This is a genomic window from Amycolatopsis stemonae (assembly GCF_054781455.1).
Genome location: NZ_BAAGUJ010000027.1, coordinates 1 through 56,375, shown reverse-complemented (window position 1 = coordinate 56,375; position 56,375 = coordinate 1). Strand labels below are relative to the sequence as shown.

Here is a 56,375-nt window from a genome sequence, read left to right as displayed (position 1 = left end):
GAGATCAACAAGTTCATCGAGGAATGGCTCGCCGACCACCCGGTCGAAGACCTGCCGATGCAGGAAGAGTTGCCCCTCAACAACCTTCAGAAAGCGAGCTGAACAAGGCACAGGACGTGCCAAAACTGAATACGTAGAAGGGGTGCCCGGAAAACCCGGATAGCCCGAGGGCCCGCCACAAGAGCGGGCGGGCCCTCGGAAGCCTGGGGAGACCCGAGCCTGGCAGCGAAAAGTCTCCCGCGCGCCCCACCGACTACCCGTCACAGGAGGACCAGCGGTGGAACGCTGCCCCCAGGGTAGCGCACACCCTCGTTCAGACCGAACGTCTGACGAAAAACACGCCCGCGTGTCGCAAGGCACGGGAGCACCACCCGGCGCGAGTGCGCCCACCGCCGGGTACTTGCAGGCGCTCGACCAGGCAATTTTCGACGCGCCCTACATCGTCATCGACCGCGACAACAACAAGGTCGTGACGGCCACCACGGCCGACGCCGCGCGTGTCGCACTGCAGCAGCACACCGCCGCCGTCTCCATCGTCGGCACCGCCCGAGCCGGCATCGAGGTCGTCGACGTCGACCCGGCCGACACCGGCGCGCCCGCCGAGGCAGGGACCGCCGCGTCCGAGGACCTACGCGACTGGCTCACCGGCTACGGCCTGCCCTACCTGCGCCGAGCCTCTGGCCGCCCCGGCGGCCACCACCTCATCGCACGCGTACCCGCCGAGCTGCTCGACGCCTTCGCCGCCTACGTCGCCGACGTCGCCGAACACCACGGCGTCGCCGCCACGCTGCGCGTCCCCCGAACCCTCCGCCTGCTCACCGCCGAGCACCGCCACGGGCACCCGGCCCCGGTGCTCGACGGCACCATGACCCCCGCCGACGCCCCCACGGCGTCCACAAGCCCTGCCAGAGCCCCCAAACGCCCCGCTCGCCGCCCGGCGTCCGGTCCGAACAGGCCAGGCCAGCAGACAGCATCCGAGCGCGAGTACGGACGGACCTGCGCGGCGATCCGGCGCGGCCTCAACTTCACCCAGACGTGGGCCATCCTCGGCGACTGCCAGGTTGTCGAACGCGGCCAGGCCGACTTCCGCAAGTTCATGTGGTTCCCCGCCGTCACCGAGATCGCCGCCGAACGCGGACTCAGCGAGGATGCCGCGTGGGACCTCGCCCGTGAGGCCAGCGCCGCCCGCGCGCGCGCCCTCGGTCGCCGGGCCTGGCGCGATCGGTACTGGCTACCCGCCGTCGACCGCGCCGCCGACCCGGCGCAGCGTCGCGTCCGCCGACTCACCGACCGCGCGGACGAGCCGACGCAGACCGCCACCGTCGACCCCGCCGAGCAGGCCGCCGCCCTCGAACGCACCCGCACCGCGATGCACGATGCAGCAGCCGACCTCATCGCCGACTTCCGCCCCCAGCGGCAGAAGAGCATCCGAGCCGTCATCGACGCCCTCGCCGTCGCCCTGGTCAGCCGGGACGGCAGCATCGACGTCCGCACGCTGGCCGAGCAGGCCTGTGTGTCCAAAGGGGTCACGGTCCAGGTGAAGGCCGACCTCACCGCCCACGGCATCATCGCCGTCGCCGAGAAGTACAGCGGCGGGGCCGACGACTGCCACCGCTACGTCCTCGGCCCCCGCGCTGAACAGGCACTTCCGCAAAACGAGACCACTAGGTGGTACACCCCCACCCCGCGCTCCTACGGCCACGCCAACCCGCAAAGGATGCGCCTGCACCACGTCCGCGAACGCACCCGCTGGCAACTCCGCTGCACCCTCGAAGAAGCCACCCGCCAGACAGGAGAACGCTGGGCCACCAGCCAGCACCCGGCCGCGAAAACAGCCCGCAGCCTCTGGGCCCAACGCGCACGCTGGGAGGCCCTACCCGACGACGTCCAGGAGCAGAAACGTAAGCAGCGCAGGGCATTCCTCGGCCGACTAGCACCCGACGAGAGGAAGCGGTGGTTCGACTGGCTGAACCGCCGTGACGAGCTCGCGCGGGCCGCCGCTCGCGCACGAACCGGTCAAAAGCAGCCCGCCGACGTCGTCGCGCTGACGGCTGCTCCGCTCACCGTCCACTTGGGAATGCGCGAACGAACATGGCTGGACGGACCCGTTGCTGTGCCACATGATCCGGGTCAACCACCGCTGTTCGACCGGGCCGCCTGATGCGGCCCGGATCACGCGGCGGAGCCGGTAGCATTCGCTGCACGCTGCGCTGCAAGGACCTCGCCGACGCCGAGCGGTACCTGCTCCCCCGAGGCGTGCAGGTACCGCTGCGTCGTCCGGATCGACGCGTGGCCCAACAGCAGCCGGATCTCCTCGATGTTGGCTCCAGACTGCAGCGCGAGCTGGGCCGTCGTGTGCCGCGTGACGTGCGGCGTCATCCGCTCGACCACTTCGGACGGCAGCCCCGCCAGCGCAGCTACGCGCCGGAGCAGCCGGAACACCTCGTGCGGAATGATCGCCTTGCCGTTGCGCGTCATCAGCAGCGGAATCCGAGTGCGGCCGCCGGCCTGACCGCGCCGGACGACGACCTTGAGGTCCGGGCGGCTGTCCAGATATGCCGAGAGGCGGTCCCCCGCGATGTCGTCCAGCTCCAGCGACCGGTACTTGCCGCCCTTCCCCTTCACCCGAAGCTTCCGGACGCCCTGGCGATTGCCGAGATCCTGGACCGCCAGCCCACACAGTTCCCCGATCCGCACACCGGTGATCAGCAGCAACGCCACTGTCGCCGCGTGACGCAGCCGCATCGGGCCCTGCAGCTGATCGGCCGCCTCGATCATGGCCACGGCCTGCGCGGCGGTCAACGAGATCGTCGGCGAGTCCTCCGGCGGGCGAATCCCTTGTGCGCCAGCGGAAACCCTGGCCGCCGGGGACACCTCGATCAACTTCTTGTCCGCGAGAAACTGGTACCAGGAACGCACCGAGCACAGCGCACGCGCTCGGGTCGCCGTGGCGTAGCCCGCGTCATCGAGCGCGGCCAGCCACATGATCACCTCAATTTCGGGCACTGCCAAAGGATCCAGCGCGCGAGCACGGACCCACGCCCACCAGTTCAGCCCGCCGAGCAGCGCCGAGCGAGCCGGACCCTTCTCCGGGTGGTCGACCGGAAGCCGGTACCCGAGATCTCGCAAGTAGCCGCGGGCGGTCGTCAGGGACTTCGCCTTCAGGCGCTTGATCCACTCTTCGGTCGCCTCCTTGAGCCGACCGCCAGGGGCGTCCCCGTCGGCCAGCCCGTCGAAGAGCACCAACGAGCCCGTCGCCTCCACCATCCGAACCGACCGCCCTCGGTCCCGGGCGACGCTCGCGACGACGCCCACTGATCAGTGAGCAACATCTACCACCCGCCACCGACATTCCGGCGCATCCCCTGCCCCCTCGGTGCGGCTGGTTCCGGGCCTTCTTCGATGTACCGTCAATGGACGTTATCGGTACATCAGGCGATGGTGGGCGGCGAATCGCAACGACCGATCACCCCGGCTTGTTTTGTCACGGTGACGAATTGGTGAGGCTGCCTGCACAGCGCGCCGCCGACCGGACCGAGGCCCCGGCCGGCGGCGCTCGCGTTCACGGCAGCAAGCCGGCCTCGTGCAAGCGCACCGCGAGCGTTACGGCGCCGCCAGAGCCAAGGCCTGCGCCCAGCACGAGCCGCAGCACTCGGTACGCCATTTCGCGGCGAATCGGATCCTCGACGAAGAGAGTCACGAGTGCGGCCAGGGTGCCGACGAACAGCACGAATCCGGCAAGGCTAAATAAGATGAGCGTGGTGGGAGCCATCTCGGCTCGGTCCCTTCCGGTCTTGCCGGTCGGGGTTTCAGCGCGCGGCCTCGGCCCGACCAGCTACTAGCTGGTTGGTCCAAGAACCGCGCCGCAGCAGGGACGAGGTCTTGCAGATGCTGCGCGTCACTGCGGCAGCAAAGCCTTTCCTCTCCTCTCAGTTACGAGGAGCTCGACCCCTCCACCTTGGGAGGGGTGTCCCGTACCGGCTTCCACTGCTGCCCGGAATTCCGGAGGGCGCAGGATTGCGCTGCGCACAGGGTAGCGCAACTACTGACGGGAGGATGAAATTCGACTCGCGTGCCCCGGAGATCCTTCCGAGTCTTCGAGCAGCTGGCGGCGATGTCCGCGAGGCCAGGTGATGCGGCCTGCATCGGGTGCAACCCCCCGCGCAGGTGGCTGATCGGCCAGCTCCACCGCCGCGATACGTCGCCCATGTCGACGACCATGAAGGGCGTGACGACCTCGGCGATCATGAGGGGGGAAGCGGAACATTCTCAGCACGCACGAATACGCGCGTCTCGGAGACCTCTGGAGTCTCGTGGCCCCAGCTGCGGATGACCCCCTCCGCCACGTCGCCGGGTGCAGGCAGATCACCGAGGAACACCACGCTTTCCTCGGCGGACGGCTCCGCGCTGCGGAATCCGCCGCCGGTGACGATCGCGCTCGTACCCCCGGGCCGGCCGGGCAGGGGCATGAGTGGTGTGATTTCGCCGCGGCGCGGGCCGGGCTCGTCAAGCTCGGCGACGTGGCGAGCTACCCAGTACCGCGTGACCGTGTACGGCGGCGGGTTCTTTGGTCGCCCCGGCGGCAGCTCGCGCGTCCCACCCAGCCGGTGGTACAGCTCGCGCATTCCCTGCCGGGATAGCCCATGCCACTCGCCCAACAGGCTGAGGTTCGCGCCGCGGTCCAGTGCCGCCTCGATCAACCGCAGGTGCGTTCGCTCGAGCCGGCGCTCTTCCCGAGGAAGCAGCTGCAGGCCAGCTTGCACCGCATCCAGCGGAACGTCGCCGGGCTCGGGCAGGTCGAACAGCGCTCGAAGCTCCGGGTTCGCGCCGGCGGCCGCGGCCGCGAGGTTGTGCAACGCCTCTGCCACGGCGTGAGGAGTTCCCAGCGGTGGCTGGTACTGGCGCAGGTGGGTTTCGAGGTCGCTTGAGGTGTTCACGCGGACAGCATCCACCATCGCGGTAGAAATGACAAGCATCTCGTGACGTTTCTCGTTGTCTGCCGCCCCGCCCGCCGAAGGGGTCTTGCGTGATGCAGGCTGGATCACCCTGACTCGGCAGGCCACTGTGAGCGCCGCTCGGGGGCCCAGGTCGGCGTCGATCCTGGGCACCAGCCAGTGCACATCCCCGCGGCTAAAGCAGCAGGCCGGCCTCGTGCAGGCGCACTGCAAGCGTCACCACCCCGCCGGACCCGAGGCCCGCGCCGAGCACGAGCCGCAGCACCCGGTACGCCGTCTCGCGGCGACCCGGGTCCTGCACGAACAAGGCGACCAGCGCGGCCAGGGTGCCGACGAACAGCACGAACCCGGCGAGGCTGAGGATGATGAGTGTGGTGGGAGCCATCGCGGCGCGTCCCTTCCGGTCTTGCCGGTCGGGCTCTTGGGCGCGCGCGCTCTCGGCCCGACCAGCTGGATCAGCTGGTGGCCAAGAACCACGCGCAGCGGCTGCGTAGATCTTGCAATGCAAGCGGTGTGGCGTCCGGAGGCTCCGCATGGTCCGGCGCACTCAAAGGCGGGCGAGGCGTCCATCCGTCGAGTGGTGATGACGGAAAGCGTGCGTGAGGCGCCGAGTCGGTCGGACTGGCAGCTCTCGCAGCTGAATCTGGAATGTCACGAGCCACTGCAGCGTGCATTCCAAGGAGGCGGCCGCTCTCAGTGAGGGCGGACGTCCCGTGCGCGCCATTCGGCGAGCGTCCGGGGCCTCCGAGAGCGAGCTTACAGGCCTCTCGGCGATGACATCCTCAAGTGGCGCAATGACACGCGGATCCACTGGAGCGGCTGACCGCGACCTCGACGAGTCCGGGGGAGCCGCGCGGAAGAACGAGTGCGAGCGCGTCACCTGTCGAACGCGGGGAGCGATCTTGGCTGTTCGGGCGCCCTGAGAAGACCCGCGCGGCGGCACGGTGGGGGTTAGCGGATCTGCCGGACGTAGGCGGGTGCCTCGCCGCGGCGAACCTCCTCCGGGCTGCGCCGCACGATCTCGTGGGTCGCCCAGTACGACCCCGGCTCAGGCTGGACGGCCGCGAGCTCCTCAGCCGGGCTCGGCTCGGGTGGCGGCGTCGGCCGCTGCTCCGATTTATCGAGGTCGTCCATGTCGAGCACCTTACGCGGCGGCCACCGAGCCCGGTGTCACGCCCCGGTTTGGCTTGACGCTGACACTTTCGCATCTTAAGTATCTTTAGTTTCGTATCTAAGCTACGAAAGAGACGAAAGATGTAAGCGACTAAAGATTATGATCGCTGGACACCAAAGTGACTTAACCGTAGGATCGGCAGCATGACGAGCAGCGACGAGCACGCCGACGGCGCGGCCGACGAGCCGGACGACCGATGCCAGTTCCCCGGCGGATGTAGTCGCCCGAGCCGCGAAGACCCGAAGACCGGGCGCCCCTCGATCTACTGCTACGAGGCCGACGAGCTGCCTGGCGGGAAGCGAGGGCCGATCCACTCGAAGGGCAACGCGTGGAAGGCGAAGAACAGGAAGAAGTCCCCGGCCGCCGGCGGCCGCGCACTCCCGGCGCTCGACGTCGCCGAGCCGGACGACGCCATCGACGTGCACACGCGGGCTAAGGCCACGCTCGAAATGCAGCTCGAAGCTCTCCCCGACCGCCTTGCTGAGTTTCGGGAGTTCATGAACGGCATCGCGACGACGATCACCACGGCTGGTGACGTCGAGGCCGCAGCCGCCGAGGTTGACGAGGTGCGAGCTGAAGCCGCCGCGGAGGTGGCGAAGGTCCAGGCCGAATACCGCAACGAGCTGCGTCGGCGCCAGCAGGCAGAGAAGCGAGCCCAGGAGGAAGCCGAGGCGCGCGGCGAAGCTGACGCGGCAGCAGCGGATGCGGTCGCCGAGGTCGACCGCATCACCCAGGAGGCCGCCGCCGAACTGGAGCGCGTGCACCGCGAGGCCGACGAGAAGATCAGCGCCGAACAGCTGCGGGCCAATGAAGCCATCGCCGCGGCGCAGACGGCCGCGGCCGCCGAGGTCGACCGCATTCGATCTGAGACCGCGGCGGAGATCGAGCAAGTGCGGGCCGGGGCTGCCGCGGAAGTGGCGAACGCGAACAGGGCCACGGAAGCAGCGGCCGCGAGCGAGACCGCCGCCCGGGCGGAGCTCGACCAGGTGCGCGCCGAAACGGTTGCCGAGGTCGACCGCATCCGGGCGGAGGCCGACGCTGGCGTCGAGGCCGCGCAGCGGGCTGCCGAGCAGGAGATCGCCGCGGCGAAGGCCGAGGCCGCAGCCGAGATGAAACGGGTTTCCGACGCGGCCGCCGCCAACGTCAACGCTGCCCGCGGCGAGGCCGCCGACGCGCGGACCGCGCTCACGCGCGCCGAGACCGAAAAGGCAAGCGCGGAACGCGTGGCCCAGCAAGACCGCGCCACGGTGGAGCAACTCCGGCGCCAGATCGAGGAGCTGCGCAAGCAACACCGCGAAGAGCTCACGGAGATCCGGCACGAGTCCCGGGCCGACCGCGAGCAGCTGCGCGCCGACCACGCGGAGCAGCTTGCTGAGGTGCGGCAGGCGGCCACGGATCGAGTGGAGGCGCTGCAGGCCGCGCTCCGCACCGCCGAGGAGACCATCACCCAGCTCCGGCAGCAACAAGCCATCTCGGTCGAGGACTCGGGGGATGAAGCGGCTTCGTCCGCAGCCGGCCCGGCGGCCCCGCGTCGACGAGGCGGCGGCCGGAAAGAGACCTGAGAACCTGTATTCACAGTGCATGCGTCGCGTGGCTCGGCGACGTCGCAGACACGAGGGCGCCATGATGCAGGCTGCATCGGCCGTCGGGGTTGGTCGGTTGCCAGCTGAACAGGCCGGTCGCGAATCGAATCCCAGGGGCCGGTGGGACGCGCGGCGGCCAGCTTCGACGACTCACTTCGGCGACCGATCACACCGTCTCGTTTTGTCACGGTGACGGATCACCTGTGCGCCTCGTTGCCCCGAACCTGTCGGTGCGTCCGCTAGCCTTGGCTCGGGCCCCCGCACGGTCCCGATTCCGAGCCGCACGATCCCCACGTGATCACGCGGCGCCGAGGACAAGCTGGCTTCTCGTCACGGGTGCGGTGCGGCAACAAGGACACCATTGCGACGTCGTTCACCGGCCATCCGGACAACCTCGCGGGGTGACGTGGGAACCTCGCCGGAGGATCCGATGAGCACCAGTCACAACCAGCGCGCCGCGATGGCCGCCTACCGCGCTCAGTTCCCCAACGCCAGCCACACCCGCGCCCTCAACGCCGTCCGCGCCGGCTGGCACCCCACCTCGCCGTCGTCGCGGGCCTACCCCGGCGAACTCGGCGCGGCGACCCCGCCAGAGGACTGGAAGGGCTACCCCGAACGGAGCACGGCGATCGCGGCGCTCTGGCGTGACCGAGACGGCGACGGGCGCGTGGATGAGCTCGCGGTGTTCGATACTGCCACCGGCGCGCGGATCAGCTCCCTGACCGTGCCGCACTCCCCCAGCCCGGATCCTGCGGCCATCGAGCAGGCGATCCGCAGCACCGGCGCCACACCCACCTCGCCGGCCGGGCGCGAGAAGGCCCAGCAGGCCGAGCTCGGCCACCCGCACCGGCTGTTGCACCGTCTCAATCACCAAGCCTTCTTCACCGGCCTGTGGCAGCGCTGGTCCGACGGCTCGTGGCGCATCGCGGCCGAACCGACCGACTTCACCCACAGCGTCACCGTCACCACCGTCGATGCCGCGACCCACCGCGTCCGCCTGGAGGTCACCGAACACCCGGACACGATCGTCGTCGACGAGGTCGTCGGCGTCCGGTTCTCCCCGCAGAAGCCCGGCGAGCCGTACTTCGTGGCGCTCAAACGGCTGCTCGACCGCTACGGCTACGTCGCCGAGTACGGATACTTCAGCGAGATCTCCCCCGGCGTCGGATACGAACGGGTCCGGCCCGGGCGCCTGGCCCAGCGGCACTGGCGGACCCGCGCCGAACTGCGCGTACTGCACGACTTCACCTCCCGCCCCGGCGAAGGCCGACCCCGGACCTTCCGCGCCGGCGAGACCGTCGTCATGCAGCAGGAAGGTTCGGCCGGACAGGAGGTTCGCCGCGGCTCCTGGCACTCGAACTCCGACCTGGAGGTGTCGCTGTGGCTGAACTCCCGCAACGTCGAAGTAGTGCGGACCCTCGAGGACCTGCAGCCGATGCACGCCGACGCCGCCATCGACCCCGCGGTGCTGATCGAGCTGCTCGCCCCGCACCACCCGGGCGCGACTGAGGCGGTGACCGCGTGGGTCGCGGCCGGGCTGCACCTGTCGCTGGGGACCCGCGGTGTGGAGATCCGCACGCCGGCGCCCCGGTACCGGCTCATCGGCCAGATCGGCCGCGACCCTTGGAACAGCAACGCGCCCTCCAAGCCGTACACGGCGGTTCTGCGCGAGAATCGCGACCGCCCATGGAACAGCCGGGAGATCAAGCAGCCGGGTCTGCCGCTGGATCCCCTCGCCGTCATCACCGACGCCCAACGCGTCGACACGGTCAACTGGACCTTGCCCTCCCACGCGTCCGTCGCGCAGCTCGAAGCGACAGTGGAGGCACTGCTGCGCCACTACTTCCCTGAGCAACTCGCCGACGAGATCGTCGACGACGACTCCGGCTTGCCCACCGGGCTCGAGGCCCTGGTTGACGTTGCCCGCCAACTCGCCAAGGACGGCCCGAACGCGGTAAGCGAGGCCTTCGCCGCGGTCGCCGGCGCTCACGCCGATCCCACGCAGCTCGACGAGCTGCTCTACGCCCCCCGCGGAGCCGGGCGGGTGCTGGCCGACCGGATCAAGACGCTTCGCCTGAACGCCGGTGGCTGAACGACCCGGCGGACGCTAAGGACGACACGACGCTCCCGCGGCCGCGTGCGTCAGGCCCGAACTCGGCGCCTGCGATCACCGGCGAACCGCGACCGCGCCGACGCGCCGTACCCGGCATCCGGTACACCGTCTGGGAGACTCTCCCGGTGCCGAACCTCCAGACCTTGGCGCAGCTCGCCCGATCCGAACCCACGGCACACCGTCGCCAGACGAGCACCCGAACCCACAGCCGACCACGCAGGGGTGCGCACCTTCCGTTCCCAGGTCGAGCAGCTCGCCTGCCTGATGCAGCCCGCATCGCCGCGCTGACCCCCGCGCACACTCAAGACGCGCGGCGAGGAGACCTCGCACGTGTCCGTTGACCAGCTGATCAAAGCCGTCCGCCTCGCCGCGGAGAAGGTCCGCAAGGCCAAAACCAAGCTGGAGCAGGCAAGTCGGCTCGGCACGGATGCACGTGACACGCTCAAGTCGGCCACGGTCGGACACGGGGCCCCGGAGCCGACCGAGGCCCTGGGCCACCTCGGTCAGGTACTCGACAGCCCCGAAGGCATCCCAGGAAAGCTCGACCTCCTGGACCGGGCTGCCACCGGTCTCGACGGCTACGCCACCCGCCTCGAAGGCCCGCCCGACGACGATGGCCAGCAACAGCCGTCCGGAGCCTCAGCGGCCCAGCCGCGCCGCCCTCCGCCGGCCGACACACCGTTCACCAACGAGCATGGCGACAGCTACCCGCCGGAGGCTGCCGACCTCGCCGCACGCCTGCCGCCGCGCGTCACCCCAGGAGCCAACGAGCGAACCCACGCCGTAGCCCGGTCCGGCGGCACCATCCTCCCCACCGTCACCTCCGGCGCGGACTCGCTGACCGATGCGACCGAACGACTGCTCCGCGACCACGGCTGCACCCAGAAACAAGCCGAGTACCTCAAGTACCACGCTGAAATCAAGGTCGCCGAGCTGACGCTCCGCCGCGACGACATGACCGACGTCGAGGTGGCGATCAACTACACCCCGTGTGGCGTCGAGCGACAGCAGGAGTTCGCCGCCACCTGCGACAAGCTCCTCAACCGGATCTTCCCCCGCCACGGACCCCGCAGTTTGACGGTCTACGGCACCTACCAGGACAATCGTCCCTACAAGACGCGCTACGGAAGGCCTCAGCCGTGACCCTCGCCCTCGACCTGGACCAGGTCCGCCGCGACAACACAGCGACCGTTTCCGTCCTGCGCGCGGTGCCCGACTACCTCGAACTGCTGCGTTCCGGCACACACCACGACCGGGACACTCACGCCCCAGTCGCGACCCGCTGGTCGCTGTGGGCCCGCGCCGTCGACGACGGCCCATGCCTCGACGTCGGCTTCCACGGCGACAAGGGCACGCTGACCTGGTGGGCCGACGGAGCCAACGAGAAGCTCGTCCCCGCCGGCACCCAGCTCCGCGGCGACGTCATCGAGTACTGGTTCGGCAGCGAACCGGTCGGCTGCACCGAAGGCGAAGAGCTGCCGGTGGAGTACGTCTACGTGGCACTCGGCGAGTTCGTCGCCACCGGCAAGCGCCCCACCATGATCCAGTGGATCCCCGCCACCGACATCCCCGACCAGCGCAGCCCGTCACCGGCGGCCGACGACCCGACCTACCTCGGGTGGGCCGCCAGCCCGGGCGCCGACACGTAACCGAGCCTCCCCCACCTCGCCGAGCGGCGACGCCTCCAGACCCAAACCCGGACCACAAGCGAGGCACCGGCCCCCCACCTGCGGTTCGATACCGCCGCGTCCGGCGATGCAGCCTGCATCACCTGCCCACCAGCACGCGCGACCAGGCCGCACAGCGGGAGCGTCAGTCGGGGCACAACTCGCCGGAACGACCCCCGTTGAGGAACCAGATGACTCAGCACGGCCCGCAGGACCAGATCGCCCTCGGCCGATTCGGCCAGCTGCAGACGAGCTTGGCGACGACGATGTCTCCCACGATCGCCGCGCACGTCCGCGCGTACGCCGAACCCGAAGTCCTCGAATCCCTGGGAGAGCGGCCGATGATCGCGAAGTTCCGGGCCCGGCTGACCGCAGAGCTGGACCGGTGGGGAATCGTCCTGGACGGCGAAGACCTGCGCTCCGCAGACCGGGTCGGCCTCAAGCACTGGCACGGGTCGATCGACAATGCCCGCCGGGACGCCGGCTACGCCGTGGACCACGCCACCACGCACTTCTTCGGCGACCTGCGCGACGAGTTTCACCGTCGCGGGCTGCAGGGGGTCCACGAACGGTTCGAGACGTGGCCCGAGTTCCGGGCGGCCGCGGACGGCCGGCTCTCGCGCGACACGGCGACCACCAGCTGACGCAGGCCGGTCTGGACTCCGCGAACCCCGAGAGGCGCCAGCCGGGGGACCGGGCCCCCCTTGCTGGGAGCGCCACCGTCATGCCGAAAGCCTACGTTGACGTGTCCTCGGGGGACTTGGCAAACCCGGACCACAACGATGCAGCCTGCATCACGCGGGCAAAGGCGGCGAGAAAGGCCCATACGGGCCCCTCACGCCGCCTCTGCCGCGCTCAGCTGCTCAGTGACGCCTATCCAGGTCCAGCGGCTCTGCGGGCGCCTCAGCGTCCGCGTTCAGGTACTTCAGCACGTACCACTCCGTCGCCGCCGACAGCAGCTCCGACAGCGAGGTCGCCCGCGTCTCCTTGATCAGGTCATCGATCACGCCCAGCTCACCCGCCGTGAAATGGCACTGCCACAGCACTCGCGTCGACGACGTTCGTGTCTCACGCCCACCCGCCCGCGGCCTGGCCCTGCGCGTGGCACGGCGGTTCGGGAAACGCGAGTCCGCTTCGCGGGGAACCGTCTGGCGCTCCTTGATCAGGTGACCGAGAAGGTCCGCACGAATCGCCTCGTCGATCGCATCCATCGCGATCGACGCGTGCACCTGCCCGGTCTTGCTGCTCAGCCTCTTCGCCTCAGCCCTTGCCTCCGGCAACACGTAGACCGACGTCGGATACGTTGGTTCGTCGACGAATGTGTCCTCTGGCAGCGAATCCTTCTTCGCCTTCTTCGAGCCCTTCTTGGGCGTTCCGCTGGCCGGCGGAACGGCCTTCTTCACCTCCGTTTCGCGGAACTCGACCGAAGACGAGTCCATCGGCGGCTCGCTGTGCTCGTTGGCCACACCAGCGTCGGAGTCCGTGGCGGGCGCCTCAGCTGACTTGTCCTCGGTCTCGTCGACTTCCGCGTCGTCGGCCTCCGGCTCGCGCAGGCCCTCCTCCTCGGCCTCTACGGGCACCGAAGGAGGAGTGAAAGGGACGAACGGAGGCGGCGTGTTCCCCGCGTCAGGCACTTCAACCAGAGATGCAAGTGCGGTTGCCGCTGCCTCACGGCGGTCCTTGCCGCCCAGCTTTCGGCTACGCGGTGGCGGTGTGCGCGGCGTAGACGGGACCGGGCTGGTGTGGCTTGCGGCTGAGGCCGGGACTTCGGAGCCGGTTTCCTGGGTCATCAGCTGATCTCCGTCGCTCGCGCTTTTTCAGCTTCTCGGTTTCGGATGCTGGAAACCAGCTCCGCGGTGAATTGCTCGTAATCGGCAGCTAGGCCAGCAGCGGCATCTACGGTGAACACCGAGAGCTGCTCACGCTGCCGCACTTTCCGCCAGTCAGGATGGCTTGCAGCGTCTGCTGCCTCGATAACCAGCCGTCCAAATTCACGACAGTCTTCCGCGACGGCGCGATTCAACGAAATGACTGACTCGAACACCTTGACGCTCGGATCAGCCTCAAGCCGCTCCAGTTCCAAACTGAGCTTCTTCCGGATCCTCGCCCGCTGGCCTGTTTCCCGCTGCTTCGTCTCACCGTCGCTGTCGACGTAGCTGCGTACGTCTCGGCGGTCGAAGGCGAACATCACCGCGCCAAGCCATTCGATGTCGCTGTTGAACTCTTCCGCCTCTTCGAGGGCGTCCGCCACACCTTCGAGACCGTAGAGACTTGCCTTGTCGAACTGGACCGGGATCACGAACCACCGGGCAACGAGCAGCGCCAGGATCTGTAGCTCCTGGTCGCCGGGCGGGCAGTCGATGAAGATCCAGTCATACTCATGCGCCAGTGCTGCGATCGCTTCTACGAACCGCAGGCGCGCCTCAAGGCGCGTCTTGGTATCGAGCGCTTTCAGGTAGCTGTCAACCTCAGTGAGAATCCGGCCACTAGGGATAACGTCAAAGTTTGGCCTGACGTCACGGATCACTTGGAGAGGCCCGTTCCCCATGATGCACGCGCGGATGCTGGCACCGTCGTCATCCTCGTTGGAGTAGCGAGTGTTGACATCAAGCCCAAGGTCACCCTGATGGTCAAGCTGGATAGCTAGCACCCGGCGCGGAGAATGCGCATCCGCCAGAGCCCGTGCCAGGGTCCCGCTTGCATTGGCCGTAATACTGGTCTTGCCAGCGCCGCCCTTACCGTTGATGAAAGCCACTACCCGCTTCAGGTATGGCCTCACCGCTTGCAGTCGGACCCGCGTCTGCGCTCGACTGGTTGCCATGTTGCCTAACGAACGTGTCACCTGTCGCCTCCCGACGCCGTGTCTGCCAGCACTGTACTACCGACGCCTGCGCGTCCTGAATCGACTCGCCCATTGTGCGACTTAGTAGCTCAGCCACTGGTTGACAACGCGGCACTCCAACCGCCCAGTTGATCAGACATCAGGTAGCCCATCCATCACCCACTGATTGGCGAGCACATCGGTCAACACATCGGTGTCTACCTGCGTGTTTGTGCTACCCCGGCCGCTCCAGTCGCGAGTCGGGAGCTGCCCTAGCGATGCCTCCTGCATCACCCCACAGCCCCCCGCCGCGGCTCGGCGGGCACGCCAAAGTTCAACACTCGGCGTGCCCGCCAAGGGGTCCTTCGGCTCCGTCGGCAGCTCATCCAGCGAGCTTGGCATGCTCAGCCGTCGGGGTGGTTCCTGGAGCCTCAGTCCCAAGTTTCGCCGCGGTCGTGCCGCGAAAGGACATCCCGCAAGTTGATCGGCTCGCCGGCACCCAGCCGCGCGGACTCCTCCAGCGACTGCGGCGACGGGCCAAACAGCAGCCGCGGGCACCGGTCACACGACTCCTCTGTGGACTCGGATTGCCACGGACGTCCGCAGCTTTCGCACACTCCCAAGCCCAGCAGATGCGCTTCAGTCTGCGGGTGGAGCGTCGGAATGCCGTGCTCCCAACGGGTTCGCGCAGCGAACACCGAGAGCATGCCCGCGGCCAGCCGCGCCGCATGTTTCCACGTGGGGTCGTCGGTGTGGGTCGCCAGCTCGTCGTACAGCCTCGACGCCGAGGAATACCCCGCCTGCCTAAGAAAAGGATCCTCATCCTGGCGATACGCTCGCTCGGCCTCGTCCAGCAACCGGTTCAACTCAGCCCGCGTCAGCCCCGAGTTACCGCCCGCCGGGGCGCCGTTTTTCCGCCACGGAGTGGTGCGGCTCGCTTGCGCCCGGGTGTAGGGCTCATCCCCCTCGCGGGCCTTCGCTCGCGTCCGGCGCTTGCTGCGTGCGTTCTTGGTCATGATCGCCTCTCACGGCCGGAGCCCACGCCATCCGACCGGCCGCGATCGACCACAGTCCAATGGTTACGCAATGTGCACGTGAGTCCCCAGACCACCCGGCGGGCGGGCATCGACCCTTGTCCTCGTCGCCATCCTCGCCCTGCGTGGGAGGGGGACAGCTCGGAAGCAGGCAGCGACGTGCAGCAGCCAGAGCCCAGGTTATCGCAGGTAGCAAGGCCATGACGGTCGTGGGGCGGCCTTCTGGCGAGCCGCCGCGCGGTTGTGGTCCGGGTTTCTCGCATCGCCGCCGGCAGAGCCCCACCAGCCTCGGAGCCCCGCCGCCCAAACCCGAGCTGGCATCTCCTTCGGCGCCAGCCGCTACAATGTCCATTGAGGACTTTGTCAACCTCAACCGGTGCCGGGCCGCTGTCCTTTTGGGGCAGGGCAGCGCCCGCGCCCGGCCTTCTCTCTCCGCCGCTCGGCGAAGCCGCTGCAGTGCCCGCTCACGACTCCGGAACGCGCACGCTCTCCGGTGGCTTATCCAGGCGTAAGCCCTTGAACGCCGGCTTGCGGAGCCGACCGTCCGCCGAGAATTCGGCGTACTGCACGTCAGCCACGAGAACCGGCTCCACCCAGCGCGCCACCCGCGAGAACTCCCGCGGAATCCCCGCGGTGAACGGCGACGTCGTACGTTCCAGGCTGCCGAAGCGCGACAGCAGGAGTTGCAGCATGTCGTCGGTGAAGCCGGTCCCCACGTTCCCCAGCCACACCAGCCGGCCGCCGTCGTCGTGCGCGCCCACGAGCAGGGCACCGAACGAGCGGGCCCGGCGGCCAGTCCCCGGTAGCCACCCGCCGATGATGACCTCGGTGGTCGGCCGGATGGGAACCTTGATCCACGCCGAGCTTCGCTCGCCGGGCCGGTACGGCGCGTCCGCCCGCTTCGCGACGATGCCTTCCAAACCGTGCTCCTTGGAGACCTCGAGCATGGCTGCCGGGTCGATGCCCGGAAACGCCGGCGGCGTCGTCACGTGGTCCTCGGCAAGGTTCAGCTCATCCAGCAGGTCACGACGCCGGTGGTACGGCAGAGCCATCGTGGAATCGCCGTCGAGGGCCAGGACGTCGAAGACGTACAGGAACACCGGCACCGCCGCCAGCAGCGCACGAGACGGGCGCTGAACGTGCATCCGGCGCTGCAGCAGCCCAAACCGAGGACGACCGTCCTCAAGCGCCACGATCTCACCGTCCAGCACCACGTCACGGCCATGCAGCAGCTTCGGCAGATCCCCCAACTCCGGGTACGTCGTCGTGATCGGCGTCTGTCGCCGCGAGAACACCTCCAGCTTCCCGTCGACGACTGCCGCGCACGCGCGGACACCGTCCCACTTGAACTCCGTCCACCAACCCGGCCCGCTCGGCGGCGTCCCGCGGGTGGCCAGCATCGGCGCCGTCGGCGTCGGCCGTCTCGACTCAGTCGCCGCCATAACCGGCATCGTCACCCGAACGGCGCAACTCCGCACCTTGTGCACCCGAAGCAGCCGGATCACCACACGATCGTGATCGGCGATCGGACGCTGCCGCGTGGACACACGACGTGAACGTCAGCCAGAAGCCGACCGACATGGACTACGATGCGTCCTCAACACGGCCCGACGGTCTATGCGTCGGGCACCGGCTCTTGACCTGGACCACAGGTTTCGAGCCGAGCAGCCGCAACGTGCGAGAGGGATGTGGAGGGCCGATGCCGACACCGGACCGCCGCATCGGGCTTGCGCGATAGCCGGCCACCATTGACAGAACCGGACTCGCTAAGGACCTGTGCGATGTAAGCGAAACCCGCCCGTTCGGCCCCTTCGGGGGAATCGCTATACCCGAGTTCGTCGCCGCAGTCGGAGGCGCGGACCTCGGTCAACCGTTCACGTACCGGTTGAGCCGAGGCTGCGCCCATTTCAAGATCCACCGTAGGCCACCAGTTCTCAGCTCACCGGCAAGCAGCCGGAAGGGCACCCTGTCCCGTGGAACTGGTCAAGGTCATCATCACGCTCACCCTGGCCGCCCTCGTGGCGCTCGTCGTCATCGTGGGCCTCATCCGGAAGACGCCTCCGATGCGTCTCCTGCTTCTGCTCAGCCTCGAACTGCTCGCCGTGCTTGCCCTGTGCACCGGCAACCCGCAGCTCGTGGAAGACATCGTCAAGGCGTTCGTCGACGTCTTCGGCGGATAGGGGCTGACCCTGGCTGAGGTGATGCAGGACGAATCACCTCAGCCGGGTCCCGGCCATCCGACGCCGCCCCTGGACACTTTGGTCACTCCGGGTCTTGCAGTCGGCGGTGGTTAACGTGGTGCAGCTTCTCGAACGCGCCAGTGAAGGCTCGCGCGAGTTCTTCGGCCAGAGTGACGGCGCGGGTGAGGTCGGCGGCGGCCGCGGTGGTGTGGTGGCCGGCTTCCTCGGGGCTGTCGGCGTAGAGCGTGGGATCCTCGGCGGTAAGGGTGGCCAGCCGTTCGGCGAGCTGCCGCGCGAGCGGGGAGAGATGCCCGGCCAGGGTGGCCAGGTGGTACGCGTCTTCCTGGACATCGGTGGCCCGGGGCACCGTGGCCGCGATGCGCGGTCGCGCGGCCACTGGGCCGATGTTCATCGCTCGCATGGCGTAGCGGGTCAGCTCGACGGCGGTGCTCAGCGCGTCGGCCAGGCCGTCGCGATCGTAGGGATGCCGGTCCGGCCAGTACTTCGCCACCAAATCGTCGGCGGACGGCCGCCCCTCGGGCATGGTCATGATCGTGGGCCTCTTCAATCGCGGCGGACGGCGAGTCAAGCAGCTCGGTCGCGGTCGTCGGCACCGCGCTCCCCCACACCTCAGCCGGCGCGCTGGTCCCGCAGTTCCTCGGTCAGCAGGCGCATGCCTGCCGCGCCGACGTCCCACCAGCCTTGCGGGCCGCGCGGGACAGCGAACGCGTCGATGAGGTCGTCAGCCAGGTCCCCCTCGCCGGCCAGGTGCCGGACGACCGCGCGGAACGCGGCCAACTCGGCGGCGGGCACATCGGTCAACGCGTCGCGCAGGTGGCGGTCGCTGTAGGACTTCGCCTGCCCGGCGCGCAGCAGGGCGTCGGCAATCAGCCGGGGCACCCGGCGTGCCATCTCCTGCATCCGCGTTTCCCCGGCCAGGCTGGGTGTCCGGCCGATCCAGTCGGCCAAACGCGCGTCCGCCAACCGCGGGTTATCGACCGCTTGGGTCGCGATGCCGAGCAGCATCGTCTCGACGGCATCCGGAGCGCCGGTCATGCGGCTTGTCCTTCCGTGAGCTGGGCGTAGGGGGGAGTGCACCCGCACCTCGGCCGGACTTCCGCGTCCGAAAATCCGCATTCGAGTGATCGTTCCTGATCACCACGTGGCCTACGAGGACGGGCGGCCGTGCCCCTCCCGGCCGGGATAACGAAGCCCGAACTCGATCGTGTCGATGTCCGCGCCGCCGTCGACCAGCTCGACGGCGGCCGCCAGCACCGGCTGAACCCGCTCGCGAATCAACCTGGCAACCTGATCCGGGCTCAGGCCCTTGCCAGCCAGCATCGCGCCCAGCCTCGCGGTCTCGACGTTCAGATCCGCCCAGCCGGACCGATCACTCATGATCATCACTCCTCGGCGTGTCTAGCGCGGCTACAGCGGCACCTGATTGTGCACGCGGCCGCGGCCGCGTGGCTACGGCTGAAGAAGGCGATCGGCGGCCGCGCGTACAACGTCACCCGTGGTCACCACCTTGGCCCGCAACCGCGCCCGCTCCCGAAGCTCCTGTTTCGTCAGCAGACGGTCAACTACTGCCAGCTGCTGCAACCGCCGCACCGCGGACGCCGAGGTCCACCACGTCGCCCGGCGCAGCAGCTCGGTGACGTCGTCGGGAACCTGAACGCCCAGCCGCCCCCCCCAACACACCCCGCGAATCGCGCTCGACCCCCCAGGGATGACCCGACAGCACAGCTTGACCGTCCGGCACCGGCTTCCACCGGCGGCCCGTCCAACCGCGTTCGGCAAGCTCGGCCAGGACGTGGTGCACGATCACCGAGGACTTCGTGTCGAAATGCAGCCCGTCGCGTCGGCGGCGAGCACGCTCCGCCTCCAGCACAGCACGCGCCTGCCGGCGCTCCCCCGGATCGGGAATCCGCCGGACCCGGTCCTGCTGCGTCCGCCACCACACGGACGAGGCCTCGACGTGCAGCGCCAACGCTGCCTCAACCCGCTCGGCAACATCCTCCGCAACAGCCACGACAAACCTGGTCGACACAGCACCAATGTAGCGCCACAATCAACATTTTATCTACGTAGATTCAAAGCACCGGCCGGCCGCCGACCTCCACTGACGAACAACCCGGCCGTCACGGAATCATCGTTCGACGGATCAGGCCCCGCACGACCGGATCGTCGACGATCCCAACGAGCTGGTCGACGAGCGGGCGCAGGAAATCGGGGCCCCACTTCGTGTTCTCCGGCTGCAGCAGCCACCAGTGCATCGACCACGCCAGGATGACCGCGGTGTACGGGCCGACCTCAAGGGTCACCAGCTCGCCGCGCCGCATCAGCGCCGCGCCGTCCGGGTCCTCCGCGAGGTACGCGCCGACCTGGTCGTTGAGACGCTCGAACAGCAGCGGCGCCCATTCAGTGAGGACGGGTCGCACGGAAGCCCAGGGCAGCACCCACGACAAGATCACGACGTTGTGCGGGACGGTCCGGATCGTGACCTGTTCGCCCTCCAGCTCGCGCCGGGCGGCCCGCCGCAGGTGCAGCAGTTCCTCGTCGTTCGGCATCACCGGCTCTTCCGCCACACCCGTGACCCTACGAACCACCCAATCGGCGCGCATGAACCAGGCAGGGCAACCACGACGACCTCGCCACGACGACCTCGCCACGGGACCGCCCGGCCGACCACGTCAGCCCCGCTGAACCGAGGTGACCGCAACCCAGCTACGCCTCGGCCATGGCGGGTCAGGTCGGCTGCGGGCCCGCCGCCTTCGCCACCAGCAACACCGTGAGCCGCTGCGCCCACTCCGCCGCCGTCGAGTAGTCGCCGATCGCTCGTGCCCGGTTCACCTGCTCCACGCACGCGTCGACGCTCACCACGTCGTCGCCGGCGTCCGTGGCCAACTCGCCGCCACGCACCACAACCGCGCCCTGCGAAGCCGGATCCCCGGCCAGCCCCGCCGCCGCGAACCGCCAGCGCGGGCCACCCGGCAACGGCTCGAGAACGACCGGCAGATCACCGAACTGCGCGACGTCGACACCAAGCTGCTCAACCAGCGCCCCGAACGTACCCGGCCGGCGCCCCCGCCCGCCTTCAGCCGCCGACGTCACCAGCCTGTGCCTGTCGACAGGCTCGCCGATCCAGCCTGCATCACGAGTTGCCACCTACTCCCCCGTCGCATCATCCGGCCGCGGCCGCCGCCTCCTCCACCACCACGTCGTCCGGCAGAACCGCCAGCGGCGCCGCGGCCAACGTGTCCACCTTGTCGTAGAACTGCGCCACCGTGACCTGGCCGGCCTTGGCGTCCTGCCAGACGTTGCTCAACGTCTGGCGGAAGTCATGGCCGCCCTTCCGCTGAACGTTCTCCGGATCCATGCCCCGCGCCGTCGCAAACTCCCGCCAGCGCTCCATAGACAGCGCGCACGCGACCCGAATGCGATTGCGCCCCACAGTGACGATTACCACCTTGTTGTCGTCTTCGATCAAATTCCGAAATTCGGTCCAATTCAGGCGGACCCATGTCGTTGTCTTCTCGATAAACACAACCACGAATGTTACCACTCTTACCACTTTGTGCCAAGCCGGCAGGTCGACCGGCTTCGCGTCGTGGCCTACGGGGGCTCGCCGCCCCCGGACCCCCGCAGGCCTGCGGAGAGAGGGGAAAAGCCCTGGCAGCCTCACCTTTTCGAGGTGGTTGGGGTTTGGTGCTCTCTCCGCTGGACCTGGCGAAGTTCTACCCGACGGGGGCGGCGGGCCGCAACCAAAAGCGCGTTGCACCCCACCACCCCCGCCGGGTAGCCCCCACACCAGGCCCAGCGGAGAGAGCACCAAACCCCCGAGCGCGAGCCGCGTCACGCCCTGCGGGCTGTGACCCGGCTCACGCAAAAAAAGTAAGTGGTAAGAGTGGTAAGAGTGGTAAGATTTAAGGGTAAGGAAAAAGACGGGGGAAACCCCGGAAAGGAAATCAAAAGTGACCGACGCGCAGCAGCTGATCGAAGCCGACACCGAAGTCTTGAGCAGCCTGCTCCACCACGCCGGGTTCACCTTCGCCCGCTACACGAACCAGGCCCCGTACCTCGAACACCGGCAGACCGGCGTCACCATCCACGCCGAGGAAGACGGCTACCTGATCCACTACCCGGCCGCGCACGCGCCGCGCAACCTCGCGACGGTCGAACTCACCCGGCAGACCACCCACCGCGCCGCCGCCGAAGTCGCCTGCGCGCTCCGCCTGGTCCTCGGCCAGACGCACGCCGGGTGATGCAGCCGGGATCACCCCGCCCCATCCGTTGACCAACACGCCCCGGCCGGGGCGGCTCACCTTCCACAGATCACCGCCCCGGCCGGGATTCCCTCGCAACGAAGGAGAACCCAGTATGCCCCGCAAACCCCTGCCCGCAACGGCACAGGTAGTCCAGCCCGGCGACACGGTCAGCATGCGGCCGGACGGCTCCCCCGAGCACGCGGTCATCGCGAAGGTCACCGCGCACGGCCTGTGCGCGTTCGCCTTGCTCGACCTCCCCGTGAACGTGCGCTTCCGGCAAGACCACATCCTCTACCTGACTTCCGCGCCGCGCGTTCTGACGTTCGTCTGCCCCAACTGCCGCACCGAATGCAGCGCCGTTTACGACCTCGTGGACGGAATGCCCAACCACGCGTGCCCGGCAGGCTGCCGATGAGCAGGCACCGCCTCACCCACGCCGAGCCCAGCGTCTACACCGGACCCGACGTCCGCGAACTCCTGCTGTTTTTCAACGCGCTCACCCTGCACCAGGACCGGGCCGCCGCCCGCATCCAGAACGACGTGTCCCGCTCCGGCGCGAACTTCCTGAACGCCGCACAGCGAGAAGCCTTCCACGAACTCGCCGCGAACTACGGCGGACAGGCACTCGCCTACGCGCAGGAGTACCCCGGCGACCACGACATGAGCATGACCGAACCGGCCACGCTCTTGATCGAGACCGCCGCCCACGCGGGCCGCCAGCTCGCCGAAGACCTCGGCATCCCGCACCGCGTCCCCGATCACGGCGTGTGGGCGATCTCGCGCGCCACCCTGACCGCGTTCGCCTTTATCAAGATCAAGTACGGGCACGACGAGTCGGAGAAGCGCTACCGCCGCGCCGTCCGCGCCGTCCGCAGCCTCGCCACCGGCGACGTCCCCCGACTGACCGCCGCCCTGTAACCCCTCAGCTCTCAAGTCCCGGGGTGGCTCCGGCCACCCCGGGGGAAGGAGGCACCCCAAAATGGGCCGCCGCACCTACACCGACGAAGAAAAGGCGGCATTCGCCGCCGCCGACAACGCCCTCGTGGACGGGGCGAGCAAGGTGCTCGCCGACCCCGCCGAACTCGAGCGCCTGGTTACGCAGTTGCTCACCGTCCGCAGCCCGCGCGTCCTGCGGTTCTCCCTGCGGAATCAGGCGCTGGTGATCAAGCAGGCCAGCGAACGCGGGACAACCCTCACCGACCTGGACACCGCCAAGGGATGGGGCGAGCGCGGCCGCTGGGTCACCGAAGAGGAGTACGCGCGCCCGTACCGGCTCGCCGTCCCCAAGGGAACCGAGACCGTCGACGGCGACGCCGCCGAGCACGACGGCCAGGACCACGGCGAGGACACCGACAACGGCGACGGCAAGCAGACCCGAAGCCGGTTCCGCATGCGCCCGTACTACGACTACGCCCAGACCGAAGGCCTGGACGACACCATGCCCGGATTCCGGCCGTCCACAGTCGACAGCCCCGAAACGGTGCTCCGTGAGGCTCTGGCCGACCAGCTCGACCGGTTCGGCTACACCGTCGTGTTCGACGGCGTCGACACCGTCGAGATCAACGACGACGCCGAGCCGCCCACCGTCGCCGTGCCCGCCGCCGACCCCGTGACCGGCATGGCCCGCGCCCTGGGGTCGGTGCTCAGCCGCCCGCCGAAGGAGCGCCCGCGCATGCGGCCCAGCACGCGGACCCCCGCCGCCGATGCAGACTGGATCACCGACAAGCCGATCGGCGCCCGCCGCGTCCGGCTCGACCTCGGGAAGTACCGGCCCGCCGTCGCCTGGGCGATCCCCCACCCCGACAGCGGCACCGTCGTCTACAAAGTCACCGGCACCCGCCTGTCCGGCTCGTTCACCGTCCACAGCACCGACGCCGTCGAGCACGCCACCCCAACGGCCGCCACGATCCGGTACGGCGACTGGTCCGAACGCGACTATTACATGGGCATGCAGGCCCCCTACCTCCCGACCGTCAACGGCATCGAGGTACACGGAGCGTTAGGCGGGATCACCCCCGACTGGCTCGACAACCTCGACGGCCGGACCGCGCGCCCCCGGCGCACCGACGACGGCGGCCGCACCAGCTACGAAGCGCCGGACAAGACGGCCGACCGGACCGCCGCCGTGCTCCGCGCGATCCTCGCCGACTACTTCGACCGTGACGACCTCGCCGAACTGCACCGCGCCCGCGCCCGCCGGGAAGCCCCACGCAGCCAGGCCGCCGCCGCCCGCGTCGTCGCAGGGCTCGACGAGCAGATCAAGACCGCGACCGCCGAGCGCGCCGCCGCCGCCGACGAGGCCGAGCGATACGCCGCGATCGCCGACGAGCCCACGGAGGACCGGTGAGCACCCCGAAGCCGCCCGCCGGGCTCGACCACTGCCACCGCGTGAGCGTCGTACTCGACCTCGAATGCGGACACCGCAGGGTCTACCTGATGCCGCTCGACAGCGTCGCCGCCCACCCGCTCTACGCCCGCCCCGGTACACGGTGGCGGTGCCAGGGATGCGCGGCCACCCTGCCCGGCATCCGGCACGTGGTCGCGACCCGCTACGACTACGCGTGCGCCCCGTGCGAGGCCGCCCCGCTCGCGCTTCCGGCCGCCGCCACGCCGAACCCGCCGCGCCCCCAGCTCTACCAGCCCGAGCACGAGCACGGCCCGCACGACACCGCCGGACACGCCATCGTCCGAGCCATCCCCACCCGATACCGCCTCCCCTCGAGCGTCCAAGACATCACCTGGATTCAACAGGCCACCTGGATTTCCGGACCGCACCACTTCGGTCGCGCCGTCGCCGCCGTCCGGCAGCTCAACAACGCCGAACCGGACGCCGGACCGCACGTCATCGTGCCCGTCCACACCGACGGATGCCGCCGCGATCACTGGTGATGCCGCCTGCATAACCACGACCCGGCCGCCGGCCGCCGCCTCAGCGGCTGGCCGGCGGCCGGGTCGCCGAGTGACCTGAATCACAAATCAAGCAAAGTGGTAAGAGTGGTAAGAGTGGTAAGATTTAAATATCAGTGAGAGGCCAGCTAGACCCGAATGAATTTCGCTGATCGTCAGTCACAACAATCACAAAGGAACGCGCAATGAGCCCAACTCAAACCCTGGACATCTTCAGTACGGAAAACGCCCAGGAATCCGACCAAATCGCCGGTGAATCCACCACCGAAACCGGCAGCTCCGCCGCACCGATCGAACTCACCGAAGACAGCGACACGCCGCAGCAGCCCGGCGCCATCCTCGCGACGCCGATCGAAGAGCTGAACTTCACCGCCCGGACGTACAACTTCCTCAAGCGCGGCACCATCAACACCGTCGGTGACCTGACTTCACGCACCGAAGCGGACCTGCGCGACATCGACGGGATCGGCCCCAAGTCGGTCGACGAGATCAACCAGAAGCTCACCCCCCTGGGCCTGACCTTGACGGACGCCGCCGCCGAGGAGCAGACCGCCGACGAGCAGGCCACCGGCGACGACACCAAGCCGGATCAGCCCACGCCCGTCGAGGAGTCGGAGCCGGACGGGGTGAACGTCGAACTGCTGGATCCCGCCGTCGTGGCTCCGCACCCGTTCAACGACCCCGAACGATCGGAACCCGAACCGGGTGACCCGGAATGGGACGAGCTCCGTAGTTCCGTGATCGAACACGGCGGCAACTTCGCAGCGGGCCTAGTCGTCACCGTCGCCGCATTCCTGCGCGCGCGCCCCCAGCTCACCGGCGAGCTGCCCCGCAACGCGGAATACGTCGCTATCTACGGCCACCGCCGCCGCGCCGCCGCCCTGGACACCGGCAACCCGTTCAAGGCCGAAATTGACGACAGCGTCATGGAGAATGACGGCGACCTCCGGCGCCTGAACGACGAGAACAAGGGCCGCAAGGGGTTCACCGAGCTGCAGGAAGCCCGCATGCTCGCAAAGTCGATCAACGCGGGAGTCTCGCAACGCAGGCTCGCAGCCGTCCTGAACGGGTACACCCAGCCGACCATTTCACGGCGGCTTGCCCTGCTGCACCTGGCACCGGAAGCCATGGACGCGGTCAACGGCACCAGCGAACTGTACGTCGACGAGACCGGGAAGCCGAAGAAGCTCCCCATGGCCGAAGCAGCCGTGATCGCCGGAAAGTTCCCGTACGCCGACCCCGCCCAGAAGTTCAGCAAGCAGGAATCGAGCCTCGCCCCCGAGCAGCGGAGCGCCCAGACTCACGTGCTCAAGACGCTCAACACACGCGGCGAGCAACCGGGATGGAACGCCACTCGTGCGTGCGAGTACGTAGCGCGAGTGATCGACTCGGTTACCACGGCAAAGAAGCTGAACGTCGAAATCATCAGCCCGCGCAAGATGTTCGGCCCCGAGATGCACAACCACCGCCTCACCGACGAGGCGGGCATCACGAAGGCAACCAGGGCCGGAACGCTGGTCGCCGAAGTCGACAGCACCAGCGGAGATCTCGTCTTCTACACCACGGCCAAGCCGAAGCCGAAGAAGACCGAGCCGACCGGGACCCAGCCGACCGGGACCCAGCCGACCGGGACCCAGCCGACCAAGACCCAGCCGACCAAGACCCAGCCGACCAAGACCGAGCCATCAGCGTACGAGCTGGCGATGAAGGCCGAGGAGAAAGCCAAGCGCGAAGCGCGAGCGCTCCGCATGCCCGCCCTGACCGCCATGGTGAAGAAGCACCCGGCGCAGAAAGACATGGTGTGGCTCATGGCCCGCGACTACCACAACGGGTTGGCGCAGCTCGCCGGAAACGGCGACGCCGGGCGACTCGCGGAAAAGCTCTGGCACGACGCCAACCTGGAGCCGACACTAGGCGACCAGTTCCGCGAGCAGATGGAGGCCAACGACGACCCCAAGCTCGACTTGCACGCCGCATGGGTGCGGATGTGCGCCGCACGAGAACTCCACCTCCGAGCCCGCACCGGCCACTGGGGCGCCATCGAACTGCAGTACTTCGAAATGCTGGATCGCCTGGGCGGCGGGTACAACCCGACCGAGTGGGAAGCTGGGCAGTTGGAACTCGCCCGGCAGAAACTCGCCGCCGCCGAGGACGAGTCCAGCGAGGACCCCGACGACGCGGACGAGGCCGAGGACGCGGACGACGCCGACGAGGACGCCGAGGACGCGGACGACGCCGACGCCGACGACGCGGACGCCGAGGACGCGGACGACGCGGACGATGCCGAGGACGCCGACGACGCCGACGACGAGGACGCGGACGCCGAGGACGCCGACGACGCGGATGCCGAGGACGCCGACGACGCCGACGACGCCGACGACGAGGACGCGGACGCCGAGGACGCGGACGCCGAGGACGCCGACGACGAGGACGCCGAGGACGCCGACGACGCGGACGCCGAGGACGCCGACGACGAGGACGCGGACGCCGAGGACGCCGACGACGCCGACGACGACGACGCGGACGCCGAGGACGCCGAGGACGCGGACGACGACGAGGACGCGGACGCGGACGACGCCGACGCCTAGTAGATAGCCGAGTTACCCCCCATTTCCCGGGGGCCGGGAAGATCCCGGCCCCCGGGTTTTGGCGCGTGGCCGGATGTCCGCAGCCCGGCGCATCGAGCGCCGGCCCGCGGCCGCCGCCGGGGCGCGTCGCCTCACACACGGCGCTGCCGAGCCGAGCCGCAAGGCGGCGAGCGCACGCCGCCGATGACGAGGGCTACCGCCACGAACATGCGCGCGCCGCACCCGAACCGCCTACATCACCGATCCAGGCTGCATCGCCCCGGCCAGTAGGCAGGCGCGACGTGCGGCAGGAGCGGCCGAAGACCAAGTTCGCCTGACCCGCGTATAACGCCTTACGCAGCCGGGCTGTGCGGGTCACGGCCGCCCCGCGGCCGGAGCGTGCACCCGCTTTCGTGGCCGAGGTGGGCGCCGTGATCACCCCCCGTCCCGAGCAGCTGTTGCGAAGGTCAGGCTCAGCTGGGCGATCGTCACCACCGCCAGCGCGATGCGTCGCCCCAGCGCCCGCGTGAGGGCGCAGAGCCACCGCCCGGCCGCACGCGGTCATGGACTAAGCAGGATGGCCCGCGCTGGCCTGATCGCTCACCTCAACGCTCGCGGTCCCATCCGCGGGAGACGGCACGCGAACCGGTGCGAGCCCGACCTGGCGCAGCTCCTTTGCGGACCAGCCGCCGCTCTTCGCTGCGTTCCAGTCTGCCGACGTCGCGTGCGTGGATGCCGCAAGTGCTTTCTTGGTCGCCTCGATGACGGCGTCGAGGTCCTCACCAAGCGACTCAGGTGCGACCGAGCGGGTCGCCGTCGCCGAAGCCAACAATTCGCGGAGTCGCCGCGTCGTTTCCCAGGACTTTGCCAGCGGCTCGATCAGCCGGACCTTTTCGGCAGCCCGCAGCGCCTGCAGCTCCTCGGCTGCTGTGATGACGTTGCTCCCCATGCGGACCACGGTACGCGTGCGGCGGTCGTACGCGCCCACGTCACGGCCGGGGCGCTTCCGGCGGGCGGCGCATCGAGCGCCGCCCGCCGGATCCTCGCAGGGCGCGTCGCCCGCTGCTCGTGCAGGCCCGCGTCCCAGCCGGGTGCGGTCGGCGGCCGGGTGCCTTCCGGCGGCCGGCGCATCGAGCGCCGCCCGCCGGAGCGCGCACGTCGCGGCCGGGTGCCGCCACAGCCGCGCGCCCTCGCCGTCAGCGCTCCGCTCAGGAGCAAGATACGGTTTTCCTATGGAAAACCGGTGAAAATCCTCCGCGTCGGCGGCGGTTGTGGCACAATGGGCAGCGGGGGAAAGGGAGCCAGGGGAGATGCCGACCCAGCGCCGCAGGGGACGCCTGGACGGTGAAAAGCGAGACAGAACGACCGCGCCGATCAACTGGTCGGCGTCCGAACTCGCAGTCATCGCGGCGGCCGCAAGTGCGCGGCAGCAGTCGAACACCACGTTCATCGCCAACGCGGCACTCGACGTCGCGACCGGCCGGTTCGGCCCGGTCAACGCGAACGGAGAGGCCCGCGGATTCACCGCCGACGAGGTCGTGGCGATCCGCCAGATCGTAGAGGAGCTCACGACGCTCCGGCGGCTGCTGGCCAACGCCGCCGGGTCGTTGAACCAGCTTGCGGCGGCAGCCAACAGCGGCAACCCGCCGACCGAGGCAGCGGTTGACGGCGCGCGGGCTTACCTGCTGCAGCGAATCGTGCAGTACGACGAACTCAGCGCCCGGGTACTCGACCTCATCGAGCCGGAGTAGGGCGGCCGCGGTGATCGTGAAGGAGGCCCCGCGGGGCTCACACACCCCCGGCCTGCTGGCCTACCTGTATGGGCCCGGCAAGGGACCTGAGCGCGGCGGCACCGTCCACATCGATCCGCGAACGATCGCGAGTTGGGACGGCCTGCCGGAGATCCACGTTCCCGCACCGCGCGCCGGCGGCGGGCAGTCGATCCGCGCCATGGCGCGCACGATCGACCTCCCCGCCCGCTTCGCCGGGCGCTCGCCGACGAACCGGACCGGGCACATCGTGGTGGCCAACCATCCGGACGACCCCGTACTCAGCGACGCGCAATGGCGCGAGATCGCCGAGACGACGATGCGCCGCGCCGGGCTGTGGAACGGCCCCGACGACCCGGCCGCGGTGCGCTGGATCGCCACCAGGCATGACGACAACAGCATCCACATCACGTACTCGCGCGTCCGCGAGAACGGAAGCGATGCAGGCTACATCAACTACACCCGCGCCTGGGAAGCCATGCGCCACGAATACGAAGCCCGGTTCGACCTGGTGCCGACCGGGCGCGCGGACGGCACCAGCCGACGGCCGTACCACCAGGCCGAAGCGAGCCGGGCGAAGGCCGAGCAGAACAAGCTCGGAGGTGACCCGCAGGCGCTCCCGGATACCGCGCAGCTGCGCCACTGGTGCACCATCATCGCTCTGGAGGCAAGCTCCGAAGAGGTCTTCGTCAGCAGGCTGCGCGCGGCCGGGATCACCGTCGCCGAGCAGCACGACGCGGATGGCGCCGTCATCGACTACCGCGTCGGCGTCCGGTCCGACAGCGCCGGGCAGTCGGTGCTCTACAACCTCGGCAAGCTCGCGCCGGAACTGCGCCTGAGCGAACTGCGAACAGCCTGGACGACCCCCGCCGAGCGGGCCACCGCGCCGGCCGCCGCTGCGGCCGACGCGCTCGAACACGCCGCAGCCACCGCGCCCGACGAGCCCACCGATCCCGAACTCGCCGAGATCGGCCGCGCCGTCCGTGACGTCCTGCACGCCGCCGCGGCCTACACCGACCTCAGCGAACTTCGCGCCGCCGCCGAAGCCGCTGAACGAGCCAGCCGCCTTGCGGCCCAGATGCCCGCGATGCCGGCGTTGACCCGCGGGCCAGCCGCTGAAATGGCCCGCGACCTCCGGACCAGTACCGCCATCCTGCTGCACGCCCGCCACAACGACGAACGCGACGACGACACCGCAGCCCGGATCGTCCTCGCCGTCGCCGCCGTCCTCATCCAGCTCGAAGCCTGGCACGAACTTGCCGAGCGGCGAGCAGCCGCGCACGCAGCGGTCACCGCCCGCGAACGCGTCCTCGAGGCCCGCCGAGCACTCACCAGCCACCGGCCGGTTGCCCAACAACCAGCCACTTCCCGGCCCGTCGCCGGAATCGACTACAGCGCCGCCAGGACGACCGCGCCGAGCACGCCGCCGGACGTCCCCCGCCGCCGCTGATCCGCGAAAGGGGGCACCACCATGACAACCCGAGAAGAAGTTCCTGACACCATCCCCGGCGGCCACGTGCGAGAGGGCGCCGCCGTTGTGCAGACGCTCGCGCAGATCGCCGCCGTCCGACGCGACATGATCGAACGCCGCCACCTCGAAGAGATGCGCGACATCAGGCACCAGCAGGAACGCGCCGAGATGCTGCAGCGGCAGGCCGAGCGGGATGCCGCGCGCAAGGCGGAAATGGCCGAGCGGGATGCCGAGCGCAGGGCGGAAATGGCCGAGCGGGACCGGCTACGTGACGAGAAGGCCACGGCGCGGGACGCCGAACGCAAGGCGGAAATGGCAGCACGTGACGCCGAGCGCAGGGCAGAAATGGCCGAGCGGGACCGGCTACGTGACGAGAAAGCCGAGGCGCGAGACGCCGAACGCAAGGCGGAAATGGCAGCACGTGACGCGAAGGCGGACGCGCGGGATGCCGAGCGCAGGGCGGAAATGGCCGAGCGGGACCGGCAACGCAACGCCGAGATGGCCGCCCGAGAGCAAGAACGTCGGCTCAACCGGATCGACCAGCTCAAGGGACGCACGGAACGAGCTGCCCGCGACATCAACGCGGCGATCGCCGACCTGGCCGAAGCCGAGCGCCGACTGAATTACCTGCGGGAAGATGCGCAGCTCAAGCACGCCGACTTCGACGAAGCACTCGACCGGAACCGTCCAGACTATGAAATACGCAGGCTCCGGGACATCGCCAACCGCGCCGACGAAGAAGTCCGTCGAGGGATCGCCGCCGTCGGCAAGGCCGAACTCCGAGTGGAAGACGCAACCGCCCGGTACGACGCCGAGCTGCGTTCCCTCCGGGCCGCCGTCCGCGACTTCAACGAGCACCAGGCCGCTGCCGCGCCGGCGACCGAGGCACCCGGCACCGAACGGGAAGCCGCTTCGGAGCGAAGGCCCGGCCCGGACTCGAACAGGGCTGGTGATGCAGCCGGTATCAGTGATGACGCGACGGCGTCGGGCGCGGGACAAGCACCGGAGACTGATCAGGCCGGACGCGACGCGGGCGCACAGGCAGAACCTGACCAGGACATAGGCCCCCGGGACGGGCGCATCCCAGCCTTCGCCGAGCGACTGGATACGCCCGGCGTCCCCGACGACCGCCTACGGCGCCTGGCAAGCGCTCCAGCTCAGCTGGAAGCAGGGCCCAGCGCGCACGCACAGGCCAGCAAAGCGCTCGTTATCGCCGACGCTGAAGGCGCCGAAGCCCTGGCCGCCGCCGAACGCGTCGCCAACCCCGCAGGAAGCGCCGCCGCGGCCGCAACGAACACGCCATCGACTGCCTCGGCTCCCTCGACTCCGGTGTCCGAGCAGAGTCGCACCCGGAGGACACGATGACGCACAACGACGAATCCGACCGGATCACTTCCGACGACGCCTCAGCGGCGGCGGCACTGGTGATCAACCCCCCAGAATCCTCATCCGATGCGCCTGCAGCCCTCAGCCCCGCTGAATTGCCACTCGACCGGCTCGTGCAGGCCGAACGAGCGATCGACCTGCTCACCCAGCGGGTGCGTAAGCTCGAACGATCACTTGCCGGCTCCGGAAGACGGACAGACTGATGCAGGCGGCATCGCCCTACATGCGCCGGACGCGGAGATCTGCGAATTGCTGTGATGCAGCCTGGATCAGGCAGGCCGCCCATGCGCGATCCAGGCTGCATCACCACTTCGGCCAGCGGGGCTCGATGCGCAGCCCGGAATCCTCCTGATGGGAGCACGGGTTTGCGGGTGCTGGTGGTGCTCCGACGCGGGCCCAGAACGCCGCGACGTCCGGCTCTTCCGCCGGGTTCGCACTCCAACTGAACCCGGCTCCACGAGCAGCGGCGGCCCTGGCGAGTACGCGGCCGACGCCGCGGCGCCGGTGCCGAGGCTCGACGTGTAGGCCCAGCAGCAGACCGCGCCGATCGACTGGGCACAGCGACAACTCCACCTGGCCGTAGATCGTTGCGCCCCACCGCAGCTGGATCAGCCCTATCCCGGCGCGGACGGCGGGCGGGACGACGACCAGCTGCAGGCTGCGGGGCTGGACCTGGTCTTCGGTGACCTGCGCGTCGGTCGAGGGGTCGATCAGCGCCCACCGGCCGCTGTCGGGCCGGTTCGCGCAGTGCAGGCATACGAGCTCGCGGAGGTTGTAGTCCTGGTTCGGGGTCTCCTGCAGCTGCCCCGGTCCCAGCCGGTGCCCTGCGGGACAGCGACGAGGCAGATGCTGCGGTCCGGTCACCGGTCGCGCCCAAGGCCACAGCGGGACGTCGAGGTAGCGCCCGGCCCGCGCGGCACCCGCCCCCGCGCCATCGCGGCGGCCGGCCGAGTCAGCGGAAGTCACGGCTCTTGCTGGCGAGGGCACGGAGGTCCAGCGGGGTGACCTGGTCAGCGACGACCGACGCGGTGCCCTGAGTGACCTGGGCCTGCCCCCGGATGACCAGCGCCGAGCTGGTGGCCAGGATCTGACGGAATTTTGTCCAGGTCGCCGGATGCACGATCACGTTGATCATGCCCGTCTCGTCTTCGAGGTTCAGGAACGTGATTCCCCCGGCCGTGGCCGGGCGCTGCTTGTGGGTGACCGCGCCGCCGACGCGGATCCGGCTGCGGTCGACGACATCCAGGACCCGGGCGGCCGGGACGACGCCGAGCCCGTCGAGGTGCTCGCGCACGAACTCCACGGGGTGGCCCCCGGGCGTGATGCCGGTGGCCCACACGTCCGCGGCCGCGACCTCGAGGGCGGTCATGCCCGGCAGCGCGGGCGCGTCCACGCCGGTCGCGATCCCGGGCAGATGCCCGGCCCGCGTCCGGGCGGCCGCCCCGGCGGCCCACAGGGCCTGCCGACGGTCCGGGCCGAGACCGGCGAACGCGCCGGAGGTGGCCAGGGCCTCGGCCACGGGCTGCTTGAGCTGGACGCGTTCACCGAACTCGCCGATGCTGCCGTACGGGCCGCCGCGGTCCCGCTCGGCGACGATCGCCTCGGCGACGTCGGTGCCGACCTGCCGGATCCCAGCCAGCCCGAGCCGGACCGCCACCCCGCCGGTCGAGTCCGGCTCGGGCTCGAGGCCAGCGTGCACAAGGCTGGCGTTGATGTCCGGTTCGCGGACGCGGACGCCGTGGCGGCGGGCGTCGGCCACCAGGGACTGCGGGGAGTAGAAGCCCATCGGCTGCGCGCGCAGCAGCCCGGCGCAGAACGCCGCCGGGTAGTACCGCTTGAACCACGCCGACGCGTACACCAGCAACGCGAAGGACATCGAGTGCGCTTCGGGGAAGCCGTAGCCGGAGAAGGCGTGGATCTGCTCGAAGATCCGGGTGGCCAGCTCGCGGTCGATGCCGTTGGCCTGGCAGCCGGCGAAGAACCGGTCCATCAACGCCATCATCTTCGCGTTCGAGCGTTTGGCGCCCATCGCGCGGCGCAGCTGGTCGGCCTCGGCCGCGCTGAACGAGGCGACGTCGCGGGCCATCTGCATCACTTGCTCCTGGAACAGCGGCACCCCGAGCGTCCGGTCCAGGGAGTCGGCCAGCAACGGGTGGGCGTGGCTCCAGGTCTCCTCACCGCGCCGACGCCGGATGTAGGGGTGCACTGATCCACCCTGTATCGGACCGGGGCGGATCAGCGCGACCTCGACGACCAGGTCGTAGAACTTCCTCGGCCGCAGCCGCGGCAGCGTGCCGAGCTGAGCGCGGGACTCGACCTGGAACACCCCGATCGCGTCCGCGGCACACAGCATGTCGTAGACCGCCGGGTCCGCGAGGTCCAGCTCCCCGAGGTCGACCCGACGGCCGTGGTGTTCGGCGACGAGGTCGATCGTGTAGTGCAGCGCCGAGAGCATCCCGAGGCCGAGCAGGTCGAACTTGACCAAGCCGATGGTCGCGCAGTCGTCCTTGTCCCACTGCAGGACGCTGCGGTCCTTCATGGTCGCCCACTCGACCGGCACGATCTCCGAGACCGGGGTGTGGGCGATGACCATCCCGCCGGAGTGCACGCCGAGGTGGCGCGGGGTGTCCTCCAGCCGCGCGGCCAGTTCTCGGACGTCGTCGGGGACGCCGTGCCCGCGCTCGCCCGGCGTGTCGGCGTCGGCGACGCGGTGCCATCGGTCGACAGCCCTGGCGAAGGCGTCCTGCTGGCCGGGGCTGTGGCCGAGCGCCTTGGCCGCGTCCCGGACCGCCGAGCGGGCGCGGTAGGTGATGACGTTGGCGACCTGGGCGGCGTGCAGCCGCCCGTGCCGTTCGTAGACGTACTGGATCGCTTCCTCCCGCCGGTCGGATTCGATGTCGACGTCGATGTCGGGTGGCCCGTCCCGCTCCGGCGCCAGAAACCGCTCGAACAGCAAGCCCCACCTCACCGGATCGGCGTTGCAGATCCGCAGCGCGAAGCAGACCGCTGAGTTCGCCGCCGAACCGCGACCCTGCGCGAGGATGCCGCGCTCGCGGCAGAAGCGGACGATGTCCCACACCACCAGGAAGTAGCCCGGGAACCCCAGTTCCTGGATGACGGTCAGCTCGTGTTCGAGCTGGGCGTAGGCTTCCGGCGCCTCCGCCGGTGTCCCGTACCGGGCGGCCGCGCCCTCCATCACGAGGTGCCGCAGGTACGCGTCCTCGCCGGCGTGCCCGGCCGGGACGGGGAACGGCGGCAGGCGCGGCGCGACGAGCGCGAGGTCGAACGAGCACTCGACCCCGAGCACCGCGGCGCGGGCGACCGCGCCCGGGTACCGGCGCTCGAACACCCGCAGCTGCTCGGCGCCCGACCGTAGGTACGCCGTCCCGGCCGCCGGCAGCCAGCCTTCGAGGTCCTCGACCGACCGGCGCGCGCGGATCGCGGCGACGGCGTCGGCATGCCAGGAATCCTCGGGGCGCGCGTAGTGGACGTTGTTCGACGCCACGGTCGGCAGCTTCAGGTGCTTCGCCATGGCGGCCAGGTGGTCGTTGTGGGTGCTGTCGAGCGGCTGACGGTGATCGATCAGCTCCACCGCGACGTGGCGGTGCCCGAACCGGTCGACGAGCACCTGCAGCTCGTCGGCGGCCGCGGCCGGGCCGCGCTGGACAAGGGCCTGGCGGACGGCGCCCTTGCGGCAGCCGGTCAGCACCTGCACGTGCCCGGCCAGCTCGTCGACGACCTCGGCGACGTCGTAGACCGGGCGGCCCTTCTCCTCACCGGCGAGCTGGGCGTGGGAGATGACCCGGCACAACCGCCGGTAGCCCTCGCTGCTTCGGGCCAGCACCAGCAGGTGAGTGCCCTCCGGGTCCGGCACGCCGGCCTGCGACGCGGACAGCCCGAGGCTCAGCTCGGCGCCATACCCCGCCCGGATCCCGAGCTCACGCGCCGCGGTCGCGAAGCGAACGGCGCCGTACATGCCGTCGTGGTCAGTCAGCGTGATCGCGTCGAGCCCGAGCCGGGCGGCCTCCTCGACCAGGGTTTCGGGCGAGGAGACGCCGTCGAGGAAGCTGAAGTAGCTGTGGGTGTGCAGCTCGGCGTACGGCCGACGGCGCTCGCCAACGCCGTCGTCGCTGCTGCGCCGCGTCGGCACATCATCCGGCGGACGATAGCCCTCGCGCTTGCGAGTCCACGCTGGCGAGTCACCGCCGTCGCCCGGCAGCGCCGGACCCCGGCCAGACGCAATCCGCTCGAGCTCCCGCCAGCTTCGTCCCGCGCCACCGTTGAAAACGGACACACTTCACCCCGTGGTACCAGGGCACCGCGGGAAGGACGGGCCAACTTGCACTGTTCGAACGTTCGTGCGAACAGCTCCGTCATGATGACCACTGCCAGCGGCAAGGTCAAATCGAGCGCGACCTCATACAGCTGAATGGGTTACGTCACCCAGCGAGGAGTGACGCCGATACAGCCTGCATCACCGTTGAGCGACGTTGCTGACCGGAAGGTGGCGGCAGCTCCCGCGAAGGGTGACAAGTTAGGCCGATTGCCGTCGACACGACTTTCGTATTGGACCGATAGCCGGGGCCGCTTAGGCTGATTGCCAGTTCTAAGAGGCTGTCGTCGCGTATCATCGCGTGTAGCGCAGAGCCGCCCCCTGGTGGCGACCAGGGGGCGGACTCATCTTGCGTTCGCTGTTAGCGCCGGAGCAGGTGGTCGACCAACTTCACCAGCGCCTTCAGCACATCGAGGACGGGGCCGACCCAGCGGGCCGACCCGTCCTCGTTCTTTTGGACGCCCACAGGGGCCTCCTTTTTGGCAGGCGCCCCAGGAGGGGACGCGCTCCTTGGCTGCCCATCCGGCCGCCAAGACCGCCAGCCCAGGACCGCTGCAGCAGCCGGTCCGAAGCCATGCGAACAGCCTAACTAGGCTCGCCACGGCCGCGCTCGAAGCCGTTGATCATGGCAAAAAGACGTTTTGCCAGTTCAGACTATGTTTACAGGCGATATTTTGACCGTTTCGCCCGTTTTAAAATTTGTGAGTACATGAAGGAAAATCGAGGTTTTTCGCTTTTTAGCGCCCATCGCACACGCGGCCGGCACCACGTCCTGGCGTCGGTCGGTCGCGGAGGCTGGCTTCGGCCCGGACGAGCAGGCTGAGCTGTTCGAGGCTCTACGCGCCGGTCTGCGGCTCCCCGCGGCCGCGGCCGCGCTGGGCATGACGACCCACGCGATCTACGGCCGAGCCCGGTGGGACGCCGCCTTCGAGACCGCGCTGGAGACGGTACTCGCGGAGACGTGCCCCGCCGGCGACCTGCGCGGCCGTCCGGCAGGCGTGAGGCGGCACGGCGGGCACTGCGCGGACTGCCGCCGAGCACACCACCCGCCGCGGGGCCGCCGGCGTCGCCGTGCGACATAAGCGCGCCAGAGGCCGACCAGCTCTGTGCCAGGCTCGACGGCATGGACACACCCGAGAACCCGGAGATCGCCGCGATGCGCACGGCGTACGTGGCGCTGGTCCAGCTCGACACGACACGCCTCCGCCGGGCTATGCACTGGCTGGTGTCGAAGTTTGAAGCGGAGGACGCTGCTGCTCGGGTGACCGCGGAGGTCAGCCGCGGCAGATGATCGCGAGGACGTCGACGGGCTCCGGTCTTCCAGCGCTAGCGAGGTTTGCCGCTACGACGGCGCAGGCAGCCGCAACGACGCTGATGTATAACGTCGTGCACTGCGAGCGGGTCGTGATCCAGACTGCATCACACGCCCCGCCGAGCCGATCGAGTTACCGGCGTTGATCATGAAGACGTCTACAGTGGTTGTTGACGCGTACGCGTCAACAAGGGCAAAAGAGCTCGACGAAGCTCGCTCGATGAGCGAGCCCCGCCGAACTTGGACAGCCGGGTGACCGGCTAGTGCGGGTACAGGTCCGCGAAGCCTGTAAGTACCAGCACCACGATGGTCACCAGCCGGGCCGCCGTCACGGTCACGGAACCCGTGATCGTGACGGTGATCCGAAACTTCCTGCTGTCACGTCGTCGATCCCGACGCGAAGTCAAGATCAACCGCCTTCCCTTCTCTCCGGAACACCATCGAGCGGAGGCTCGATGAAGCCAGGGCCCGGAGTGTTCCCTCGGCTGCAGCACGAGGGCACCAGCAGGTCGGCCCCCTAAGTAGACCTGTCCCCGTGGCACGACACACGTAGACACGCGGAGTGGTACCAGCGATTCGCGAGTTGCGCCGCTGCCTGGCGGCGGGTGGCCCATCCCGACATCCCGCGGCACCTTCAGCGTGAACCCGAATCGCGGGCCTTGGTTATCAAACCGTTACGACGGTGGATCGCGGGGCTTCTAGCTGTGCAAACGTAGTTGATCTACATGATCTCTACCCCCACCGTGGGGGTGAAGATATGAGCTTTACCTATTGGGCGACCCCCGCCGCCCTTCAGGTCCCGCGATTACACCCACCCCCACGGCTACGATGACGCCGCACCACCTTCCACCAGACGCCCTACGACACATCGGGCGTGGGGACGGGGTCCCGCCACCCTCTGGCGGACTTCGAGCGGAGACCGGCTTGGCCGATCTTCATCGGAAGGAGGTGAGGGCGTTGGACGACGACGAACCCGGAGTTCCGGACGACGGCGACAAGCCCGAAAAGAGGAAGAGCCCGATCCTGGGCGGCCAGCTGGCCGGCGGGATCGAGCTATTCCTGCTGGTGCTCACGGTGATCGAGAAGCTTGCTGGCCTGACCGATCACTTCCTGAGCTGACGCGCGGGCCGTTCCTTCGTTGGAGCGGAGGGACGGCCCGTTCCAGCGTCGACGTTACCCAGCGGATGACGTCAACGCGTCACGACTGTACACCAGTGTCGAACAGGGTACGTCCCAAATCACCCGGGGGAACGACGGCGCCCTGGCGATCCGGCAAGCTGCGGACCAGGCGAAACCTGCTAGGCGACGTGAGCCCTGGCGGCGAGTTCGCGAATGCCGGGCAAGCTGGCGCCGCGGTGGTCGCGCAGGTCCCGGATGAGGTTTCGGGCGGTCGCGCGGGTGTGGACTTCGCCGGGGGCGCGGAGTTCGGCTTCGCGCAGTGCGTTGTACGCCGGGCCTGGCCGGTCGAGGGCGTGGTGGACGAGGGCCAGGTCGACGAGGTAGCGGCCTTGGCGTTCGGTGCTGGTGCCGGTGAAGGTTCCGGCGGTGCGTGCGTAGTACAGCGCGGCGGCGGGGTCGCCGAGAACGTGCAGCGCGGAGACCTGGTGGCTGGTGATGTTGGCGGTGAGCGGGCCGTGCAGCGCCCGGTGGTCGGTGAGCCGGGCCGCGGTCCGGCTGGCGTCGGCGAGGAGGTCGAGGGCCAGGTCCCGGTTGCCCGCGCGAGCAGCGCCGTAGCCGGCGGTGCACATGAGCACGCTGTAGAGCGCAAGGTGCTGCGGGGCGGCGCGGTTGCCGGTGTCGAGGTGCTCGACGGCGGCGAGTACCAGATCCTGGGCGCGCTCGTGCTGCTTGCCGCGGCGGCACACCGACGCCTTGACGCGTTCGGCTTCTGCGAGCAACAGCGGGTCGCTGGTACGGGTCGCGGCCCGGGAAGCGCGATCGGCGCTGATCCATTCGAGCCCGCTGGCGGGCAGCTTGATCAAGGCGCGGGTGATCAGCGTGTAGACCTCGGCCGCGATGTCATGTCCGCCACCGGTCGCCGACCGCGTGGCTTCGGCGGCTCGTGCGAGCGGAGGCAGGTCGCGGGCCAGCGTGAGGTAGTCGGCGCGGTCGAACGCCGCGCGGGCGGCCGTCAGTCTCCGCCGCAGTGAGGCGGCGGTCGCGGGGGCGGCAGGTGCGCCCGGTCCGAGGAGGATGGGCTCGAGGTGGTGGGCGAGCAGGGCGGCGGGGTCCGGCTCGGCGGCCGCGGTGTTCGTGGTCAGGCCGGATCCGAGCAAGCCGCCGGTGGTGGCCACCAGGAAGGTGCGGCGCCGCATGTAGTCCTCCTCGGTTGGGCTGGTGCTCACCCTAGGAGAGCGGACCGGAAGCTGCTGGGAGGCAACGCGGACGTGCAGGCCGAACGCTGTGGCGGGCAGGTCGAGCAGCTCGGCGAGACGCCGCAGCATCGCCGGATCGCGGGGCCGTCGTCGCGCTTTCTCGAAGCGGCTGATCATGCTCGGATGACACCCGAATCGGTGGGCCAGCTCGGTCTGGTTGAGCCCAGCGCGACGTCGAGCGAGGCGGATCACGGCTGCGTGGTCCTCCGCCGCGATCGCGGCGGCAAGAGCTGCATCGTCGGCACGGGTCCATCGGGTTGGCATCGGGCGCCTCAATTCCGGGACAACGCACCCAGCGTAGCCATTCGGTGACGCGCCGGGCGCCGCTGTGCCGGATTGGCACAGACGTGCCCGCTTGGCACAAACCGCTGCCGCCACACCGGCGTAACGGCTTCCCTCGAACTCGCGACTCGGGGCGCAGGTCCCCCGTGCGACGGACGGGAGCGAGCGAGTGAACATGACGCGATCAGCAGACGTGGCGGTAATCGGCGCGGGCATCGTGGGCCTGGCGTGCGCGCTGGAACTCGCGCAGGCCCGAACCTCAGTCGCCCTGGTGGCGCCGCGAACCGGCGAGCACGCCGGGCAGGCCAGCCGCGCGGCCGGAGCGATGCTCACCGTCTTCTCCGAGGTCGAAGCCGCGCACCCGCAGCCGCGGGTCGCGGTCGAAGTGGCTGAGCGGGTCGCCGCCCGCGCCGGCTACGACGCCTGGCTGGAGCAACTCGCCAACATCGCCGGCCGACCGGCCCCGGCGCTCATGCCCGGCGTCTGGGTGACCGCCAGCGTCCCGGCCGACCGCGCCGAACTCGCCGCCATCGCTGCGGCCGCCGCAGACGCCGGACAGCCCGGCCAGCTGCATTCCCCCGCCGAGGTCCCCGGTCTGCGGTCGAAGACGGTGTTCGAGGCCTTGTGGCTGCCCGGGGAATCCGGAGTCGACGCCGCCGGCCTGGTCGCCATCGCGGCGGCCGCGGCCATGGCGCACCCCCGGATCACCTGGTTCGACGCTGATGCAGCCCGCATCAGCGACAACGGAACCGGGCTGCGGATCGAACTCGTCGACGGCGAGCCGGTCACCGCCGAGCGCCTGGTCCTGGCCGCCGGCGTGCAGACCTCGGCGATCGCGCGCCGCTCCCCCGGCCTCACCTCCGACCTCCCGCCCGTCCTGGCCGGGCGCGGGGTCAGCATGGTGCTGCAAGCCGTGCCGGATCCGGTCGCGTCCCCGATCCGGACCCCGAACCGCGGCTTCGCGTGCGGCGCCCACCTGGTCGCCCGCGCCGACGGCCGAACCTACCTCGGCGCGACGAACCGGCTGAGCACCCGGCCCGAGCCGGGCCGGGCGGCCAGCGTCGACGAGATCGCCACCCTGCTGCACGACGGCGTCCGCGAGCTCAACACCGGACTCCGCGACGCCCAGGTGACCGACATCCGAGTCGGATACCGGCCCTACACCATCGACCACCTGCCGCTCGTCGGCCGAACCGCGAACCCGAAGGTGCTGGTGGCCACCGCGACGTACCGATGCGGAATCCTGCTCGCCCCCCGGGTAGCCACGCTGATCCGCACCGAACTCGAGCACCCCGGGGCCCTCGACAACCACCCGTACTCACCGCGCCGGACCATGCCCGTCCCGGACCTTGCCCAGCTCGTCGACGGCCGCGGGGACGCTCTGGTCGAACTGATCTGCCAACCCGGCGGGCATCTGCCTGGAGGCGCTGCCGACCAGCTCAGTGCCATGCTGCGCGCCGCGCTCATCCACGAGCACGCCGGTCCGGCCGCGCGCCGGCTACTCAGCAGCGCACCCGTCGAAGAAGTCCTACCCCTACTGCTCGACGTCGCCGGGCGGAGCACACCATGACGCTGCCCGCCCAGCTGATCGACATGATCACGGCCCTGCGCCCGCGTGCGCGGCTGGCCGTCGCGTTGGCCCCGGACACCGACCTCGACGCGCTCGGGTTCGACTCGCTGGACCGCATCCGGATCGCAGCCGCGCTCGAAGCCGCCTACGGCGTCCGGATCCCCGACACCGCACTCGCCGACGTCCACCGGCTCAGCGACCTGGCCGGCCTGGTCGAACACCCCGCGGCCGCCGAGCCGACCATGCTCGTCGCCCTCCACCAGATTCCCGTCCCCCGGCCCGCACTCGAACAGTTGCCCGCCCCGGTCATCCACCCAACCGCCGAGCTCGGCACCGGCGCCCGCGTCGGCCTCGGCAGCCACCTGTGGCGCCGCGTCCTGCTCGCCGACGGCGTCGAGGTCGGCGAGCAGTGCACGCTCGGCACCGACGTGCACCTCGGGCCCGGCACCCGCGTCGGTGACCGCGTCAAGATCCAGAACGCCGTGCAGGTGTTCGGCGCCACCATCCACGACGAGGTCCTGCTGTGCCCCGGTGTGCTGATCATCGAGGACAGCACACCCCGGGCCGTCACCCCCACGGGGCTCCCCCAGACTGCCGGCGACTGGACGCCGCACCCGGTGGCCGTCTGCCGGGGCGCCACCATCGGCGCCGGAGCGATCCTGCTCCCCGGTATTCAGGTGGGCGAACACGCCATGGTCGCCGCCGGGACCGTCGTCGACCGCGACGTCCCGCCTTACGCCCACGTCGCCGGAAACCCGCACCGACAGATCGGCTGGGTCTGCCGATGCGGCGCCCGGCTGGCCCGCACCGCATGCGGCTCCTGCGGCGCCCGCTACGAGCACCGCCACAGCTCCGCGGATACCTGACGTCACCAGGCCCTACGCGGAGAGTGATACGAAGGGCGGGATAGCCTGCCGTCCGTGACGACGCCCACCGCGACGCAGCAGCGCTTCTTCGAGAACTACCCGATGGCCATCCCGTCAGCCGGCGTGCTCTTCTTCGATGGACCCAGCTACGAACGTCTCCTCCTGGTGAAGCCGCGTGGCCGCCAGCGGTGGGAGATTCCCGGCGGTGTCAACGAAGCACGACGCGGCGAATCCCCCCGCGGCACTGCACGCCGCGAGATCGCCGAAGAACTCGGCCTCGACGTCGTCATCGGACGACTGCTCGGAACGGACTCGGTCCCCGAAGGCGACGACCACGCACCCATGCTCGCCTTCGTCTACGAAGGCGGCATCCTCACCCCCGAGCAGAACGCAGCCATCCGCTACGTCGACCACGAGATCGGCGAGCGGAGGTACGTCGCACCCGACCTCGACCAGCTCACCAAGATGATGGTGCCCCGGCTCGCCCGCCGCGTCGTCGCCTGCGCCCTCCACGCGCGCACCGGGAACCCCGAACCGCTCTGCCTCGAACACGGCTACGTCCCGGCGGCCTGATCCAGGCTGCATCACCTGGGCGATCGCGCAGCGGGCCGCGGGCCGCTCTCCGTCGAAGCGCCACGAGAACGCCGAACTGTATAACGTCGTGTACGTGGCGGTCTCGGTGTCGTCGGCGACGCAGCATGATGCCGCTATCCAGGCCGCATCACCGGCCTGACGCCTGATGAGGCTGGCGGGAGTCCGGCGGCGGCTCGGAGCTCGGAGGATGAGTCTCGCGGTAGAGCTGCAGCAGCCCGGCGCTGCCGGCCGTTTCCAACAGCGCCTCGACGAGCGGGTCTGCGGGCGGGGTGTGCTCGGCGTTGAGGGACGTGGCGATCTTGCCGACCGTGTCGGCTGGGATGGTAGAGGCCAGCAGCCCGTCGACCAGGCGGCGGTAGCGGGCCTGGGTGATTGGGGAGAACGCCGCGGTGAGCTCGGCTTTCCCTGTAGGCGAGCGCAGCTGGTGGCGTCCGGCCGGCGCGAGTTTGTTGTTGATATCGGGGCCGACGTACGGCATGACCGCCCGGACGATCGCCAACGTGGTGGTGCCGATCGTGCGGATGTCGCGTAGTTCCGCGTCGGGACAAGCGCTGACTTCCTCCACGAGGGCGAATCCGGCCCGATCGAGGGCGGTGTACACGCGCCCGCTGCCGCCGCCGAGGTCGATGAGCTTCTGCCGGACGGTGTCCAGCTGGGTGCGGGTGTCGGGCATCGGGTGCAGCGTCCAGCCCGTGACCTTGTCGGCGCCGTAGATCGCGCGCAACCGCTCGGCCATCTCGGACGTGCCGATGACGTGCAGGGCGCGCGTCGGCCAAGCACGGCACACCCGAGCCATACCGAAGGTCGATTCGCTGCCTCCGGCGATCTGCCAGCGCGCGCCGCGTCTGGGGTAGCTCTCGAACGCCGCCGCGATCCGGGAAGCCTCCTGCTCTGGCGAGCGGCGACGACGGGTGGCCTTGGTGGTCATGGACTGGATCTTCACTCAGCTGGATCCCGGTTCCCCAGGCGCAAGGCGCACCTGAGATGGAATTGTCCACTTTTTGACAGGTGCCGTTGGTGAATGATGCAGCCTGTATCGCAGCAGCCCCGGCGAGTAACTACTAACGGGCGGTTCATGGGTGAAAAAAGTCAAATGTGTGAAAAAGCTCCGTTCTGACGTGGAACTAGTCGATCATGTGCGAGAGTGCTGCGGGTCCGACTCAGGCGGCGCGTTATCCGGATACGGATAACGCGCCGATGTTGGTTGACGGAAGGCTGTCGGTGCGCGGCTTGCCTATGCCAGCCTGCGCTCTCTCAGGCGATTCATTCCGTTGCCGGGCCGGAACAGAGCGTTGCTCGTGGGTATTGCGAGCAGCGGATATCGACAGAACTAACAGAAGGAACAAGTTTCGTGCGCCGTTTAACCAGATTGGCCGGTATCGTCGCGGCAATAGGCGCCGCCGCCGCAGTCACCATCGGCGGAGTCGCCGCCTCGGCCGCGGCGGCGCCGCCGCCCCCGACCGGGGGCCCGGTCCAGCCGAACATCGTCGGAGGACACGCGCCCTCCCTGCAGTACCCGGCCGGTGCGTTCGCCGCGCTCATCTACGACGCCCCCGCGCACGAGATCAAGGACCATTTCACCTGCACCACCGCGCAGCTGAACGGTCGCTTCTTCACGATCGCCGCGCACTGCGTGACCGACCCGCCGCCCAGCCTCAGCGTCGAAGCCAAGGCCGCGCTGATGCGGTACTACGGGCTGGACGCCACGTCCGCGGCGGTCCCGACCGCGGACAAGAAGTTCAGGGTTCGGGTCGGTTCGCCCGATCGGACCGCCGGCGGGACCGTCGTCGGAGTGTCGGTCTTCTACGTGCACCCCGGCTGGAGCTGGGGTCAGGGCCCGGAGAGCGACGACATCGCGCTCCTGAAGTCCGACGAGTACCTCAACACCTACGCGCTGCCGATCGCGCCGCGGAAGCCCCGGCCCGGCGATACCGTCCGCACCATCGGGTGGGGCGGCACCGAGCCCGTCTTCAATGGCGAGTTGCCGACCCAGATCCAGGAGCTCACGCGCAAGGTCATCCCCGCCAAGAACTGCGTCGACGCGGGCATCACCACCCGGGACCTCTGCCTCGACAACCCCGGCGGCTACAGCGGCGACTGCAACGGCGACTCCGGCGGGCCGTCGGTCGTCGAGCAGGACGGGGTTCTCTACAACGCCGGGCCGACCAGCCGCGGCGGATCCGCGATCTGCGGCGACACGCCCGACGTCAGCACCTCGGCGGCGGAGTTCGCGATGGAACTGAACGAGGCCATGCGCGGCAACCCGCCGGTCCTGGCCCACGGCGTACCGGTTCGGTAGCTCGAACCACAACAGGTCACCGGCACACGTTCCATGACCAAGTAGTACCACTTCCTTATGTGAGTCGTTAAAGTCACTGCATCGGACTTCACACACCCGATGCGGAATCCAAGGTGCGCGGCAGTTCCTCGATTCGTCACAATCCCGAGGATGCCACCTGCGACCGCATGAGAATATGAAGGGGCCGCCTGTTACGCGAGCACCAGGCGGCCCCTTTGCAACGTCGTGCCGATCATCGGTCGCGCGATTATGCTTCGCTCGTTGCTTGATGCAGCCTGCATCAGGTCGATTCACGATTCGCCCGTGGAATCTCTTCGACGTCGTACTGCGTCAGCTGGACGTGCCGGGCGCGGGACGGGTCGTTGTGCGACCGTGGCGTGCACGCGGCAAACGGGCCGTTGTCTCCCAGCAGCTCCTTGAGCATCGGGTCGAGGTGGTCGCGGTGCCAGACCGACAGCCCGATGCCGGGCTCGGCGGCCAGCTCCTGCCACGCTCGGTGGCAGCCGGCGAAGCGGGCCCAGGCTTCGGCGTGGGCCCACCAGCGGCTGCACCAGCGCATCCCGGGGCGTCCGAGCGGCCGCAGGTACACCGGGAACAGCGTGGTTTCCAGCCACGTCAGCAGTTCGGCCGGGTCCCACTTCGGCGGTGGCGGCTTCTTGCCTGATCCAGCCTGCATCACGGCCCCGCTTGGCGAATCCGCTCGGCAAGCTCGAGGCGGGTCTCGTCGAGCGACTGCTGGACCACGTCGCGGTAGGACGTCTCGTACCAGGGAACCAGCCTGACCAGCACCGGCCGGCGGCCGGTGGCCAGAATCAGCGCGGTGCCCTTCGGCAGCGCACGGACGGAGTCCGGCGGCAGGATCTCCCGGTGGTCGGTGCTGGTGGTGTCCGAGCGGCCGCCGGAGCTGTGAGTGGTCGAGTGCTGGACGACGTCGGCCCGGCCGACGGCCTGGGAGATCCGGCGGAGCAGCCGTTCGTCGTTGAGGCCCGCGCCGAACACGGTCACCGTGGTGGCGCCGAACAGCATCTCCATGCCGACCTCTCCCCACACCTTCACGCCCTGGGCCCACGACTGCAGGATGGCGCTGATCGAGACCCCGAGCCCGCCCGAGTAGGACACGACCTTCGCGAGGCGGTCCCACGGGCAGATGTTCCCGACCTCGTCCAGCACCGCGGAGACGGGGACGGGCAACCGGCCGCCATGCCGTTCGGACTCGATCTGGCAGGTGTCGAACCACTGGTCCAGGAATCCGGCCAGCAGCGGCGCGGCCGCGCCAGCGGTGTCCTTGGACATCAGGTACATCGTGTCGCTTGAGCGGACGAAGTCGCGCATGGAGAACTCCGGCCGGCCCGGCTGCGGGGTGACCCACTGCAGGACGGCCGGGTTGCGCAGGCAGCTCGCCCCGGTCCGGGCGGTCTGGTAGACCGAGTCCCGCGTCTCCGGATGCAGGAAGATCATATTTTTCAGGCTCTCGGCGACCGAGCCGAAGCCGTGATCGTCGAGCAGCTGGACCGGACGGTCGTCGGTGGAGGCATTGAGCCAGCGCCACACCTCCCGCAGCGAGGAGCCGCTGATCGACGCCGCGAGGAACAACGCCGAGAGCAGGTCAGCAGCGGAGTCGGCCCAGAACCGGTCTCCCCCGTTCGGGACGATCGCTTGGACGAACTGCGCCGCCAGCTGCCGCGCGGTTTCGTCGTCGCGGACCAGGCGCAAGGGGTTCCACCAGAACTCCTGCGGGGCCAGGGTGACCTGCTGCGGGTCGAACCGCCACACCCGGCCCAGCCGGGCGCGGTAGCGGCTCGTGCAGTTGTAGAGGTCCGGCCGGTTCGCCGTCGCGACGACCGCGCCGGGGGCGGACAGCACCCGCGGCACCGCCCGCGCCGTGGTCTTCCCCGACCGCGGCGCCATCCACGCGATCTCGACGTCTTCCCAGCCGGAGCCGATCTCGGGCCCGGACGGCAGCACCACGCCGAGCACATCGCGGACGTCCGGCCGGCTGCCCGGCAACGCGGTCAGCGTCGGGTGCAACCGCGCAGTTTCCGCGGCGCGGGCGCCCGCGGTCATGCCCTCGATCTCCGCCCGCCGGTTCACCGCGGCGGCCTCGGCCATCCGCCGGCGCGCGCCGAGCTGACGCCGCAGGAGCGATACAGCCTGCATCGCCACAGCGACCGCGCCAAGCAACAGCACCCCGAACACGATCAGCGCCGGAATCCGCGGCGAGGCCGGGTTCGCCGCGACGACGTCGCGGACCGGGCCCACACCCAACTCGAACGCCGGTGGTGACCAGCCGTGCCCGATGATCACCGCGACAACGCCTTGCGCCACCCACAGCAGCCCGGCCACGAGCTCGAGCGCGACGACCGCGCCGATGCACAGCCATCCGGTCAGCAGGTCGCCGCGCTGCCCTGGCGACGTCGTGCTCATCGCCACGCCTGATCGGTCTCGTGGAACGGCTGCTCCCGCTTCGGCAGCCGCATCCGGACGGGGAGTCCGAGCCGCTCGCGGGGTTTGATCATGAACTTTCCCCTGCCCGGGTGCTGGGTTTCGCCGTTCCACGTCGGCGGGGCTGCCCACGACCGGATCAGCGCGCTCTCGCTCGCGCTGAAATGCATGATCGACGCGAGGTCGTCGAGTTCCGAACGCGGCAGAGCCGCGACGATCGCGGTGGAGCAGCGGGCGACCATGCCCCGGGCCTTCGCCCGGTCCTCTTCGGTGGGCAGGGCCCGGAAGTCGTCGAGGCTGTGGGTGGCCATGATCGACTGGACGCCGCGGTGACGGCCGAGGCGGGTTACCTGGTCGGCGAGCTCGACCATCCCGGGGCCGCCCCTCAAGACCCGCCAGATCTCGTCGAAGAACTGGACCCAGGTGCGGCGGGCGCCGGTGACCTGCCCGGCGTCGATCAGCGCCGCCGACCAGCCCCACGCGGCCAGCATCGCGATCGCCACGGCGGCTTCTTCCGCCCCGTCGGCGAGCCGGGACAGGTCCAGGCATGCTCCCGGGCTGCGTGGATCGATGGTGAACGTGCTCTGGCCCTCGAACAGCCCGGCCAGTGGCCCCCGCAGCATCAGCTGCAGCCGGACCAGCAGCGGCCGCAGCAGCCGCCGGACCTCGGCGGCGTCGGCCGCGTGCAGGGGCGCCTGCACTTCATCGGGCGCTTCCTGGAGGATCGTGAGCAGGTCCGACAGCGTCGGGGTGTCCAGGGGACGCCGGCGGTCGAACAGCTCGTAGGCCAGCGCCAGGCCGAGCCGCTCGGAGTCGTCCAGCGGCTGGCCCGAGCTGATCGTGAGCCCGCCTTCGGTCAGCGCCAGGGCGCGGGCCTGGATCTCCTGCTTGAGCCGGGCCCGGTCGGCGACCGGAACTTGGTGCAGGACGCCAGCGAGCGGGCCGCCGTCGAGCAGGTTGATCCGGTGCAGCCCGCGGCCGAGGGTCACGCACGTGCCGCCGAGGGCTTCGACCAGCGCGCGGTGCTCGCCCTTGAGGTCGGCCGGGACCATTACACCGACGCCGAAGGCCGCCAGGCCCCACAGCAGTCGGCGCCCGATGGTGGACTTGCCGGTGCCCGGCTCGCCGGTGACGTAGATGCCCGTGTTGGTGACCAGGCCGCGCCGCAGGTACTCCCCCGCGTCGAAACTCACGGGCTCGAGGGTGATCTGGTGCACGCCCATCGGGACGCCGAAGTCGGGGACGCCTGCCGAGAGTACGAACGGGAACAGGCCGCAGACCTGCTCGGTGGAGCCGACCCATCGGGGCAGCTTCGGCGCGATCGGTGCCCGGCCCGCGCCCGGTAGCCGCCAGCCGAGCGCGGGCGGGATCGGCTTGTCCCGCGCGGCGATCCATTCGGCGGGCAGCGCCGGTTCCGGGGCGCGGATGCCGCGGTTCTGCTCGGCGGCCAGGCGGGCGGCGGCGTCCTCTGTGGATGGGACGGCGGTGATCGCCGACTGGGCAAGGTCGTCAGTCGGTGATGCAGGCTGCATCGGATCCGATGCAGCGTTCGCCACGGGCCGGCGAATCACTTCGACCGTCCCGGTGTGCGAGCGGCGAGTTCGTAGGGGTCGACTCCGACCCCGAGGGTCGCGGCGAACCCGAGCAACTGCGCCCCGTACATCCGTTGCAGCCGTAACCGGGCGCCCCGCGCGCGGTTCTCGAGGTCGGCGCACGCTGCTGGCAAGTCGGATTCGGCCAGGGTCGTGACCGTCACCAGGATGCTCGGCTCCCCCAGCCCTGCCCCGCGTGCCTGTTCCACCGCCGTCGCGGAGGCCAGGGCGGCATCGACCTGTTCCCGTACCGAAAAGTCTCTGCGTGCCTTGCGGGCGGCGGTCCGGCGGACCGCCGCGGCCTGCAGCTCGGCGTCGACGACCGACGCGGCCAGCGGCGCGGGATACGGGCGGTATAGGAGCATGACGCGCCGCGGCCACGCGCCGGGGGCCATCAGCCGCCGCAGGACGTCGTGACGGACTCGGGCGGCCGGCAGTTCGCGCAGCGCGTACGTCACCGACCAGCCCGAATCGTGTTGCAGGTGATCCCATTCCTCGGTTGCGGCCTGCGGTCCGGCTTGCTGCCAACTCACCTCCGCTTCGCCGGTCTGGTCGCGGTCGACCTGGCCGCGCGCATCGGGGTCGAACGCGGCGCGCATCCGGGCGGCTGTCCAGCCGGGCGTGGCGCGGCCGAGCACGCTCACCCCGCCGGAGCTGAGGCTGTCGACGATGCCGGTGAGCGCCACCGAGGCCTCGGCGGTCGCCTCGGCCATCGTGGTCGGCCGGGACGGCAGCTTGCGCGGATCGAGCGTCACCGCCGCCCACACGTGCATCTCGGCCGTCTGCGCGGGCAGCTCGGCGAGCACGTCGTCCATCAGCCGGCGTGCCAGCGCCGGGGCGTTGTCGGCGGTGTGCTCGGCGACGTAGTCGCGCACGCGCGACACCGATGAGGGGGCGGTGTCCACCACGATCGCCACCGATCGCACGCCCGGCACGTGGCCGAGCGCCGCCTGCCACGCACCGAACGCCGCGACCCAGCCGTTCGCCGCGGACTCGTCGGCCAGCAGCGTGCCGGTCGACCCCAGCCGGACCTGTGTGGTCAGGAAGCCGCCGCGGCGATCCCATACCCACCCGGCCGGGGCGCCGGTGGCCTGGCGGACGGCCAGCAGTTCCAGCGGCGCCAGCGGGCCGGGCAGATACGGCGCCCCGGCGACCTTCGTGACCAGCTCGGAGCGGTAGGAGGTCATGCCTCGGCGGTAGGCGCGGTGCCAGACCCAGCGGCGGCCCAACAGCACCACCCACGGGGTCCCATCGGAGCGAATCACGACCGCGAGAACGACCAGCATCCCGGGAACGGCGGTCCATAGCCCGGCCATGGTGTCGAACAACCCGACCACCATCGGCACGCACAACGCACTCAGCACCCACGCCAGTTGCCCGGCCGGCAAGCCCATCACCTCGAACCCGCGCCGTCGGCGCCAAGCTCCGTACGTTCTCACCATCGCAAGCCTCCGCTGGTGATGCAGGCGGCATCACCAGCTGCCCTGGCCGTCATGACGACGGCTCATCCGTGTGGTCTGCCTCGGCCGCCAACGTCTCGGTCGGCGCCTGCCCGCCGGAACTCGGCGCGTCCGCGGCCGCCGCCGCGCCGCCGGTGGCAGCCGTCGCCGCGGCGGTTTCGGCCTCGGCCCCGGCAGTGCCGCCGGTGCCGGGCGCCGGAAACGGCGCGGTCGGCACGTCGTCAGACCCCGAGTTCGGGCCAGCCTCACCGCCGGCGCTTTCGGAACCAGCGGTCCCCATCGGGGTGTCACGCCCGGCGCCGATGCCCGGCGGGCCGCCTCCCATCGACTGCGTGTGGGCGAGGACTTCCTGCCCGGCCTGCGAACCGACCTCCCCGGGACCCTGATCGCCGGGACCGCCGTCGGGCGGGCCCTGTGTGCCCGGCCCCTGGTTGTCGCCCCAGCCCTCAGCCTGACCACCCGGTTGCCCCCCACCGCCGGGACGACGAGCCAAAAAGAGCCCGGCGATGCCGGTGGCGGCCGCGAGGGCTCCGCCACCACCGCCGGGCATCGGTGCGGAAATCCACGAGAACAGCCGGACAAGAGCGGGCAACGCGATGATCGCCATGAAGATGATCACCACGCCTTCCAGCATCACCAGCAGCGAGCCGCCTTCAGAGATCGTGACGAATCCGGCGACGTAGATGAGCGCGCCCGTGGGTTTATAGATCAAGATCGCGATCGACCAGGTGAAGACCCGCTTGGTGGAGTCGGTACGGCCCTGGACCGTCGAGGCCGCGGCCGCGAACGGCAGCGCCCCCGCCAGCAGCACCAGCGCCGCCGAACGGAACAGCATCAAAAGCCACTGCACGAACGAGATCAGGATGCAAAATAGGCTGATCAAGATGATGCCGAAGGCGCCGGTGTAGCTGGCAGTCGCGGCCTGGGCGAAGCGCTGGCCGAAGTCGGCGCCGGCATCGGTGATGATCCACGCCGAGAAGGCGTCACCACCGGCCTGCAGAGCAGCGAGCAGGCCCACGCCGGCTGTGGCCACCACCAGGAAGGTCACGATGTTGATCGCGAGGTTCACCAGCGGCTCGCCCCGGCGGGCGATCGCGGTTTTCGCCGCCGCCAGGATCACGCCCGACATCAGCATGATCACCGACAACGGCATCGTGTACTGCTGGATCCGCGCGATCGCCGGAGAACCGAAGTCCACACTGGACTGAAAGGTCCACCATCCAAGGGAGACGGTGATCAGCTGCCCCGCCGACTGGCCCGCCGACTCCGCCGCGCTCTGCAGCGCCGAGCCCGCGACGTTCTTCGCGCCGTCGGCGACCAGGTCGCCGGTCCACTCGACCACCTGACAGGCGCCGTGGCTGAGCAGATTGGCCCAGATCGCGCACATCCGAGTCCTCCCCTCTTCGTCAGCCGGCCAGCGTCAATCGCTGACCCGGCATCGCGGTGAACCCGGGAGGAACTGCCTTGACCTGCTGCCCGGCGCCGGTGGGGACGACCAGCTTCCAGTCCCCGCCGATCCAGCGGACGTGCAACGTCCCGGTGATCAAGGCCTTCAGGCGCGGATCGGTCCGGTTGGTCAGCCGCCCCACGATGTCGATCCGGACGTCGTCGGCGGTGTTGGTTCCGGCGAGCCGGTAACCGATCACCAGCGGCACCGGAGCGCCGCCCCGCCCCAGTGCTTCGCGGTAGGTGTCCTGGGTGGCCGCCAGGTACTGCATGACCTCGCCGGTGGTCTGGCGCGCGATGGTCGGGCGGAACATCTCCTCACCGCCCGCCAGCCCGCTGCTGCGGGCGGCGATGTTCACCGCGGCCAGGACCGCGCCCGGCAGGTCGTGGGTGAAGCCCTCCGCCAGCGGCCCGGCGTGCTCGCGCGGGCCGTGCTCGGCCGAGAGCGGCACCTGGGTGCCCTCAAGCTGAGACCAGGTGAGCGGGCCCCACTCCAGCTGGTCCGGCACAGCCGGGGCGTCCTGGGGCGTCGCGGCCGGGGCGGGGGCGTCGTGCTGGCCGACGTAGACCAGGGCGGCGACGAGCAGGCCGACCAGCAGCACGGCCAGGCCGCCGAGCACGAGAGGCCAGCGGCGGCGCGGAGCCTTGTCGTTCCAGGGCATCGCGGTCACCGCCCCGCGGCCGCGAGCAGGCCGCCGATGATGCCCGCAGCGCCGACGATCATCAGGATGGCGCCGATGACGTAGGGCACGCCGAGCATGCCTTGTGCGGCCATCTCGGAGCGGTTGCGGCGGCCGAGCGCCATCATGATCGCGCAGATCAGAAAGCCGACGAACACCGACACGATCCCGGCATACTTCATCGCGGAGATCACGAAGTCCCCGAACCACTCCATGCCCCGCGGCGCCGCCGGTGGCGGATTCGGGACCGAGAACGAGGGTGCGGGATCCGGGCTCAAAGGGTCGTTGAACTGCGTAAGCCGCATTAGCGTGTCCTCTTCGGTGAAGGCATCGGCGCGAGGCCGAACGCGGCGCGGAGCCGGTTCGCCGCCTTGAGGGCCGGGCCGGTCGGCGGGGTCAGACCCCCGGGGCTGGTGCAGGCCCGCCACGCGGGCACGTAGGGCATCCGCAAGACCGCGCGGGTCACCGGGCGCATCAGGATCAGCAGGGCCCGAGAGTCCGGCGGGGGGCGTCCGTGGCCGTCGTCGACGACCACCAGGGCCGGGCGGATGCCGAGCCGCGACAGCAGCAGCAGCGCGTTGCTGGCCCGGGTCATCGCCTGCAGCGGCACGCCGGTCACCAGAACGTCCGGCGTCGGCAGCGGGCTGAGCACGTCGGTGCGCCAGGTGCCGGCATCGTGGGCGTCGAGCATCCACGCGACCGCGCTGGTGCCGACGTTGCCCGAGGCGCCTACCACGACCAGCGGCTGCGGGCGGGGTGATGCCGCCTGCATCGGCGCGGGTGATGCAGGCGGCATCACCGCGCGGGCCTGCACCGCGGTCATCGGCTCATCCGCACGGCCGAGGGCATGAGCCCGGGGCTGTCGGGCCGGTAGGCCCGCTGCTGGACCGTTTTGCCGTCCTCGGGGGCCTCGACCAGCTGCCCCGGGGTCACGACCAGCGCGACGTGGTGGATTGATCCCGGGTCGCGGGTGTCGTTGGCCCAGAACAACATGTCGCCGGCGATGACGTCGGCGATCGGCACGTGGGTGCCGCCCGGCGCTTCGTACTGGGCCCGGCTGGTTCGCGGCAGCGTGATGCTCGGCGCGAACGCGAAGAGCATCAGCCCGGAGCAGTCGAAGCCCGGCGAGCTCGGCCCGCACGGCGGCGGCGAAGATCCGTCCCCGCGGGTCGGGCCGTCGGTGGTGCCGCCGCCCCAGCAGTAGGGCATCCCCAGCTGCGAGAGCGCGCGCTGCACTGCGGCCGGCGCGTCGACGTCGTGCGGCGGGACGCACGGATCCAGCACGTCGCCGACCTGACCGTGCACGCCCGCGACGATCTGCGCGGCCTCCTGCTCACGCAGGGCGTAGCGGTCCGGGAAGCCTGAGCGCTGCACCGCCTGCGCGGCCGCACCCGGCGGCATCGATTCCCAGCCAGGAAGCGCGACGAGCGCGTCGAGGAACTTGCCGGTCGCGTAGACCGGATCCATCACCTGCTCGGGCGTGCCCCACCCCTGGCTCGGGCGTTGCTGGAACACCCCGAGCGAATCCCGGTCGCCGTGATCGAGGTTCCGCAGCTCGGACTCCACCAGCGCGGTCTCCACGGCGATGACCGCGGCTCGCTGCGGCAGCTGCCGCTGCCCGACCACCGCCAAGATCACCTGCACGATCCCCAGCTGGTCTTCGGTCAGCACGGAGTCGGGCAGGTGCTTGACCGCCCGGGCGCCGTCGCAGCTTGAGCCGGTGGCGCTGCTGGTGAACACGACGGTGACCAGCGCGGCCGCCACGGCGATCAGCGCCAGGACGGCGGCGACGGCGGTGAGGACGCGTCCCATCGCTCACCCGCCCGCCACGGCGACGTCGACCAGCCACCGGCCATCGACCAGGCTCATCCGCCGGTCGTCCCGGAACGGGCTCGACACCAACCCGTCGTCGCTGATCACGACCCGCTTCGCGGTGATCGCGACGTACACGCGGCCATCGCCACGCGGGCCGTCGGTCAGCCAGACCGAGAACGTCGAGCACGTCGCGGACTCGTGGGCACCGACGACGTCGCGTTGCCACGCGTCGGCCGGCGTCGGCACCAGCGCCCGGCCGGCCTCCGGGGTCATCAGCTCCCGGGCCCGCGCCTCGCGGGCGCCGAACGGGTCCGTCCAGGACCAGCCGCACCAGCGAGCCGCCCAGTCGCGCGCCACCGCCACGGCCGGGTGCTCGGTCGCGCTGCTCGGCGGCGAGGTGGTCCCCACGGTCGGAATAGGTGATGCAGGCGGCATCGGCGCGGTCGTCGAGGCCGGCGACGCGGCCGTCATGGCGGCGCAGCCAGCCAATGTCAGGGCGCCGAAAATGCAGAAAAACGGCAGCACGAAACGCACGGCGGACTCCCCCAAGTGTCGACCGCTGAGCGGCCTTCCCCCAGGTCACGCCCACGCGGGTGCGCGAATGTTTGCTGTAGTGTCATTCGCTATCTTGAGCGTAAGCTACATCCGTCGTTTGTCAACTGAAGGCATCATCTGCCTGATGGGGGACCCTCCGATGACCCACCCGCAGCACCAGCCGCCCGGCCCGCCCGCGTGGCCCGACAACCAGCCGTACCGGCCGCTGAACTACCCCGGCGCCGTCCCGCCACCGCCCCCGCCGAAACCGGTCGGCCGGCGCATCGCCATCGCCGTCACCGGCCTCGCTGTCGCGACCTTCGCCGTCACCGGCTTCGCAGCGCCCGGCTTCCTCCTCCACCACGACGATCCCCGGCCGGCGGCCGCCACGGCACCGGACAGCACGAGCGCCAGGCCCACGGCACCGACGACCAGCGCCGCGGCCAAGACCACCATCCACATGGGCAGCCCCGAACAGCTGGACGCGGCGAAGAAGCTCATCGCGAAGTTCGTCGACGCGCTCAACCACGACGACGCCAAGGCCGCCGGCCAGCTCGCCTGCCCAGAATCATCGAGCATCCTCGGGGGCCAGCTGATCGTTGCCGTCGAGGCGCCCACCGACCTCAGCGTCGCCGACGCCGAGCCGGAGTGGGAAGGCGCGGGCTACATCGGCGTCAAGGTGAGCGGCACAACCAACCAACGGCAAGTCGCTGGCGAGATCCTCGCGTGGCAGCCGCTCACCCGGCCCGAGCTGTGCGTGCGACGGCTCGACCTCAAGTGGTAACGGCTGATCCAGCCTGCATCACCACCCGGGACCCGACCCGTAACAGGCCTGGCGGCCGCCGCGTCTTCCCGGTCAGCGGCACGCGCTGCTGACCGG

General features: G+C 69.9%; 56 protein-coding genes and 1 pseudogene (1 of these 57 running past the window's edge). 26 read left to right on the top strand and 31 right to left on the bottom strand.

The genetic code is table 11. The features are described 5' to 3' along the window. Positions 1-102, top strand: the 3' end of a protein-coding gene (locus ACYVLJ_RS46555; protein WP_460443549.1) for a plasmid partition protein ParG. The gene continues 663 nt to the left of window position 1, outside the view; only the last 102 of its 765 coding nucleotides appear in the window; the start codon falls outside the window, past its left edge; the stop codon is at positions 100-102. Between the two features lie 298 nt (positions 103-400). Continuing rightward, positions 401-2,161: a hypothetical protein gene (locus ACYVLJ_RS46550; RefSeq protein ID WP_460443548.1), complete on the top strand. Its 1,761-nt coding sequence runs from the start codon at positions 401-403 to the stop codon at positions 2,159-2,161. A gap of 11 nt (positions 2,162-2,172) precedes the next feature. Here ACYVLJ_RS46550 and ACYVLJ_RS46545 read toward each other — a convergent pair whose 3' ends face one another. From ACYVLJ_RS46545 to ACYVLJ_RS46525, 5 genes are all read right to left on the bottom strand, one after another. After that, on the bottom strand, positions 2,173-3,267 hold the full coding sequence (locus tag ACYVLJ_RS46545) for a tyrosine-type recombinase/integrase (protein ID WP_460443547.1): 1,095 nt from the start codon (positions 3,265-3,267) through the stop codon (positions 2,173-2,175). 295 nt (positions 3,268-3,562) lie between these two features. Beyond that, the gene (locus tag ACYVLJ_RS46540; RefSeq protein ID WP_460443546.1) at positions 3,563-3,772 is read right to left on the bottom strand and encodes a hypothetical protein; all 210 of its coding nucleotides are present in this window, start codon (positions 3,770-3,772) and stop codon (positions 3,563-3,565) included. Between the two features lie 472 nt (positions 3,773-4,244). Continuing rightward, positions 4,245-5,120, bottom strand: a complete 876-nt coding sequence (locus tag ACYVLJ_RS46535) for a hypothetical protein (RefSeq protein WP_460443545.1) — start codon at positions 5,118-5,120, stop codon at positions 4,245-4,247. A gap of 10 nt (positions 5,121-5,130) precedes the next feature. Next, the gene (locus ACYVLJ_RS46530) at positions 5,131-5,340 is read right to left on the bottom strand and encodes a hypothetical protein (protein WP_460443544.1); all 210 of its coding nucleotides are present in this window, start codon (positions 5,338-5,340) and stop codon (positions 5,131-5,133) included. 566 nt (positions 5,341-5,906) lie between these two features. Further along, the gene (locus ACYVLJ_RS46525; protein WP_460443543.1) at positions 5,907-6,089 is read right to left on the bottom strand and encodes a hypothetical protein; all 183 of its coding nucleotides are present in this window, start codon (positions 6,087-6,089) and stop codon (positions 5,907-5,909) included. Positions 6,090-6,272: 183 nt separating this feature from the next. Here ACYVLJ_RS46525 and ACYVLJ_RS46520 point away from each other — a divergent pair, with 183 nt between their 5' ends. The 5 genes from ACYVLJ_RS46520 (at position 6,273) to ACYVLJ_RS46500 (ending at position 12,136) form a co-directional block, all read left to right on the top strand. After that, complete coding sequence (locus tag ACYVLJ_RS46520) at positions 6,273-7,691, top strand: coiled-coil domain-containing protein (protein WP_460443542.1); 1,419 nt, start codon at positions 6,273-6,275, stop codon at positions 7,689-7,691. Between the two features lie 451 nt (positions 7,692-8,142). Then, positions 8,143-9,804 carry a hypothetical protein gene (locus tag ACYVLJ_RS46515; protein ID WP_460443541.1) on the top strand — a complete coding sequence of 554 codons (1,662 nt, stop codon included), beginning with the start codon at positions 8,143-8,145 and terminating at the stop codon, positions 9,802-9,804. Between the two features lie 351 nt (positions 9,805-10,155). Beyond that, positions 10,156-10,968: a DddA-like double-stranded DNA deaminase toxin gene (locus tag ACYVLJ_RS46510; RefSeq protein WP_460443540.1), complete on the top strand. Its 813-nt coding sequence runs from the start codon at positions 10,156-10,158 to the stop codon at positions 10,966-10,968. After that, complete coding sequence (locus ACYVLJ_RS46505) at positions 10,965-11,474, top strand: Imm1 family immunity protein (protein WP_460443539.1); 510 nt, start codon at positions 10,965-10,967, stop codon at positions 11,472-11,474. The genes ACYVLJ_RS46510 and ACYVLJ_RS46505 overlap by 4 nt, the downstream gene beginning before the upstream one ends. A gap of 209 nt (positions 11,475-11,683) precedes the next feature. Beyond that, entirely contained in the window at positions 11,684-12,136 is a 453-nt protein-coding gene (locus ACYVLJ_RS46500) for an SPFH domain-containing protein (protein WP_460443538.1), read from the top strand. Between the two features lie 219 nt (positions 12,137-12,355). Here ACYVLJ_RS46500 and ACYVLJ_RS46495 read toward each other — a convergent pair whose 3' ends face one another. The 4 genes from ACYVLJ_RS46495 to ligD form a co-directional block, all read right to left on the bottom strand. Then, positions 12,356-13,282: a hypothetical protein gene (locus tag ACYVLJ_RS46495; RefSeq protein ID WP_460443537.1), complete on the bottom strand. Its 927-nt coding sequence runs from the start codon at positions 13,280-13,282 to the stop codon at positions 12,356-12,358. Then, positions 13,282-14,247: a ParA family protein gene (locus tag ACYVLJ_RS46490; protein WP_460443536.1), complete on the bottom strand. Its 966-nt coding sequence runs from the start codon at positions 14,245-14,247 to the stop codon at positions 13,282-13,284. The genes ACYVLJ_RS46495 and ACYVLJ_RS46490 overlap by 1 nt, the downstream gene beginning before the upstream one ends. A gap of 497 nt (positions 14,248-14,744) precedes the next feature. Then, positions 14,745-15,329: a hypothetical protein gene (locus ACYVLJ_RS46485; protein WP_460443535.1), complete on the bottom strand. Its 585-nt coding sequence runs from the start codon at positions 15,327-15,329 to the stop codon at positions 14,745-14,747. Positions 15,330-15,811: 482 nt separating this feature from the next. Further along, positions 15,812-16,894 (bottom strand): non-homologous end-joining DNA ligase, encoded by a 1,083-nt coding sequence (ligD, locus tag ACYVLJ_RS46480; protein WP_460443534.1) that lies wholly within the window; start codon positions 16,892-16,894, stop codon positions 15,812-15,814. Positions 16,895-17,320: 426 nt separating this feature from the next. Here ligD and ACYVLJ_RS46475 point away from each other — a divergent pair, with 426 nt between their 5' ends. Beyond that, the gene (locus tag ACYVLJ_RS46475) at positions 17,321-17,527 is read left to right on the top strand and encodes a hypothetical protein (RefSeq protein ID WP_460443533.1); all 207 of its coding nucleotides are present in this window, start codon (positions 17,321-17,323) and stop codon (positions 17,525-17,527) included. A gap of 82 nt (positions 17,528-17,609) precedes the next feature. Here ACYVLJ_RS46475 and ACYVLJ_RS46470 read toward each other — a convergent pair whose 3' ends face one another. The 7 genes from ACYVLJ_RS46470 to ACYVLJ_RS46440 all read right to left on the bottom strand — a co-directional run bounded on the left by ACYVLJ_RS46470 (position 17,610) and on the right by ACYVLJ_RS46440 (position 21,092). Next, positions 17,610-18,077, bottom strand: coding sequence for a hypothetical protein (locus ACYVLJ_RS46470; protein WP_460443532.1), 468 nt, complete (start codon positions 18,075-18,077; stop codon positions 17,610-17,612). 80 nt (positions 18,078-18,157) lie between these two features. Next, positions 18,158-18,583: a hypothetical protein gene (locus ACYVLJ_RS46465; protein WP_460443531.1), complete on the bottom strand. Its 426-nt coding sequence runs from the start codon at positions 18,581-18,583 to the stop codon at positions 18,158-18,160. 111 nt (positions 18,584-18,694) lie between these two features. Further along, positions 18,695-18,925 (bottom strand): hypothetical protein, encoded by a 231-nt coding sequence (locus ACYVLJ_RS46460; protein WP_460443530.1) that lies wholly within the window; start codon positions 18,923-18,925, stop codon positions 18,695-18,697. A 181-nt stretch (positions 18,926-19,106) separates the two neighbouring features. Beyond that, the gene (locus tag ACYVLJ_RS46455) at positions 19,107-19,577 is read right to left on the bottom strand and encodes a hypothetical protein (protein ID WP_460443529.1); all 471 of its coding nucleotides are present in this window, start codon (positions 19,575-19,577) and stop codon (positions 19,107-19,109) included. A 91-nt stretch (positions 19,578-19,668) separates the two neighbouring features. Further along, positions 19,669-20,115 carry a hypothetical protein gene (locus tag ACYVLJ_RS46450; RefSeq protein WP_460443528.1) on the bottom strand — a complete coding sequence of 149 codons (447 nt, stop codon included), beginning with the start codon at positions 20,113-20,115 and terminating at the stop codon, positions 19,669-19,671. A gap of 160 nt (positions 20,116-20,275) precedes the next feature. After that, a complete protein-coding gene (locus tag ACYVLJ_RS46445) occupies positions 20,276-20,695 on the bottom strand; it encodes a hypothetical protein (RefSeq protein ID WP_460443527.1) in 420 nt (139 codons plus the stop codon). Between the two features lie 16 nt (positions 20,696-20,711). Further along, on the bottom strand, positions 20,712-21,092 hold the full coding sequence (locus ACYVLJ_RS46440; protein ID WP_460443526.1) for a hypothetical protein: 381 nt from the start codon (positions 21,090-21,092) through the stop codon (positions 20,712-20,714). Positions 21,093-21,501: 409 nt separating this feature from the next. Between ACYVLJ_RS46440 and ACYVLJ_RS46435 the strand changes: the two genes are divergently transcribed. From ACYVLJ_RS46435 to ACYVLJ_RS46405, 7 genes and pseudogenes are all read left to right on the top strand, one after another. Continuing rightward, positions 21,502-21,792 carry a hypothetical protein gene (locus ACYVLJ_RS46435; RefSeq protein ID WP_460443525.1) on the top strand — a complete coding sequence of 97 codons (291 nt, stop codon included), beginning with the start codon at positions 21,502-21,504 and terminating at the stop codon, positions 21,790-21,792. A gap of 115 nt (positions 21,793-21,907) precedes the next feature. After that, a complete protein-coding gene (locus ACYVLJ_RS46430) occupies positions 21,908-22,210 on the top strand; it encodes a hypothetical protein (RefSeq protein WP_460443524.1) in 303 nt (100 codons plus the stop codon). Then, positions 22,207-22,713 carry a hypothetical protein gene (locus ACYVLJ_RS46425; RefSeq protein WP_460443523.1) on the top strand — a complete coding sequence of 169 codons (507 nt, stop codon included), beginning with the start codon at positions 22,207-22,209 and terminating at the stop codon, positions 22,711-22,713. The genes ACYVLJ_RS46430 and ACYVLJ_RS46425 overlap by 4 nt, the downstream gene beginning before the upstream one ends. Positions 22,714-22,774: 61 nt before the next feature. After that, the gene (locus ACYVLJ_RS46420; RefSeq protein ID WP_460443522.1) at positions 22,775-24,142 is read left to right on the top strand and encodes a hypothetical protein; all 1,368 of its coding nucleotides are present in this window, start codon (positions 22,775-22,777) and stop codon (positions 24,140-24,142) included. Further along, positions 24,139-24,684 (top strand): hypothetical protein, encoded by a 546-nt coding sequence (locus tag ACYVLJ_RS46415; RefSeq protein WP_460443521.1) that lies wholly within the window; start codon positions 24,139-24,141, stop codon positions 24,682-24,684. The genes ACYVLJ_RS46420 and ACYVLJ_RS46415 overlap by 4 nt, the downstream gene beginning before the upstream one ends. 203 nt (positions 24,685-24,887) lie before the next feature. Beyond that, positions 24,888-25,148, top strand: a pseudogene (locus ACYVLJ_RS46410) (DNA-directed RNA polymerase subunit alpha C-terminal domain-containing protein); the annotation flags it as partial. Positions 25,149-25,223: 75 nt separating this feature from the next. After that, positions 25,224-27,290: a ParB/RepB/Spo0J family partition protein gene (locus ACYVLJ_RS46405; RefSeq protein WP_460443592.1), complete on the top strand. Its 2,067-nt coding sequence runs from the start codon at positions 25,224-25,226 to the stop codon at positions 27,288-27,290. A 547-nt stretch (positions 27,291-27,837) separates the two neighbouring features. Here the strand turns inward: ACYVLJ_RS46405 and ACYVLJ_RS46400 are convergent. Then, positions 27,838-28,218, bottom strand: a complete 381-nt coding sequence (locus ACYVLJ_RS46400) for a hypothetical protein (protein ID WP_460443520.1) — start codon at positions 28,216-28,218, stop codon at positions 27,838-27,840. A gap of 361 nt (positions 28,219-28,579) precedes the next feature. Between ACYVLJ_RS46400 and ACYVLJ_RS46395 the strand changes: the two genes are divergently transcribed. The 4 genes from ACYVLJ_RS46395 to ACYVLJ_RS46380 are packed head-to-tail and all read left to right on the top strand — an operon-like array spanning position 28,580 to position 32,098. Next, the gene (locus ACYVLJ_RS46395) at positions 28,580-29,020 is read left to right on the top strand and encodes a hypothetical protein (protein WP_460443519.1); all 441 of its coding nucleotides are present in this window, start codon (positions 28,580-28,582) and stop codon (positions 29,018-29,020) included. Positions 29,021-29,030: 10 nt separating this feature from the next. Beyond that, positions 29,031-30,488: a hypothetical protein gene (locus tag ACYVLJ_RS46390; protein ID WP_460443518.1), complete on the top strand. Its 1,458-nt coding sequence runs from the start codon at positions 29,031-29,033 to the stop codon at positions 30,486-30,488. Between the two features lie 21 nt (positions 30,489-30,509). Beyond that, entirely contained in the window at positions 30,510-31,874 is a 1,365-nt protein-coding gene (locus ACYVLJ_RS46385) for a coiled-coil domain-containing protein (RefSeq protein WP_460443517.1), read from the top strand. Beyond that, positions 31,871-32,098, top strand: a complete 228-nt coding sequence (locus ACYVLJ_RS46380; RefSeq protein ID WP_460443516.1) for a hypothetical protein — start codon at positions 31,871-31,873, stop codon at positions 32,096-32,098. Before ACYVLJ_RS46385 ends, ACYVLJ_RS46380 begins: the two co-directional genes overlap by 4 nt. A gap of 100 nt (positions 32,099-32,198) precedes the next feature. Here the strand turns inward: ACYVLJ_RS46380 and ACYVLJ_RS46375 are convergent, their stop codons facing one another. Beyond that, a complete protein-coding gene (locus ACYVLJ_RS46375; RefSeq protein ID WP_460443515.1) occupies positions 32,199-32,861 on the bottom strand; it encodes a GNAT family N-acetyltransferase in 663 nt (220 codons plus the stop codon). Beyond that, a complete protein-coding gene (locus ACYVLJ_RS46370; protein ID WP_460443514.1) occupies positions 32,848-36,189 on the bottom strand; it encodes an error-prone DNA polymerase in 3,342 nt (1,113 codons plus the stop codon). The genes ACYVLJ_RS46375 and ACYVLJ_RS46370 overlap by 14 nt, the downstream gene beginning before the upstream one ends. Positions 36,190-37,351: 1,162 nt before the next feature. Here ACYVLJ_RS46370 and ACYVLJ_RS46365 point away from each other — a divergent pair. Both ACYVLJ_RS46365 and ACYVLJ_RS46360 read left to right on the top strand, forming a co-directional pair. Next, the gene (locus ACYVLJ_RS46365; RefSeq protein WP_460443513.1) at positions 37,352-37,519 is read left to right on the top strand and encodes a hypothetical protein; all 168 of its coding nucleotides are present in this window, start codon (positions 37,352-37,354) and stop codon (positions 37,517-37,519) included. A gap of 978 nt (positions 37,520-38,497) precedes the next feature. After that, a complete protein-coding gene (locus ACYVLJ_RS46360) occupies positions 38,498-38,659 on the top strand; it encodes a hypothetical protein (RefSeq protein WP_460443512.1) in 162 nt (53 codons plus the stop codon). 179 nt (positions 38,660-38,838) lie between these two features. On the opposite strand, the gene ACYVLJ_RS46355 is transcribed toward ACYVLJ_RS46360, so the two are convergent. Further along, positions 38,839-40,179, bottom strand: coding sequence for a helix-turn-helix domain-containing protein (locus ACYVLJ_RS46355; RefSeq protein ID WP_460443511.1), 1,341 nt, complete (start codon positions 40,177-40,179; stop codon positions 38,839-38,841). A 193-nt stretch (positions 40,180-40,372) separates the two neighbouring features. On the opposite strand from ACYVLJ_RS46355, the gene ACYVLJ_RS46350 reads away from it, so the two are divergent. Genes ACYVLJ_RS46350 through ACYVLJ_RS46340 form a run of 3 tightly spaced genes read left to right on the top strand, consistent with a single transcriptional unit; the run spans position 40,373 to position 43,206 of the window. Further along, positions 40,373-41,767: an NAD(P)/FAD-dependent oxidoreductase gene (locus ACYVLJ_RS46350; protein ID WP_460443510.1), complete on the top strand. Its 1,395-nt coding sequence runs from the start codon at positions 40,373-40,375 to the stop codon at positions 41,765-41,767. After that, a complete protein-coding gene (locus ACYVLJ_RS46345) occupies positions 41,764-42,633 on the top strand; it encodes a phosphopantetheine-binding protein (protein ID WP_460443509.1) in 870 nt (289 codons plus the stop codon). The genes ACYVLJ_RS46350 and ACYVLJ_RS46345 overlap by 4 nt, the downstream gene beginning before the upstream one ends. A gap of 54 nt (positions 42,634-42,687) precedes the next feature. After that, positions 42,688-43,206: an NUDIX hydrolase gene (locus ACYVLJ_RS46340; RefSeq protein ID WP_460443508.1), complete on the top strand. Its 519-nt coding sequence runs from the start codon at positions 42,688-42,690 to the stop codon at positions 43,204-43,206. 148 nt (positions 43,207-43,354) lie between these two features. On the opposite strand, the gene ACYVLJ_RS46335 is transcribed toward ACYVLJ_RS46340, so the two are convergent. Continuing rightward, positions 43,355-44,155, bottom strand: coding sequence for a hypothetical protein (locus ACYVLJ_RS46335; RefSeq protein WP_460443507.1), 801 nt, complete (start codon positions 44,153-44,155; stop codon positions 43,355-43,357). Positions 44,156-44,578: 423 nt separating this feature from the next. Here ACYVLJ_RS46335 and ACYVLJ_RS46330 point away from each other — a divergent pair, with 423 nt between their 5' ends. Continuing rightward, on the top strand, positions 44,579-45,526 hold the full coding sequence (locus ACYVLJ_RS46330) for a S1 family peptidase (protein ID WP_460443506.1): 948 nt from the start codon (positions 44,579-44,581) through the stop codon (positions 45,524-45,526). Positions 45,527-45,806: 280 nt separating this feature from the next. Here the strand turns inward: ACYVLJ_RS46330 and ACYVLJ_RS46325 are convergent, their stop codons facing one another. Genes ACYVLJ_RS46325 through ACYVLJ_RS46280 form a run of 10 tightly spaced genes read right to left on the bottom strand, consistent with a single transcriptional unit; the run spans position 45,807 to position 55,369 of the window. Continuing rightward, positions 45,807-46,202 carry a DUF4913 domain-containing protein gene (locus tag ACYVLJ_RS46325; protein ID WP_460443505.1) on the bottom strand — a complete coding sequence of 132 codons (396 nt, stop codon included), beginning with the start codon at positions 46,200-46,202 and terminating at the stop codon, positions 45,807-45,809. Beyond that, positions 46,202-47,950 carry a type IV secretory system conjugative DNA transfer family protein gene (locus ACYVLJ_RS46320; protein ID WP_460443504.1) on the bottom strand — a complete coding sequence of 583 codons (1,749 nt, stop codon included), beginning with the start codon at positions 47,948-47,950 and terminating at the stop codon, positions 46,202-46,204. Before ACYVLJ_RS46320 ends, ACYVLJ_RS46325 begins: the two co-directional genes overlap by 1 nt. Then, on the bottom strand, positions 47,947-49,500 hold the full coding sequence (locus tag ACYVLJ_RS46315; RefSeq protein WP_460443503.1) for a hypothetical protein: 1,554 nt from the start codon (positions 49,498-49,500) through the stop codon (positions 47,947-47,949). The genes ACYVLJ_RS46320 and ACYVLJ_RS46315 overlap by 4 nt, the downstream gene beginning before the upstream one ends. 35 nt (positions 49,501-49,535) lie before the next feature. Then, positions 49,536-51,002, bottom strand: coding sequence for an SCO6880 family protein (locus ACYVLJ_RS46310; RefSeq protein ID WP_460443502.1), 1,467 nt, complete (start codon positions 51,000-51,002; stop codon positions 49,536-49,538). Between the two features lie 49 nt (positions 51,003-51,051). Continuing rightward, positions 51,052-52,407 (bottom strand): hypothetical protein, encoded by a 1,356-nt coding sequence (locus ACYVLJ_RS46305; RefSeq protein ID WP_460443501.1) that lies wholly within the window; start codon positions 52,405-52,407, stop codon positions 51,052-51,054. A gap of 19 nt (positions 52,408-52,426) precedes the next feature. Then, on the bottom strand, positions 52,427-53,128 hold the full coding sequence (locus ACYVLJ_RS46300) for a hypothetical protein (RefSeq protein WP_460443500.1): 702 nt from the start codon (positions 53,126-53,128) through the stop codon (positions 52,427-52,429). Positions 53,129-53,133: 5 nt separating this feature from the next. Beyond that, positions 53,134-53,451, bottom strand: a complete 318-nt coding sequence (locus tag ACYVLJ_RS46295) for a hypothetical protein (protein ID WP_460443499.1) — start codon at positions 53,449-53,451, stop codon at positions 53,134-53,136. Beyond that, positions 53,451-53,969 carry a hypothetical protein gene (locus ACYVLJ_RS46290; protein WP_460443498.1) on the bottom strand — a complete coding sequence of 173 codons (519 nt, stop codon included), beginning with the start codon at positions 53,967-53,969 and terminating at the stop codon, positions 53,451-53,453. The genes ACYVLJ_RS46295 and ACYVLJ_RS46290 overlap by 1 nt, the downstream gene beginning before the upstream one ends. Then, positions 53,966-54,958, bottom strand: coding sequence for a C40 family peptidase (locus ACYVLJ_RS46285; RefSeq protein ID WP_460443497.1), 993 nt, complete (start codon positions 54,956-54,958; stop codon positions 53,966-53,968). The genes ACYVLJ_RS46290 and ACYVLJ_RS46285 overlap by 4 nt, the downstream gene beginning before the upstream one ends. A gap of 3 nt (positions 54,959-54,961) precedes the next feature. Next, positions 54,962-55,369, bottom strand: a complete 408-nt coding sequence (locus tag ACYVLJ_RS46280; RefSeq protein WP_460443496.1) for a hypothetical protein — start codon at positions 55,367-55,369, stop codon at positions 54,962-54,964. Positions 55,370-55,640: 271 nt separating this feature from the next. Between ACYVLJ_RS46280 and ACYVLJ_RS46275 the strand changes: the two genes are divergently transcribed. Beyond that, complete coding sequence (locus tag ACYVLJ_RS46275) at positions 55,641-56,279, top strand: hypothetical protein (protein WP_460443495.1); 639 nt, start codon at positions 55,641-55,643, stop codon at positions 56,277-56,279. Positions 56,280-56,375 lie beyond the last annotated feature (96 nt).

What these genes read in the sequence shown, in the direction of transcription:
- ACYVLJ_RS46310 (WP_460443502.1), bottom strand. Translation starts at nt 51,002, where the DNA reads ATGGTGAGAACGTACGGAGCTTGGCGCCGACGGCGCGGGTTCGAGGTG.
- ACYVLJ_RS46425 (WP_460443523.1), top strand. Translation starts at nt 22,207, where the DNA reads ATGAGCAGGCACCGCCTCACCCACGCCGAGCCCAGCGTCTACACCGGA.
- ACYVLJ_RS46305 (WP_460443501.1), bottom strand. Translation starts at nt 52,407, where the DNA reads ATGTGCGCGATCTGGGCCAATCTGCTCAGCCACGGCGCCTGTCAGGTG.
- ACYVLJ_RS46530 (WP_460443544.1), bottom strand. Translation starts at nt 5,340, where the DNA reads ATGGCTCCCACCACACTCATCATCCTCAGCCTCGCCGGGTTCGTGCTG.
- ACYVLJ_RS46400 (WP_460443520.1), bottom strand. Translation starts at nt 28,218, where the DNA reads ATGGGGAGCAACGTCATCACAGCAGCCGAGGAGCTGCAGGCGCTGCGG.
- ACYVLJ_RS46275 (WP_460443495.1), top strand. Translation starts at nt 55,641, where the DNA reads ATGGGGGACCCTCCGATGACCCACCCGCAGCACCAGCCGCCCGGCCCG.
- ACYVLJ_RS46320 (WP_460443504.1), bottom strand. Translation starts at nt 47,950, where the DNA reads ATGAGCACGACGTCGCCAGGGCAGCGCGGCGACCTGCTGACCGGATGG.
- ACYVLJ_RS46545 (WP_460443547.1), bottom strand. Translation starts at nt 3,267, where the DNA reads ATGGTGGAGGCGACGGGCTCGTTGGTGCTCTTCGACGGGCTGGCCGAC.
- ACYVLJ_RS46395 (WP_460443519.1), top strand. Translation starts at nt 28,580, where the DNA reads ATGCCGACCCAGCGCCGCAGGGGACGCCTGGACGGTGAAAAGCGAGAC.
- ACYVLJ_RS46290 (WP_460443498.1), bottom strand. Translation starts at nt 53,969, where the DNA reads ATGACCGCGGTGCAGGCCCGCGCGGTGATGCCGCCTGCATCACCCGCG.
- ACYVLJ_RS46365 (WP_460443513.1), top strand. Translation starts at nt 37,352, where the DNA reads ATGGACACACCCGAGAACCCGGAGATCGCCGCGATGCGCACGGCGTAC.
- ACYVLJ_RS46315 (WP_460443503.1), bottom strand. Translation starts at nt 49,500, where the DNA reads ATGCAGCCTGCATCACCGACTGACGACCTTGCCCAGTCGGCGATCACC.
- ACYVLJ_RS46540 (WP_460443546.1), bottom strand. Translation starts at nt 3,772, where the DNA reads ATGGCTCCCACCACGCTCATCTTATTTAGCCTTGCCGGATTCGTGCTG.
- ACYVLJ_RS46380 (WP_460443516.1), top strand. Translation starts at nt 31,871, where the DNA reads ATGACGCACAACGACGAATCCGACCGGATCACTTCCGACGACGCCTCA.
- ACYVLJ_RS46500 (WP_460443538.1), top strand. Translation starts at nt 11,684, where the DNA reads ATGACTCAGCACGGCCCGCAGGACCAGATCGCCCTCGGCCGATTCGGC.
- ACYVLJ_RS46295 (WP_460443499.1), bottom strand. Translation starts at nt 53,451, where the DNA reads ATGCGGCTTACGCAGTTCAACGACCCTTTGAGCCCGGATCCCGCACCC.
- ACYVLJ_RS46350 (WP_460443510.1), top strand. Translation starts at nt 40,373, where the DNA reads ATGACGCGATCAGCAGACGTGGCGGTAATCGGCGCGGGCATCGTGGGC.
- ACYVLJ_RS46520 (WP_460443542.1), top strand. Translation starts at nt 6,273, where the DNA reads ATGACGAGCAGCGACGAGCACGCCGACGGCGCGGCCGACGAGCCGGAC.
- ACYVLJ_RS46515 (WP_460443541.1), top strand. Translation starts at nt 8,143, where the DNA reads ATGAGCACCAGTCACAACCAGCGCGCCGCGATGGCCGCCTACCGCGCT.
- ACYVLJ_RS46460 (WP_460443530.1), bottom strand. Translation starts at nt 18,925, where the DNA reads ATGAGTGATCGGTCCGGCTGGGCGGATCTGAACGTCGAGACCGCGAGG.
- ACYVLJ_RS46385 (WP_460443517.1), top strand. Translation starts at nt 30,510, where the DNA reads ATGACAACCCGAGAAGAAGTTCCTGACACCATCCCCGGCGGCCACGTG.
- ACYVLJ_RS46420 (WP_460443522.1), top strand. Translation starts at nt 22,775, where the DNA reads ATGGGCCGCCGCACCTACACCGACGAAGAAAAGGCGGCATTCGCCGCC.
- ACYVLJ_RS46495 (WP_460443537.1), bottom strand. Translation starts at nt 13,282, where the DNA reads ATGACCCAGGAAACCGGCTCCGAAGTCCCGGCCTCAGCCGCAAGCCAC.
- ACYVLJ_RS46465 (WP_460443531.1), bottom strand. Translation starts at nt 18,583, where the DNA reads ATGACCGGCGCTCCGGATGCCGTCGAGACGATGCTGCTCGGCATCGCG.
- ACYVLJ_RS46430 (WP_460443524.1), top strand. Translation starts at nt 21,908, where the DNA reads ATGCCCCGCAAACCCCTGCCCGCAACGGCACAGGTAGTCCAGCCCGGC.
- ACYVLJ_RS46300 (WP_460443500.1), bottom strand. Translation starts at nt 53,128, where the DNA reads ATGCCCTGGAACGACAAGGCTCCGCGCCGCCGCTGGCCTCTCGTGCTC.
- ACYVLJ_RS46335 (WP_460443507.1), bottom strand. Translation starts at nt 44,155, where the DNA reads ATGACCACCAAGGCCACCCGTCGTCGCCGCTCGCCAGAGCAGGAGGCT.
- ACYVLJ_RS46470 (WP_460443532.1), bottom strand. Translation starts at nt 18,077, where the DNA reads ATGACCATGCCCGAGGGGCGGCCGTCCGCCGACGATTTGGTGGCGAAG.
- ACYVLJ_RS46485 (WP_460443535.1), bottom strand. Translation starts at nt 15,329, where the DNA reads ATGACCAAGAACGCACGCAGCAAGCGCCGGACGCGAGCGAAGGCCCGC.
- ACYVLJ_RS46285 (WP_460443497.1), bottom strand. Translation starts at nt 54,958, where the DNA reads ATGGGACGCGTCCTCACCGCCGTCGCCGCCGTCCTGGCGCTGATCGCC.
- ACYVLJ_RS46525 (WP_460443543.1), bottom strand. Translation starts at nt 6,089, where the DNA reads ATGGACGACCTCGATAAATCGGAGCAGCGGCCGACGCCGCCACCCGAG.
- ACYVLJ_RS46355 (WP_460443511.1), bottom strand. Translation starts at nt 40,179, where the DNA reads ATGCCAACCCGATGGACCCGTGCCGACGATGCAGCTCTTGCCGCCGCG.
- ACYVLJ_RS46345 (WP_460443509.1), top strand. Translation starts at nt 41,764, where the DNA reads ATGACGCTGCCCGCCCAGCTGATCGACATGATCACGGCCCTGCGCCCG.
- ACYVLJ_RS46325 (WP_460443505.1), bottom strand. Translation starts at nt 46,202, where the DNA reads ATGCAGGCTGGATCAGGCAAGAAGCCGCCACCGCCGAAGTGGGACCCG.